This is a genomic window from Pseudomonas sp. H3(2019) (assembly GCF_007713465.1).
Classification (GTDB): Bacteria; Pseudomonadota; Gammaproteobacteria; order Pseudomonadales; family Pseudomonadaceae; genus Aquipseudomonas.
In genome coordinates, this window is record NZ_VMSG01000001.1 from 1 (window position 1) to 57,372 (window position 57,372).

The 57,372-nt window shown below is 60.9% G+C and carries 51 protein-coding genes and 2 pseudogenes (1 of these 53 only partly in view); 42 read left to right on the forward strand and 11 right to left on the reverse strand.

Annotated features, from left to right (window positions below; translation table 11 throughout):
* Positions 1–199 precede the first annotated feature (199 nt).
* The 8 genes from tssH (FPT12_RS00005) to tssA (FPT12_RS00040) all read right to left on the reverse strand — a co-directional run bounded on the left by tssH (FPT12_RS00005) (position 200) and on the right by tssA (FPT12_RS00040) (position 10,252).
* Entirely contained in the window at positions 200–2,878 is a 2,679-nt protein-coding gene (gene tssH / locus FPT12_RS00005; RefSeq protein WP_145014092.1) for a type VI secretion system ATPase TssH, read from the reverse strand.
* Positions 2,871–3,923: a type VI secretion system baseplate subunit TssG gene (gene tssG / locus FPT12_RS00010; protein WP_145014093.1), complete on the reverse strand. Its 1,053-nt coding sequence runs from the start codon at positions 3,921–3,923 to the stop codon at positions 2,871–2,873. The genes tssH (FPT12_RS00005) and tssG (FPT12_RS00010) overlap by 8 nt, the downstream gene beginning before the upstream one ends.
* Complete coding sequence (gene tssF, locus FPT12_RS00015; protein WP_145014094.1) at positions 3,887–5,746, reverse strand: type VI secretion system baseplate subunit TssF; 1,860 nt, start codon at positions 5,744–5,746, stop codon at positions 3,887–3,889. The genes tssG (FPT12_RS00010) and tssF (FPT12_RS00015) overlap by 37 nt, the downstream gene beginning before the upstream one ends.
* Positions 5,743–6,255 carry a type VI secretion system baseplate subunit TssE gene (tssE, locus tag FPT12_RS00020; protein ID WP_145014095.1) on the reverse strand — a complete coding sequence of 171 codons (513 nt, stop codon included), beginning with the start codon at positions 6,253–6,255 and terminating at the stop codon, positions 5,743–5,745. The genes tssF (FPT12_RS00015) and tssE (FPT12_RS00020) overlap by 4 nt, the downstream gene beginning before the upstream one ends.
* A gap of 275 nt (positions 6,256–6,530) precedes the next feature.
* Positions 6,531–7,019 (reverse strand): type VI secretion system tube protein Hcp, encoded by a 489-nt coding sequence (locus tag FPT12_RS00025; protein ID WP_054594707.1) that lies wholly within the window; start codon positions 7,017–7,019, stop codon positions 6,531–6,533.
* Positions 7,020–7,127: 108 nt separating this feature from the next.
* The gene (gene tssC, locus FPT12_RS00030; protein ID WP_054598202.1) at positions 7,128–8,621 is read right to left on the reverse strand and encodes a type VI secretion system contractile sheath large subunit; all 1,494 of its coding nucleotides are present in this window, start codon (positions 8,619–8,621) and stop codon (positions 7,128–7,130) included.
* A 15-nt stretch (positions 8,622–8,636) separates the two neighbouring features.
* Positions 8,637–9,146: a type VI secretion system contractile sheath small subunit gene (gene tssB / locus FPT12_RS00035; RefSeq protein ID WP_007894500.1), complete on the reverse strand. Its 510-nt coding sequence runs from the start codon at positions 9,144–9,146 to the stop codon at positions 8,637–8,639.
* A gap of 80 nt (positions 9,147–9,226) precedes the next feature.
* Positions 9,227–10,252, reverse strand: a complete 1,026-nt coding sequence (gene tssA / locus FPT12_RS00040; protein ID WP_145014096.1) for a type VI secretion system protein TssA — start codon at positions 10,250–10,252, stop codon at positions 9,227–9,229.
* A 402-nt stretch (positions 10,253–10,654) separates the two neighbouring features.
* Here tssA (FPT12_RS00040) and tagH (FPT12_RS00045) point away from each other — a divergent pair, with 402 nt between their 5' ends.
* The 20 genes from tagH (FPT12_RS00045) (at position 10,655) to FPT12_RS00140 (ending at position 31,564) form a co-directional block, all read left to right on the forward strand.
* Entirely contained in the window at positions 10,655–12,076 is a 1,422-nt protein-coding gene (tagH, locus tag FPT12_RS00045; protein WP_145014097.1) for a type VI secretion system-associated FHA domain protein TagH, read from the forward strand.
* Between the two features lie 72 nt (positions 12,077–12,148).
* A complete protein-coding gene (tssJ, locus tag FPT12_RS00050) occupies positions 12,149–12,667 on the forward strand; it encodes a type VI secretion system lipoprotein TssJ (RefSeq protein WP_145014098.1) in 519 nt (172 codons plus the stop codon).
* Between the two features lie 15 nt (positions 12,668–12,682).
* A complete protein-coding gene (tssK, locus tag FPT12_RS00055; protein WP_145014099.1) occupies positions 12,683–14,017 on the forward strand; it encodes a type VI secretion system baseplate subunit TssK in 1,335 nt (444 codons plus the stop codon).
* A gap of 6 nt (positions 14,018–14,023) precedes the next feature.
* A complete protein-coding gene (locus FPT12_RS00060) occupies positions 14,024–15,322 on the forward strand; it encodes a DotU family type VI secretion system protein (protein WP_145014100.1) in 1,299 nt (432 codons plus the stop codon).
* Positions 15,319–18,819 (forward strand): type VI secretion system membrane subunit TssM, encoded by a 3,501-nt coding sequence (gene tssM, locus FPT12_RS00065; protein ID WP_145014101.1) that lies wholly within the window; start codon positions 15,319–15,321, stop codon positions 18,817–18,819. The genes FPT12_RS00060 and tssM (FPT12_RS00065) overlap by 4 nt, the downstream gene beginning before the upstream one ends.
* Positions 18,816–19,469 carry a type VI secretion system-associated protein TagF gene (tagF, locus tag FPT12_RS00070; protein WP_145014102.1) on the forward strand — a complete coding sequence of 218 codons (654 nt, stop codon included), beginning with the start codon at positions 18,816–18,818 and terminating at the stop codon, positions 19,467–19,469. Before tssM (FPT12_RS00065) ends, tagF begins: the two co-directional genes overlap by 4 nt.
* Entirely contained in the window at positions 19,470–20,201 is a 732-nt protein-coding gene (locus FPT12_RS00075) for a PP2C family serine/threonine-protein phosphatase (protein ID WP_178098562.1), read from the forward strand. It begins immediately after the preceding gene.
* Positions 20,198–23,242 (forward strand): serine/threonine-protein kinase, encoded by a 3,045-nt coding sequence (locus FPT12_RS00080; RefSeq protein ID WP_145014103.1) that lies wholly within the window; start codon positions 20,198–20,200, stop codon positions 23,240–23,242. The genes FPT12_RS00075 and FPT12_RS00080 overlap by 4 nt, the downstream gene beginning before the upstream one ends.
* The gene (locus FPT12_RS00085; RefSeq protein ID WP_145014104.1) at positions 23,242–23,958 is read left to right on the forward strand and encodes an ABC transporter ATP-binding protein; all 717 of its coding nucleotides are present in this window, start codon (positions 23,242–23,244) and stop codon (positions 23,956–23,958) included. The genes FPT12_RS00080 and FPT12_RS00085 overlap by 1 nt, the downstream gene beginning before the upstream one ends.
* Complete coding sequence (locus tag FPT12_RS00090; protein ID WP_145014105.1) at positions 23,958–25,154, forward strand: ABC transporter permease; 1,197 nt, start codon at positions 23,958–23,960, stop codon at positions 25,152–25,154. Before FPT12_RS00085 ends, FPT12_RS00090 begins: the two co-directional genes overlap by 1 nt.
* Positions 25,147–26,889 carry an SUMF1/EgtB/PvdO family nonheme iron enzyme gene (locus FPT12_RS00095; RefSeq protein ID WP_145014106.1) on the forward strand — a complete coding sequence of 581 codons (1,743 nt, stop codon included), beginning with the start codon at positions 25,147–25,149 and terminating at the stop codon, positions 26,887–26,889. Before FPT12_RS00090 ends, FPT12_RS00095 begins: the two co-directional genes overlap by 8 nt.
* Before the next feature lie 84 nt (positions 26,890–26,973).
* Positions 26,974–27,903, forward strand: coding sequence for a type VI secretion system-associated lipoprotein TagQ (gene tagQ / locus FPT12_RS00100; protein ID WP_145014107.1), 930 nt, complete (start codon positions 26,974–26,976; stop codon positions 27,901–27,903).
* Between the two features lie 207 nt (positions 27,904–28,110).
* Positions 28,111–28,497 (forward strand): hypothetical protein, encoded by a 387-nt coding sequence (locus FPT12_RS00105; RefSeq protein ID WP_145014108.1) that lies wholly within the window; start codon positions 28,111–28,113, stop codon positions 28,495–28,497.
* Positions 28,498–28,898: 401 nt separating this feature from the next.
* Positions 28,899–29,285 (forward strand): hypothetical protein, encoded by a 387-nt coding sequence (locus FPT12_RS00110; protein ID WP_145014109.1) that lies wholly within the window; start codon positions 28,899–28,901, stop codon positions 29,283–29,285.
* Entirely contained in the window at positions 29,276–29,716 is a 441-nt protein-coding gene (locus tag FPT12_RS00115; RefSeq protein WP_145014110.1) for a hypothetical protein, read from the forward strand. The genes FPT12_RS00110 and FPT12_RS00115 overlap by 10 nt, the downstream gene beginning before the upstream one ends.
* Before the next feature lie 5 nt (positions 29,717–29,721).
* Entirely contained in the window at positions 29,722–29,940 is a 219-nt protein-coding gene (locus FPT12_RS00120) for a hypothetical protein (RefSeq protein WP_145014111.1), read from the forward strand.
* Positions 29,937–30,416, forward strand: coding sequence for a hypothetical protein (locus FPT12_RS00125; RefSeq protein ID WP_256676544.1), 480 nt, complete (start codon positions 29,937–29,939; stop codon positions 30,414–30,416). Before FPT12_RS00120 ends, FPT12_RS00125 begins: the two co-directional genes overlap by 4 nt.
* A 91-nt stretch (positions 30,417–30,507) precedes the next feature.
* Complete coding sequence (locus tag FPT12_RS00130) at positions 30,508–30,726, forward strand: hypothetical protein (RefSeq protein WP_145014112.1); 219 nt, start codon at positions 30,508–30,510, stop codon at positions 30,724–30,726.
* Positions 30,723–31,148, forward strand: coding sequence for a hypothetical protein (locus FPT12_RS00135; protein ID WP_145014113.1), 426 nt, complete (start codon positions 30,723–30,725; stop codon positions 31,146–31,148). Before FPT12_RS00130 ends, FPT12_RS00135 begins: the two co-directional genes overlap by 4 nt.
* A complete protein-coding gene (locus FPT12_RS00140; RefSeq protein WP_145014114.1) occupies positions 31,145–31,564 on the forward strand; it encodes a hypothetical protein in 420 nt (139 codons plus the stop codon). Before FPT12_RS00135 ends, FPT12_RS00140 begins: the two co-directional genes overlap by 4 nt.
* Before the next feature lie 100 nt (positions 31,565–31,664).
* Here FPT12_RS00140 and FPT12_RS00145 read toward each other — a convergent pair.
* Positions 31,665–32,068 (reverse strand): annotated as a pseudogene (locus tag FPT12_RS00145) (transposase); the annotation flags it as partial.
* Between the two features lie 563 nt (positions 32,069–32,631).
* On the opposite strand from FPT12_RS00145, the gene tssA (FPT12_RS00150) reads away from it, so the two are divergent.
* The 21 genes and pseudogenes from tssA (FPT12_RS00150) to FPT12_RS00245 all read left to right on the forward strand — a co-directional run bounded on the left by tssA (FPT12_RS00150) (position 32,632) and on the right by FPT12_RS00245 (position 55,463).
* Entirely contained in the window at positions 32,632–34,188 is a 1,557-nt protein-coding gene (tssA, locus tag FPT12_RS00150; protein WP_145014115.1) for a type VI secretion system protein TssA, read from the forward strand.
* A 32-nt stretch (positions 34,189–34,220) separates the two neighbouring features.
* Complete coding sequence (gene tssB, locus FPT12_RS00155) at positions 34,221–34,736, forward strand: type VI secretion system contractile sheath small subunit (protein ID WP_145014116.1); 516 nt, start codon at positions 34,221–34,223, stop codon at positions 34,734–34,736.
* A 28-nt stretch (positions 34,737–34,764) separates the two neighbouring features.
* Entirely contained in the window at positions 34,765–36,240 is a 1,476-nt protein-coding gene (gene tssC, locus FPT12_RS00160; RefSeq protein WP_145014117.1) for a type VI secretion system contractile sheath large subunit, read from the forward strand.
* Positions 36,241–36,253: 13 nt separating this feature from the next.
* Complete coding sequence (tssE, locus tag FPT12_RS00165) at positions 36,254–36,661, forward strand: type VI secretion system baseplate subunit TssE (RefSeq protein ID WP_145014118.1); 408 nt, start codon at positions 36,254–36,256, stop codon at positions 36,659–36,661.
* Positions 36,662–36,680: 19 nt separating this feature from the next.
* Entirely contained in the window at positions 36,681–38,468 is a 1,788-nt protein-coding gene (gene tssF, locus FPT12_RS00170) for a type VI secretion system baseplate subunit TssF (RefSeq protein WP_145014119.1), read from the forward strand.
* Positions 38,432–39,439: a type VI secretion system baseplate subunit TssG gene (tssG, locus tag FPT12_RS00175; RefSeq protein WP_145014120.1), complete on the forward strand. Its 1,008-nt coding sequence runs from the start codon at positions 38,432–38,434 to the stop codon at positions 39,437–39,439. The genes tssF (FPT12_RS00170) and tssG (FPT12_RS00175) overlap by 37 nt, the downstream gene beginning before the upstream one ends.
* Before the next feature lie 13 nt (positions 39,440–39,452).
* A complete protein-coding gene (gene tssH, locus FPT12_RS00180; protein ID WP_145014121.1) occupies positions 39,453–42,107 on the forward strand; it encodes a type VI secretion system ATPase TssH in 2,655 nt (884 codons plus the stop codon).
* 10 nt (positions 42,108–42,117) lie between these two features.
* Positions 42,118–43,635: a sigma-54-dependent Fis family transcriptional regulator gene (locus tag FPT12_RS00185; protein ID WP_145014122.1), complete on the forward strand. Its 1,518-nt coding sequence runs from the start codon at positions 42,118–42,120 to the stop codon at positions 43,633–43,635.
* A gap of 92 nt (positions 43,636–43,727) precedes the next feature.
* Positions 43,728–43,868: a hypothetical protein gene (locus tag FPT12_RS00190; RefSeq protein ID WP_008030659.1), complete on the forward strand. Its 141-nt coding sequence runs from the start codon at positions 43,728–43,730 to the stop codon at positions 43,866–43,868.
* 17 nt (positions 43,869–43,885) lie between these two features.
* The gene (gene tagH / locus FPT12_RS00195) at positions 43,886–45,085 is read left to right on the forward strand and encodes a type VI secretion system-associated FHA domain protein TagH (RefSeq protein ID WP_145014123.1); all 1,200 of its coding nucleotides are present in this window, start codon (positions 43,886–43,888) and stop codon (positions 45,083–45,085) included.
* Between the two features lie 5 nt (positions 45,086–45,090).
* On the forward strand, positions 45,091–45,591 hold the full coding sequence (tssJ, locus tag FPT12_RS00200) for a type VI secretion system lipoprotein TssJ (protein WP_145014124.1): 501 nt from the start codon (positions 45,091–45,093) through the stop codon (positions 45,589–45,591).
* A 2-nt stretch (positions 45,592–45,593) separates the two neighbouring features.
* The gene (tssK, locus tag FPT12_RS00205; protein WP_145014125.1) at positions 45,594–46,925 is read left to right on the forward strand and encodes a type VI secretion system baseplate subunit TssK; all 1,332 of its coding nucleotides are present in this window, start codon (positions 45,594–45,596) and stop codon (positions 46,923–46,925) included.
* 5 nt (positions 46,926–46,930) lie between these two features.
* Positions 46,931–47,806, forward strand: a complete 876-nt coding sequence (gene icmH / locus FPT12_RS00210) for a type IVB secretion system protein IcmH/DotU (protein WP_145014126.1) — start codon at positions 46,931–46,933, stop codon at positions 47,804–47,806.
* A gap of 14 nt (positions 47,807–47,820) precedes the next feature.
* On the forward strand, positions 47,821–51,354 hold the full coding sequence (tssM, locus tag FPT12_RS00215; RefSeq protein ID WP_145014127.1) for a type VI secretion system membrane subunit TssM: 3,534 nt from the start codon (positions 47,821–47,823) through the stop codon (positions 51,352–51,354).
* The gene (locus tag FPT12_RS00220; protein ID WP_145014128.1) at positions 51,354–52,082 is read left to right on the forward strand and encodes a PP2C family serine/threonine-protein phosphatase; all 729 of its coding nucleotides are present in this window, start codon (positions 51,354–51,356) and stop codon (positions 52,080–52,082) included. Before tssM (FPT12_RS00215) ends, FPT12_RS00220 begins: the two co-directional genes overlap by 1 nt.
* Positions 52,079–53,086, forward strand: coding sequence for a serine/threonine-protein kinase (locus FPT12_RS00225; protein ID WP_145014129.1), 1,008 nt, complete (start codon positions 52,079–52,081; stop codon positions 53,084–53,086). Before FPT12_RS00220 ends, FPT12_RS00225 begins: the two co-directional genes overlap by 4 nt.
* Before the next feature lie 21 nt (positions 53,087–53,107).
* Positions 53,108–53,389: a hypothetical protein gene (locus FPT12_RS28240; RefSeq protein WP_371922470.1), complete on the forward strand. Its 282-nt coding sequence runs from the start codon at positions 53,108–53,110 to the stop codon at positions 53,387–53,389.
* Positions 53,390–53,432: 43 nt separating this feature from the next.
* Positions 53,433–53,885: pseudogene (locus FPT12_RS28245) on the forward strand (type VI secretion system tip protein VgrG); the annotation flags it as partial.
* Between the two features lie 196 nt (positions 53,886–54,081).
* On the forward strand, positions 54,082–54,471 hold the full coding sequence (locus FPT12_RS00235; protein ID WP_178098564.1) for a hypothetical protein: 390 nt from the start codon (positions 54,082–54,084) through the stop codon (positions 54,469–54,471).
* Positions 54,461–55,054: a hypothetical protein gene (locus FPT12_RS00240; RefSeq protein WP_256676545.1), complete on the forward strand. Its 594-nt coding sequence runs from the start codon at positions 54,461–54,463 to the stop codon at positions 55,052–55,054. The genes FPT12_RS00235 and FPT12_RS00240 overlap by 11 nt, the downstream gene beginning before the upstream one ends.
* On the forward strand, positions 55,041–55,463 hold the full coding sequence (locus FPT12_RS00245) for a hypothetical protein (protein WP_145014130.1): 423 nt from the start codon (positions 55,041–55,043) through the stop codon (positions 55,461–55,463). Before FPT12_RS00240 ends, FPT12_RS00245 begins: the two co-directional genes overlap by 14 nt.
* A gap of 46 nt (positions 55,464–55,509) precedes the next feature.
* On the opposite strand, the gene FPT12_RS00250 is transcribed toward FPT12_RS00245, so the two are convergent.
* Positions 55,510–55,899: a DUF6124 family protein gene (locus tag FPT12_RS00250; RefSeq protein WP_145014131.1), complete on the reverse strand. Its 390-nt coding sequence runs from the start codon at positions 55,897–55,899 to the stop codon at positions 55,510–55,512.
* 585 nt (positions 55,900–56,484) lie between these two features.
* Between FPT12_RS00250 and FPT12_RS00255 the strand changes: the two genes are divergently transcribed.
* Entirely contained in the window at positions 56,485–56,868 is a 384-nt protein-coding gene (locus tag FPT12_RS00255) for an SCP2 sterol-binding domain-containing protein (RefSeq protein ID WP_145014132.1), read from the forward strand.
* A gap of 45 nt (positions 56,869–56,913) precedes the next feature.
* On the opposite strand, the gene FPT12_RS00260 is transcribed toward FPT12_RS00255, so the two are convergent.
* Positions 56,914–57,372, reverse strand: the 3' portion of a protein-coding gene (locus FPT12_RS00260) for a Fic family protein (protein WP_145014133.1). It continues 306 nt past the right edge of the window; only the last 459 of its 765 coding nucleotides appear in the window; its start codon lies off the right edge, out of view; it ends in the stop codon at positions 56,914–56,916.

The following is a 57,372-nucleotide window of genomic DNA, read 5'->3' on the forward strand; positions in this document are numbered from 1 at the left end:
CCCATGTCTTTGAGCAACAGCACCTCTGGCCCCAGGGGGCTGGTGATTTTTGCCAGGCGTGAGAGTTGCTTGAATAGCATCAGGTATCCCTTGTTACTGCTGGATTCCTTCCGTAGGAGCTGCCAAAGGCTGCGATCTTTTGACTTTAAAAGATCAAGAGATCGCCGCCTTCGGCAGCTCCTACAGAGGGGGTCGCCGCTTAGGCGGCGTCACTGAAGTCGTAGTGCAATTCGTTGTCCCGGGCGCTGATCCGCACCCCTGCCAGCGCCTTGCCTTCGAGCATGCGGGTGAGGAACTCGCGGCTCATGTCCGGCAGCAGGCTGTTGGTCAGGATGGTGTCGATCATCCGCCCGCCACTTTCAGTTTCGGTGCAACGGGAGACGATCAGGTTGATCACCTCATCGTCGTAATCGAACGCCACTTTGTGGGTGTTCTCCACGCGCTTCTTGATGCGGTTGAGTTGCAGGCGGGTAATGGCCTTGAGCATCTCGTCGCTGAGCGGGTAGTACGGAATGGTCACCAGGCGGCCCAGCAACGCCGGCGGGAAAATCTCCAGCAGCGGCTGGCGCAGGGCCTTGGCGATTTCTTCGGGCTCGGGCACGTTTTGCGGGTCTTTGCAGACCCGGGCAATCAGCTCGGTGCCCGCGTTGGTGGTCAGCAGAATCAAGGTGTTCTTGAAGTCGATCACGCGGCCTTCGCCGTCCTCCATCACGCCTTTGTCGAAGACCTGGAAGAAGATCTCATGCACGTCCGGGTGGGCTTTTTCCACCTCGTCCAGCAGCACCACGCTGTAGGGTTTGCGCCGCACGGCTTCGGTCAGCACGCCGCCTTCGCCATAGCCGATGTAGCCCGGTGGCGCGCCCTTGAGCGTGGACACCGTGTGGGCTTCCTGGAATTCGCTCATGTTGATGGTGATGACGTTCTGCTCACCGCCGTACATGGCTTCGGCCAGGGCCAGGGCGGTTTCGGTCTTGCCCACGCCGGAGGTGCCGGCGAGCATGAACACGCCAATCGGTTTGCTTGGGTTGTCGAGGCCGGCGCGGGAGGTCTGGATGCGCTTGGCGATCATCTGCAAGGCGTGGTCCTGGCCGATGATGCGTTTCTTCAAGTGCTGGTCGAGGTTGAGCACGGTTTCCAGTTCGTTACGGGCCATGCGGCCTACCGGAATACCAGTCCAGTCGGCGACCACCGAGGCCACGGCCTGGTAATCCACAGTCGGCAGGATCAACGGGGTTTCGCCTTGCAGGGTGCTGAGACGCTGTTGCAGGTCCACCAGTTTTTCGCGCAAGGCATGGCTGGTCTCGCTGCCATCCTCGCTGTCCACCACACCGACGCGCTCGCGCAGGGTGGCGCGGGTGGCGAGCAATTCGTCCACCAGGGTCTTCTCTTCGGCCCAACGGCTTTCGAGTTCGACCAGGCGTTCGCGCTCGGCGGCCAGCAGGTTTTCGCTGTTGCTCTGGCGGGCGCCGATGACGATGCCGATGGCGTGCTCGCGGGCGATGATTTGCAGCTCGGTTTCCAGCGCCTCGATGCGGCGACGGCTGTCGTCCACTTCGGCCGGCACGGCATGCAGGCTGATGGCGACCCGGGCGCAGGCGGTGTCCAGCAGGCTCACGGATTTGTCCGGCAACTGGCGCGCCGGGATGTAGCGGTGAGACAACTTGACCGACGCTTCCAGGGCTTCGTCGAGGATCTGCACCTGATGGTGTTTTTCCATCGTCGAGGCCACGCCACGCATCATCAGCAACGCCTTGTCTTCTGACGGCTCGGCCACTTGCACCACCTGGAAACGACGGGTCAGGGCCGGGTCTTTTTCAATGTGCTTCTTGTACTCGGCCCACGTCGTGGCGGCCACGGTGCGCAACGTGCCCCGGGCCAGAGCCGGTTTCAGCAGGTTGGCCGCATCCCCGGTACCGGCGGCGCCACCGGCACCGACCAGCGTGTGGGCTTCGTCGATAAACAGGATGATCGGTTTCGGCGACGCCTGGACGTCTTCGATGACCTGGCGCAGGCGCTGTTCGAATTCACCTTTCATGCTCGCGCCGGCCTGCAACAGGCCGACATCGAGGCTGCGCAGTTCCACGTCCTTGAGCGCCGGCGGCACATCTCCGGCGACGATGCGCAGGGCAAAGCCTTCGACCACCGCGGTTTTACCGACACCGGCTTCACCGGTCAGAATCGGGTTGTTCTGCCGACGACGCATGAGGATGTCCACCAGCTGGCGGATCTCTTCGTCACGGCCGACAATCGGGTCAAGCTTGCCGCTGCGGGCCTGCTCGGTGAGGTCGACGGTAAAACGCTTGAGCGCTTCCTGCTTGCCCATGGCGCTGGGGGCCATGGCGCCGCTGGCTTCACCGGGCACGCTGCCTGCGTTGAAACCATCGCTGGCGCTGAGCGCATTTTCCGGCGAGTCGCCGACGTATTCGTCGAACCGCTCGCTCAGGGCCTCGACCTTGATCTTGTCAAACTCTGCCGACAGCCCGAGCAGCCCGTGGCGCAGGCTCGGCGTCTTGAGGATGCCCAGCACCAGGTAACCGGTACGCACCTGGCTTTCGCCGAACATCAGGCTGCCGTAGACCCAGCCACGTTCCACGGCTTCTTCCACATGGGAGGACAAGTCAGTGATTGATGTCGAGCCCCGTGGCAAACGATCCAGGGCTTCGGTCAGATCTCGGGCCAGGCGCGCCGGTTCGATATTGAACTGGCGGATAATGCGGTGCAGGTCCGAGTCCTGCAATTGCAGCAACTGATGAAACCAGTGGGCCAGCTCCACATAAGGGTTGCCACGCAACTTGCAAAACACGGTGGCGGCTTCGATGGCTTTGTAGGCCACGCTGTTGAGTTTGCCGAACAACGCGGCGCGACTGATTTCACCCATGCTCATGGCTCCTTGAGGTCTGTGAGGTGTTGGCTTGCTCGGCGTAATGCCGGGCCAGTATTAAATCCTTGGCATCTGTTTCGGGCCGGCCCAGCCAGGTATTGAACCCCAGACGGAAGCGGCCATTGAGTTGCAGCGCCGGTACTTCGGGCTGTTCCAGGATCAGGTTCAAGTCCCAGTCCAGTTCATGGCCCAGGTATTCGGCCACCCAGGCCACCAGCTCATTGAAGGGTTGGCTGCCGGGCAGCATGCCCATGTAGTCATCGAGCTTGAGCGGCCCCAGGCGAATGCGGAATTTGTGCTGGCGATCCCAGACGTAACGACCCAGGCAAAAATCCATGCCCAACTGATGGGCGCTGACGCCCACGCGGCTGCGTTCCGGCAGCTCCAGCCATTGGCCGACGTACTCCTCGATCTCAACCGGCAGGCCGAAGTATTCGCTGATAATGGCCTTCAGGCCGTCCGGGTAGCGGGTTTGTGCCGACAGATGACCGCTGTAATGCAGCTTCGCCGTGTCGGGGATCAGCCCTTGTTTGAGCAGGCTCGGCATACCCCGGCCGCTCAGTGCCGCCAGGCGTGCCGACCAGTAGTCATCGTCCGGGCGATCATGGCTGACCGTCGGTCGCGCTTCGGCCCAGGCCCGATAAAACAGGCTCAGCAGGCGATGGTGGAACACATCCAGGAAGCGTTTGCTGGTGCTGTCGGCGTTGTTGCGCTGGCGTTCGCGCACATACTCAGTGATGTGCAGCGGCAACGGGCCGTTGGGGCCGCCGAGGCCGAAAAAGAACTGCTCCAGCCGCGCTGGCGCACCGTCGATACCCGGCTGTAGCGAGGCCAGGGTCGCCGGGGCGAAGGTGCAATCGGCCTGTTGCCCAAGGCGCAGCGGATCATCGGCCAGGCGCAACGAATGGCCCAGGCGCGGCAGTTCAGGCGATTCGCACTCGATGCGCCGCAACGCCTGGAAGAAGTCATATTCCCAGGGCTCCTGGTGCATCGCCTCCAGGGTACTCACAGGGTCGGACGGCGTCCGGGCTTGGCTTTCCATCGCATGATCTCGCCGCGTTCGGTGGTACGGATCACCGTCTCGGTAAAACTGTTGATCGACACGTAGCGTGCCAGGAAGCGCTCGAACACTGCGCCGAGCAAGAAAACCCCGGTGCCGCGAAACGCGTTTTCATCGAATTCCAGGGTGATCTCCAGGCCACGGCCAAATACGATCGGGCCCGGCATTGGCAAGCGTCGGGTGCAGGCCTTGCTGCTGACTTCGCGCAGGCCTTCGATCTGCAATTGCAGCGCCGTATCGTTGCTGTCGCCGTACAGGCGCAGCAGTTCGCGCAGGGCGGCGGCGCCCTGGCCTTGCTCGCTGAGGGACAGGTAGTTCAGCGAAAGCTGGCTGATCAACCGCCAGGCCTTGGCGTCATGGGCATGGCTGGCGCGTGGGCGGCTCGGGCCTGCCACGCACCGCACCGCCGCTACAGGTGCGCTGTCTGCCAGGGTGAAGTCGGTCTTGCCATTGCCCACGCTCATGAACAGCGGCAGGTCGCGGTTGGTGCATAACGCCGTTACGCCCAGTTGGCGCAGGTCGTGGCGATAGGGTGCCTGCTGGCTGTCCACCAGGCTGACGAAGGTTTCGCTGCCGATGTAAGTCGAGCGCGGGCCGTTGCGCCGCTGGCCGCTGGACAGCACACGTGGTTCGCGCCGCACCGTGTACCAGGCCTGATCGCGGCCGTAACGAGACGGATCACGTACCGTATAGAACGGCAAAAAAGGCTGCTCTGAGCCGGTCCCATGGCCGGTGAGGGTGGTCAGGGAATGGATCTCGAAATCCATCGGCCGGGTGCGGTCGGCGATCACATGGTGTTCATGGACCCGTTCCGACAAGTGGATGCGATCCAGGCGCTTGGGAAACAAGTTGATTGCCGGGGTGCAGAACGGCAGGAACTGCGCGGCACCGACACTGCCTTCCAGGCTCGGATCGTGACGGTCGAACAGCACGATCAATTCCAGTTCCTGACCGTCGCAGCGTTTGACCGCACGGTTCAACTGGGTGAAGTCGACAAACAGAAAGCGCTGGGGCAGGGCGAAGTATTCCTGCAACAGGCGATAGCCCTGGAAGGCTCGCGAGACCACTGGCAGCGCGGCGTCGGTATCGTCCAGTCCCAGGGGGCACAGTGCGTCCTGTGGCAGGCGTTCCACCCAATCGCTGCCGGGTTGACGGGCGAACACGGCGCAGGTGTTGCCCAGTAGTTGTTCGTAGAGGCGGAAGGGCTGCTCGTCGGCGCCGCTGAGGTACAGCGGCAGGTTGTCCAGGGTCAGGCTGTTGAATGGCAGTTCGGCCCCGGTACGCAGGGTCAGGCGCAGGCCGGCCTTGGCCTTGGGTTCACTGGCGGCCAGGCGCCCGAGCACGGCGGACGGGTTGCCGAAGTACTCGGCCCGGCTGACCTGCAGCGGCCACAACGTCACCGCGTGGGCGGTGCGGTACTCGCAGCAGGTTTGGGTTTCGCGACCCAGGGCGGCACGCAGGACCGTGTCCCGGGGCAGCGGGAAGCCGCTGCTCAGCGAGCCTTCATCGGGGTCGGCCTGCAGTTGCACCACGGTCATCGACGGTGTCGGCGCCAGGTAATGGGGGTAAGCGATTTCCAGCAAATTGTGGGTGAAGGTCGGGTATTCGGCGTCGAGCTTGAGCTGTACTCGCGCCGTCAGGTAGGCGAACCCTTCCAGCAAGCGCTCGACGTACGGGTCGGCGCAGTCCATACCGGACAACGTCAGCCGACTGGCGATTTTCGGGTATTCCTGGGCGAACTCCGCCGCGCTTTCGCGCACGTGGAGCAACTCCTGGTTGTACAGTTCCAGCAGGCGCGGGTTCATGAACGTCTCCGCTGCTCGGCGTTGACCACCCGCACATGGCCGGATTCCAGGTCCAGGTCGGTTTGCAGCATCAGGCGCAGCGGCACTGGCTGGGCCCAGAGATCGCCTTCAATCTCGAAACTCAGGGCGTTGTGGTTCATTTCGGCGGACGCCCGGGCCCGCACGCGCAGGGTATGGCGCAGAATCCGCGGTTCGAACGTGGCGATGGCCTGGTGGATCAGTGCTTCAAGCGCCGCGATATCGACGTTCGACGCACTGTTGCCGGCCAGGGCTGGCAACCCGAAGTTGACCACCGAAGTACCGGCCGGGGTGTGCAACGTCGCATCGGCGCCGAGCAATGAAGTGGTGTTGAGTAGCCACGCCAGATCACGCAGCACCGAGGCTTTCAGTTGGGTCAGGGACAGCACGCGCTTGTCGGCGCTTTCCTTGAGATTGCTCGGGTCGTCGTCGGTCAACCGATCCAGCAGGGACGGTTGCAGGCGATCGCGGGTGGCGATTTCGGTTACCACGAAAAAAGGCCCACGAAATTTTTCTGGTCAACGGCGCCTAGCATGCAACGACCGCCGTTTGTTTGGCACAGGCATAAAGGCTCAACGGCAGACAGCTCGACAAGAGGGATAGCAGCGTTCGTTTGATCATTTCAGTTCCCGGAACCAGACCTGCTTTGAGCGATGCGCTTGGTCAGCGAAATCGCCTGTGACCCTACCGCGATTCCATAGATCGGTAGGGTCGCCGCTACTCGCCTTCAAGCACCCCCGACGCATAGCACCGGGGGCGCCTTCGATTACGCCTTGACGTTCTGACGGATGTTCCAGCCGAACTTGATCGGGCCGCCGTCTTTGGTGCCGTCGGCTTTCTGCGGCTGGTAGTCCACCAGCACCTTGGCGAAGTTCAGGGTGACGTTTTCGGTCAGGCGATCATCGCTACCCGAGCCGCCGGTGCTCAGGGAGGTGATCAGTACTTCTTCCAGGTTGATGATCATGTACTCGACCTGGCTTTCGCCGCCGGCCTTGCGCACGGTCAGTTTGACCTTGTCGATGTGCTTGCCGGCGGCGCAGTGCATCATCAGGTTCGGCGAGGCCTTGTCGACATACTTGGTCAGCGACAGGTCCTGGACATTCACCTTGCCCGCACCGCCGCCACCACCCGTGTGCATATTGCCGGACTGGGACATGCCCCAGCTCCAGTTCAAGACGTCGATTTCATCCTTGTGGGCCTTGTCCATGGACTCGCCCTTGATGTCGCCGATCTTGATGAAAATATCAACAGCCATGTTTTCTCCCTGTGTGGTCTCTACCACATTGTTTGGTTGACGCCGATCTTGCGAAAATTTCTACGTTGATCGTTCCCACGCAGAGCATGGGAATGATCAAGGACAGTCTTACGCGCCCTTGGCCGAAGGCAGCTTGGATACCAGGCGCAGCGACACGGTCAGACCTTCGAGCTGATAGTGCGGGCGCAGGAAGAACTTGGAGGTGTAGTACCCCGGGTTGCCTTCCACGTCCTCGACGATCACTTCGGCCGCAGCCAATGGGTGCTGGGCCTTGGTGGTTTCGGTGGAGTGCGCCGGGTCACCGTCGACGTAGTTGAGGATCCAGTCCTGCAACCAACGCTGCATCTCGTCCTTCTCTTTGAAGGAGCCAATCTTGTCGCGCACGATGCACTTCAAGTAATGGGCGAAACGGCAGGTGGCAAACAGGTAGGGCAGGCGCGCGGCCAGGTTGGCGTTGGCGGTGGCATCCGGGTCGTCGTATTCGGCCGGTTTCTGCAACGACTGGGCGCCGATGAACGCGGCGAAGTCGGTGTTTTTCTTGTGCAGCAGCGGCATGAAACCGTTCTTCGCCAGTTCCGCTTCACGGCGGTCCGAAATGGCGATTTCGGTCGGGCACTTCATGTCTACGCCGCCGTCATCGGTCGGGAAGGTGTGAGCCGGCAGGTTTTCCACTTCGCCGCCAGATTCCACGCCACGAATGCGCGAGCACCAGCCGAAGTGTTTGAACGAGCGGTTGATATTCACCGCCATCGCGTAAGCGGCGTTGGCCCAGGTGTACTTGGAGCTGTCGGCGCCGTCGGTGTTTTCTTCGAAGGCGAAGGCTTCCACCGGGTCGGTCTTGGCGCCGTAGGGCAGGCGCGCCAGGAAGCGCGGCATGGTCAGGCCGATATAGCGCGAGTCTTCCGATTCACGCAGCGAGCGCCAGCCGGCGTATTCCGGGGTGGTGAAGATCTTGGTCAGGTCGCGCGGGTTCGACAGTTCTTGCCACGAGCCCATGCCCATCACGGTCGGCGAGGCGGCTGCGATGAATGGCGAGTGCATGGCGGCGCAGACTTTCGACAACTCGCCCAGCAACTCGACATCCGGCGGCGACTGGTCGAAGTAGTAATCGCCCACGAGGCAACCGTAAGGTTCGCCGCCGAACTGGCCGTATTCTTCCTCGTACATCTTCTTGAAGATCGGGCTCTGGTCCCACGCAGTGCCCTTGAATTTCTTCAGGGTCTTGTGCAGGTCGGTCTTGGAGATGTTGAGCACGCGGATCTTGAGCTGCTCGTCGCTCTCGGTGTTGTTGACCAGGTAGTGCAGGCCACGCCAGGCGCTTTCCAGTTGTTGGAAGTCCGGGTGATGGATGACCTGATTCACCTGAGCGGTGAGCTTGGCGTCGATAGCGGCAATGATCGACTCGATCGACTTGATCGCGTCGTTGGACACCAGGTCGGTCTGCGCCAGGGCCTGTTCGGCCAGGGTGCGCACGGCGGTCTCGACGGCTTCGCGAGCGCGGTCGGTCTTGGGTTTGAATTCTTGCAGCAGCAGGGAGGCGAACTCGCTGGCTTCTTCGGTGGTGCCCAGTGTCTGAGCGTCTGCACGTACTGAATCGGTCATGATCATTCGTCCTGATTAAGCCTGAGGCTCGGCTGGCTTCGGCGCACTGGCAAGTGCCTGGAGCAGCGCCGGGTCCTTGATGGCCTTCATGATGATTTCTTCGGCGCCAGTCTTGCCGTCCATGTAGGTCAGCAGGTTGGCCAGTTGGGTGCGTGCTTCGAGCAGCTTGTTCAGCGAGTCGACCTTGCGCGCCACGGCGGCGGGGCTGAAGTCGTCCATGCTTTCAAAGGTGATGTCCAGGCTCAGGTTGCCTTCGCCGGTCAGCTCGTTGGGCACGTGGAACGCGACGCGTGGCTGCATGGCCTTGAGGCGCGAGTCGAAGTTGTCGACGTCCACTTCAAGGAACTTGCGATCGGCAACAGGGGCCAGGGGCTCGGCCGGCTTGCCGGCGAGGTCAGCCATAACGCCCATTACGAAGGGCAACTGGACCTTTTTCTCGGCGCCGTAGAGCTCGACGTCGTACTCGATCTGCACTCGAGGCGCGCGGTTGCGCGCGATGAATTTCTGAGAACTTTGCTTCGCCACGTTGCTGCTCCTGGTCGCTCAAGCGACGGTGTTGGCGTCATCGGTGGTACCGGTGACGTGACTGCGTGATCCTTTCGCTTTTATTCGCTATCTGGTCCGCGCAGGTTTTCAAATTGGCTCATGCCGTCGGGAATCAGGTTGCGCACGATGGCCGCAAAGTCGGCGTGCACCAGATTCTTTGCCCGGTTCAACAGCACCGGCAGCGGGCTGGAAGGCTCTTGACGCGTGTAGTACGCAAGAATCCGGTCCAGGCTGCGCAGCACGTCGTCGCGGTTGTTGATTTCGCCAGTGCCGGAACTGCGCGGTGCGCTCGGTGCGGTGGCGTATTCAACTGGCGCGGCGCTGTCATCGCTAATGGCATCGGGCAGGGGGCCGTCGCCGCTCTGGGGGGCGAACTGACCGAGGATCTGCAGGGCCATTTTGATCGGCTGCTTCAACGGGCCAAGGTCAACGCCCTGGGCGGAACCGACGTATTCGCTAACCTGTTGCTCAATGGTCTCGGCGGCATTGCGGGCCTCGTGCAAGGCTTCGCGGGTGATTTCCAGTTGCTCGGGATCGCTGCCGAGGAACGCCCCGGCGAGTTGCTCGGAGCCGAGGTTTTCGTCAGGGAAGCTTTGCAGGCCGCTGGCATTGGCGGCGGCGCGCAGGCTGACAGGGCCAAAGGTACGCGAGCGGGCCAGGATGCTTTCGCGCAGCAGGCGGATGGTGGTATCCGACGTCAGGCCGGCAAGGGCATTGATGCGCACGGTAGGATCGTTGTCGTCATCGGCATCCAGTCGCGGATGCAGGTCGGCCCAGTATTGCTTGAGTAATTCGCCGATCAGCGTCAGGACGCGGGCCAGGCCCGTGACGCCTTCGAGGGCAAGGGAACTTTGCAAAAGGAAATGGGTGATACGCAGGTCTTTACTGCGTTGCAACAAATCCAGGCTTTGCTGCTGGATGCTGCTCCATTCAGGGGGTTCGGCAGGCAATATCGAATCGCCCATGCTGCGCTCGGGCTGGCCGCGGGAGTCGCGTTCCAGGCGCAAGAATGCCTGGTCATATTCCAGATCTTCACCGCAAGGCGAAGTCTCGGAAATGGCGGCGAGCAGCGAAGGTACTTCCACTGAATCTGATCTCCCTATCGCCCGCTGACAGAGTCGGGCATTTCACACGCGAGTTCGCGATGGAACTTTACATGTTTCCTTGACGGTAATTGCTCTTTTGAGGGGCAGTGATCTTGAAGTGCCGTCGCACATATTCAAGAAGTTGCGCATTTTTGGTGTAGTACTTATGCCTTGTCAAGGTAAGCTATTGCCCTGCGTGACAGATGTGAGGTGCTTAACAACCCGCGCGACCGATGGGTCGAGGCGGGCATTAATGCAGGTTTTTTGTCACGCAAGCCGGTTAAGATCAGCAATCATGCTGGTAGAAAGGCGTTTTCGACGTTGTTTGCAAGGTATGTCGGCGAGTCACTCGGGCGTAGGCCCCCACTCGCCTGCGCGCAAAGTGTTCAGCAAGGAGGCGAGATGTCGCTGTGTTTGACTATCACTAGTTATCACAAAATTACCCCAGGTCAGTGCTCTGAAAAATCCATGGACCAGGGCGTGATGGCAATTGGCCGTAATTCTGATAATGACTGGGTATTGCCTGACCCTCAGCGCCTTATTTCCGGCAAACATTGCGTTATTCAATACAAAGATGGCCGCTACTATTTAACCGATAACAGTACTAATGGTGTGGAATTGGTCAAGGCCGGCATTCGTCTGCGCAAGGGAAGCAGCGAGCCGTTGCAGGATGGCGAAGTTATCCGTATCGGTGATTATGACATTCAGGCGCGCATCGATTTCAGTCTGCCGGTGACTGACGGCAACCCTTTCGCCGATTCGTCCAACAGCTTCGAGGCCCTGATGGGGCGCCAGGGCGCTGTTGTGAATACGCCGACGTCGTTGCCCATGACATCGCCTGCACATTTCCAGGGCGGGTCGGCCATGGACACAGTGTCGGACCTTTTCGACTTTCTGTCACCGACCAGCGTCCCGCCTGCCACCCAGCCCGACCATGTCCCGGCCGAGCAGCATGACTTCCGCCCACCGACCCCGATCTCCAACCCGGCGCCCGTGGCCGTGCCTGTAGCGTTGGCGTCGGCCCCGGTGATTCCGGAAGATTGGGACCTGTTCAGCGGCAAGCCTGAGCCGATGGCGGTTGCCCCGCTGCCTGTCGCCCCCTTGCCTGTTGCAGAGGTTACGCCGTCACCCGCGCCTCCAGTCAGCACGCCGATCGCGTCGGCACCCCTGCGTGAACCGCCCGAGGCCATCGTCGAACGCGAGGTCAATCCGGTCAGCCCAGCCGACGATGCTCAACCCGACCTGTTGCAAGCCTTCCTGCGCGGCGCCGGGCTGGATCAGTTGCGCCTGGACAAGGCCCAGGCCGAAGCGCAGATGGAAAGCATCGGCCGCAGTTATCGGTTGATGGTCGAAGGCCTGATCGATGTCTTGCGCGCCCGCAGTAGCCTCAAGGGCGAGTTCCGCATTCAGCAGACGATGATTCAACCCGTGGAAAACAACCCGCTGAAATTCGCTCCCAACGTCGATGAAGCCTTGCTGTTGCTGCTGCGCCAGAGCAATCCGGCGTTCATGGCGCCGGACCTGGCGGTGCGCGATAGCTTCGATGACTTGCGTGCCCACCAATTGGCGGTGATGGCCGGTGTGGAAGCAGCGATCAAGCACCTGCTGGCGCGCTTCGAGCCGGCGCAACTGGAAGAGCGCATGGGCAAGCCCGGTGGCCTGTCGAGCATTTTCAATGGCTCGCGACAGGCCCAGTACTGGCAGCAGTTCGCCGAGCTCTACAGCAAGATTTCCCGCGAGGCCCAAGAGGATTTCCAGGACCTGTTCGGTCGGGAATTCAGCCGCGCCTACGAAGAGCACAGTACAAGGCCGCGCCGCAGCTGAGCACCGACTCATAACGCCATACACAGCAATGAACGGAACAACGGATAGCTGAAACGTCATTGAGGACGCAGGATGATTCCCAGGTTTTTACTCGCAGTTGCCACCGCGCTTCTGCTGACCGCGTGTGCGAAGGATACGGCCAAACCCCAGCCCGAAGTGGCTGAGGCCGAGGCCGAGGCCGACACCGCCGCCGTCGAGTTGCACTTCCACGCCATCGCCGGGCTCAACCCCGGTAGCACCGGCCAGCCGGCCCCGGTCCGGGTGCGCATTTTCGAATTGAAAAATGCCGCCACCTTCGGCCGTTCCGATTATTTCGCCCTGGCCGAACGGGCCCAGGCGACGCTCGGCGCGGATCTGCTCGACCAGGACGAAGTGCTGGTCGAGCCCGGCCAGCAATTGAGCTTGCAACGCGACCTCGACCCAGCCACCCGCCACATCGGTGTGCTGGTGGGGTACCGCGAACTGGATCAGGCGCAGTGGCGCACGGTGATGAATGTTCCGCCGCGCCAATACACCGAATACCAGATCAGCCTCGATGTGCGCGCCGTGCGCAGCGCCGTCGTTGTTCCCCCATCCAGCCCTGCCCAGTAAGCAATCGGAGCCCCCATGTCCTGGAACAATCGCGTGGTCTGGTCGGAAGGCATGTTCATTGGAACGCAGCACTTCCAGCAGCATGACCGTTATCTGGAAAACCTCATCGACGCCCGAAGCCGCCCGTTGTCGGCCGGCGCCTGGGGTTTTTCCGAATTGCTGATTGATCAGGGGCTGTTGGCCCAGGGCAAACTGGCAATCATCTCGGCGCGGGGCCTGTTACCGGACGGCACGCCATTCAACATTCCCCAGGATGACCTGGCGCCGAGCCCGCTGAATGTCGATGCCGACCTGCGCGATGGCCTGGTGTACCTGGCCTTGCCGCTCAAGCGTGCCGGAGCGCGTGACACTGTTGATGAAGGCGAAACCCCGGGCGCTGCGCGCTACGTGAGCCAGGTGCGTGAAGTACGGGACGACAACGCGCCGTTCGAAAACCGTGCGCCGGTGGCAGTAGGTTCCAGGGCGCTGCGATTGTTGATTGCCGAGGATGGCATCAGCGACTATGCCGCCATCGGCCTGGTGCGAATCAAAGAGAAGCGCGCCGACCGCGCCCTGGTGCTCGACGACACTTACATCCCACCGCTGCTGGATGTATCCGCCTCCAAACCCCTGGCCGCGTTTCGTAGCGAGCTGCTGGGCCTGCTTCATCAACGCGGTGAAGCCCTCGCCGGGCGGGTGGTCGCTTCCGGTGCCGGCGGTGCCTCGGAAATTGCCGACTTCATGCTGCTGCAACTGGTCAACCGCGCTCAGCCGTTGATCCAGCACTTGAGCCAGTTGAGCCCGTTGCACCCCGAGCGGTTCTACAGCGAGTTGGTGAGCCTGGCCGGTGAGTTTTCGACCTTTACCGCTTCCGGGCGGCGACCGCAGGAAAACCCGCAGTACCAGCACGACAACCTGGCGCTGAGTTTTGCGCCGGTGATGCAAGCCCTGCGCGAGGCGCTGTCGATGCTGATCGACAGCAAGGCCACGCCGATTCCGATCGTCGAAAAAGCCTACGGCATTCATGTGGCAATGCTGGCTGACAAGGCCCTGCTCGACAGCGCCAGTTTCATCCTGGTGGTGCGCGCCGACGTGCCTGCCGAGACCCTGCGCAGCCACTTCGGCCAACAGAGCAAGGTCGGCTCGGTGGAGCACATCCGCAACCTGGTCAACCTGCAATTGCCGGGCATCGGCCTGCTGCCGCTGCCGGTGGCGCCACGGCAGATCCCGTATCACGCGGGCTCCACCTATTACGAACTCGACCGGGGCAGCGAGCATTGGCAGCAACTGGCCAACTCCGGAGGATTTGCGTTCTACATCGCGGGGCAATTCCCGGGGCTGGACCTGGCTTTCTGGGCGATCCGAGGATAAACCGCAATGAACAACGACGATCGTACCCAGTTCATGCCGACACCCGGTGGCCGTGGCGCCGACCCGGCCCGCCCGGATCCTGGTCGCGCCCAGTCCGCGCCGCTTTCGATGCCGGCCGCGCCGGTGTTGACCGGTAAAGCTGAAGGTCTCAACCCTCTGGAGAGCGCCGCGGGCCCGCTGCTGGCTTTGATGACCCGCTTGCGCAACACCATTGCCCACCCGGCGCCGGCGAGCCTGCGGGCGCAATTACTGGCCTACCTGCGCCAGTTCGAGGAACGCGCCGAGGCCGCCGGTGTGGTGCGCAACGATGTGTTGCTGGCCCGTTACGCCCTGTGCACTGCGCTGGATGAAGCGGTGTTGAGTACGCCGTGGGGCGGCAGCAGCGACTGGGGCAAGCAAAGTTTGCTGATCACCGTGCACAACGAAGCCAAGGGCGGCGAGAAGGTGTTCCAGCTCTTGGAGCATTGCCTGCAAAGCCCCCGCGAACGTTTGTATCTGCTGGAGCTGTTGTACCTGTGCATGTGTCTGGGTTTCGAAGGGCGTTATCGGGTCATCAACGACGGTCGCAGCCAACTGGAGGCCTTGCGTGAACGCACCAGTGCGGTCATCCGCAGCGCCCGTGGCGACTATGAGCGTGAACTGTCGCCGCATTGGCGCGGCGTCGCCGTGGCCCGCGACCGGCTGGCGCAATTCATGCCGCCATGGATCACCGTGGCCATCGGCGTGGCGTTGCTGCTGGCACTGCTGTTCGGCCTGCGCTTGAAACTGGCCGCCGATGCCGAGCCGGTGTTTAAAAATATCCATGCCCTGGGCGAGATCCCGGTGCAGGCGATCGACCGCCCGGTGGTGCAACCGAAACTGATCGAGCGCCCCCGCCTGGCGGGCTTCCTTGCCGATGAAATCAAGGCCGGTCGGGTGGCCGTGGAAGATGCCGTTGATCGTTCCGTGGTGACCATCCGTGGCGATGAGCTGTTCGCTTCGGGCAGCGCCAGCATCGTCGACAATTTCCAGCCGCTGATGCTGCGCATCGCCGAGGCCATTCGCATGGTCAAGGGCCAGGTCCGGGTGACCGGGCACAGTGACAATCGCCCGATTGCCACCCTGCGGTTTCCATCGAACTGGGCCTTGTCCGAGGCACGGGCCACTTCGGTGCTGCAAATCCTTTCGGCCAAGACCGGCCAGCCCGAGCGCTTCAGCGCCGAAGGCCGCAGCGACACCGAGCCGCTGGCCTCGAACGCTACGACAGAGGGCCGCGCACGCAATCGTCGGGTCGAAATCACAGTATTGGCGGAGGGGGTCGAGTGAAGGCGTTTTTGAGTTTTATCGTCCGCTGGGTCATTCCGTTGCTGGGGCTGATAGCCCTGAGCCTGATCATCTGGTTTGTCGGGCCGCTGCTCGAATTCCTGGTGCCCGAAGGCCGGCGCTGGGCGCTGATCGTTCTGGTGTTCTCGGTGTGGATCGCCTACCGGGTGTTTCGCATCATTCAGGCCCGCCGTCAGGCCGCCGAAGTCATGCGCAGCCTGGCGGCGCAAACCCCACCCGACCCGACCAGCATCGCCACCGCGCAAGAGCTCGAAACCCTGCGCCAGCGCATGGACGAAGCCTTGGCGCTGTTGAAGAAAGCCAAGCTGGGCGGTGATGAGCGTCGCAATCTCTACGAACTCCCTTGGTATGTGATCATCGGCCCGCCGGGTTCGGGCAAGACCACTGCGCTGGTCAATTCCGGGCTGCATTTCCCGTTGGCGGCGCAGTTGGGCGCCGGGGCGGTACGCGGCGTCGGTGGCACGCGCAATTGCGATTGGTGGTTTACCGATCAGGCCGTACTGCTCGACACCGCCGGGCGCTATACCACCCAGGACAGCGACGCGACGGTGGATAAAGCCGCGTGGCTGGGCTTTCTCGGCCTGTTGAAAAAACAGCGGGCCCGTCGCCCGATCGACGGCGCGTTTATCGCCATCAGCCTTTCCGATCTGCTGCTGGGCAGCGACGCCGAGCGCGCCGCTCATGCCGCCGCGATCCGCCTGCGTATCCAGGAGTTGTACAGCCAACTGGGCGTGCGTTTTCCGATCTACCTGATGCTGACCAAACTCGATCTGGTGCCGGGGTTCATGGAGTATTTCGATACCCTGAGCAAGGAAGAGCGGACCCAGGTCTGGGGCATGACCTTTGCCCTGGACGACGGTAAAAGCAATGACAGCCCGCTGGCCCATCTGCAAAGCGAATTCGCCGGCCTGGAACAGCGCCTCAACGATCGTTTGGTGGAGCGTTTGCAACAGGAACGCGACCCGGCGCGGCGCGAGCTGATCTACGGCTTCGCGCAACAGTTCGGCGCGTTGAAGGATTGCCTGCAAAGCTTCCTTGAGGGCGTATTCAAACCCAATGCCTTTGAAGAGCGGGTGCTGTTGCGCGGGGTGTATTTCACCAGCGGCACCCAGGAAGGCAGCCCGATTGACCGGCTGATCGGCTCCATGGCCCAGAGCATGAACCTGGACCGCCAACATCTGGCGCGCCAGAACGGCACCGGGCGCAGTTACTTCATCGAAAAACTCTTCAGCGCCGTGGCTTTTGCCGAGCGTGGGCTGGTGGGGGTGAACCCGAAAGTCGAACGTCGGCGCAAGTGGATCACTCGGGGTGTGCTGGCCTCGACTGTGGCCCTGGTGCTGGTGGTCGGGACCTTGTGGGTGGTCAGCTACCGCGCCAACCAGGCGTATATTGCGCAAGTCGATCAGAAAGTCGTGCCCCTGGGCCAGACCCTGCAAAACCTCAGCCCGGCCCAGCGGGACGTGCTCGCCGTATTGCCGTTGCTCAACGCGGTGAAGCACCTGGCCGGCGACGCGCCGAGCTGGGCCGAAGGCCTGGGCCTGTATCAGGGCGACATGCTTGAAGCCGAGTCCGGCAGCGTCTATCGCAAGCTGTTGATCGCGGTCTTTGCGCCACGCTTGCTCACGCGCATCGAAGAGCAACTGCATGGCGGCGGCAATTCGGACTTCCTTTATGAAGGTCTGAAGGCCTACCTGATGCTCGCCGACAGCGAGCATTACGATGCCGACTTCATCAAAGCGTGGATCGCCCTGGACTGGGACCGCAATCTGCCGCGTGACTTGCCGGCCGAGCAGCGTATGGCCCTGGCGGAGCACTTGCAGGCCCTGTTCGAGCGCCATCCGCCCACTGCACGTCTGGACCCGCGCCTGATCGACGACCTGCGTCGGCAGTTGCAACAACTGCCGGTGGCCCAGCGTGTCTACGACCGGGTCAAGCGGCAGAAACTGCCGGACGGCATCCCGGACTTTCGTATCAGCGAAGCGGCCGGGCGCGACGCGGCGCTGGTGTTCAGCCGCAAGAGCGGCAAGCCGTTGGGCGAACCCTTGAGCGGCTTCTTCACCGCCAAGGGTTATCGCCAAGGGTTTTTGCTCAGCAGCCTGAACCAGACCGGCACCCTGGCCGAGGAGCAGTGGGTGCTCGGTCGCGACCAGGCAGACCAGCAGAACGTCGCCAGCCTGGCCGCCGACGTGCGTCGCCTGTATTTCCAGGATTACCAGCGCCAGTGGGACGCCTTGCTGGCTGATATCGACTTCGTGCCGATCACCAGCGTGGCCCAGGCCGCCGATGTGCTGAGGGTGATTTCCGGCCCGAGCTCGCCGTTGAAAAAACTGCTGGTGGCGGTGGCGAAGGAAACCGACCTGCAACAGGAAGAGCGTCTGCTGGCCGCCAAGGGTGCGCCGGTGGAAGGCGGGGTCGACAAGCTCAAGGAGCGCCTGGGCACCTTGCTCGGCCATGAGCAGGCGACGCAAAACACACCGGTGTCCAGCGAAGATCCCATCACCGCGCATTTTGCTGAACTCAACAGCATCGTCAGCAAAAACGAAGGCGAGCCGGCGGTCATCGACGGCCTGCTGGCCGACATGAATGCGTTGTATGTGCAGGTCAGTGCCATGGTCGGCGCCAGCGGCGACGCCTTGCTTGGCGAAGCCAAGAACCAGGCCGCAGCGGCCGCGACACGGGTCAGCCTCAACGCCGAGCGTCAACCGGCGTTGGTGCAAGGGCTGGTCAAGTCGGTGGTCAACTCCACCACCAACACCATGATGGGCGGGGTACGCAATCAACTGAACGCGGCCTGGACCAGCGAAGTGTTGAACATCTATCGCCAGTCCCTGGCCGGGCGTTATCCGATGTCGCCAGGCAGTGCGCGAGACGCGACTCTCGACGACTTCGGCCAGTTCTTCGGCGTGGGCGGGGTGATGGACAACTACTTCCGCAAGTACCTGCAGCCGTATGTGGATACCTCGACCCAGGCCTGGCGCTGGCAACCGGGCGCTGCGCAGAAGCTCGGCATCGCCCCGGGCGTGCTGCAAACCTTCCAGCGGGCAGCGACCATCCGGGATGCATTTTTCCGTTCCGGCGGCACCCAGCCGATGGTGCGCTTCGAACTCAAACCCGTGGCGATGGACGCCAGCATCACCCAGTTTTTACTTGACCTCGATGGCCAGCAATTGAGCTACGACCACGGCCCGAGCCGTCCGACCGCCATGCAATGGCCCAACGCCGGCAGCATCGGCGTGGTGCGGATCTCGATCATGCCGCCTTCGGCCAGTGGTCGGTCCGGCATCACCCTGGATGGCCCCTGGGCCTGGTTCCGTCTGTTGGAGCAATCAGACCTGACCGCCGGCAACTCGCCGGATCGCTTCAACCTGCGGCTGCGGGTCGACGGCGCCAGCGCCTCTTACGAGCTGCGGGCCAACAGCGCCTTCAACCCGTTCAAGAGCCGTGTGCTTAGTGGTTTCAGCCTGCCGGAGCGGTTATGAGCACTCCGGGTTTCTATGGAAAGTTGGCCAGTCGCGGGGACTTTGTCAGCCGTGGCTTGCCGCAGAGTTTTATCGGCCCCTGGGATTCGTGGCTGGCGGCGGGTCTGCTCGCCAGCCAGACCAGCCTCGGGGACCGTTGGCTGGACGCCTATCTGGTCAGTCCGCTGTGGCGCTTTATGGTCGGGGCCGGTGTATGTGGGCCGCAGGCCGCCGTTGGCGTGGTGATGCCGAGCATCGATCGAGTTGGCCGGTATTTTCCGCTGACCGTCGCGGTGCTGCTGGATCACGACGCTGACCCAGCGTCGGTGGTGGGCCGTTCGGATGTCTGGTTTGAACAGGTTGAGCAATTGCTGTTGAGCACGTTGAGCGTGGAGGCAAGCTTCGAAGCCTTCGGTGCAGGCCTTACGACGCTGGGCAGTCCGGCTTGCCTGCCACGCACGCCAAGCAGCCGGTTTGCCGGCCTGCATCGCTTTGCTGCCACCGACCCGAAGGCGCGAATGACTGCGCTTGCCGAACAAGCCTGCGAAGGCGCAAGTCTGTGGTGGGGCCAGGGTTCGGAGCGTATCGCCCCCGCTTTATTGCGGTGTCAGGGCCTGCCTGTCGCCGCCGATTTTGCGCAATTTTTGCTCGGCCAAGAAGGTGTTGTGTAGATGCGTCCAAGCGCTGGAAAGACGTTCAAGTCTGCAAGCAAAAGCCATGTCGGTATGGTCCGCCAGGTGAATGAAGACGCTTGCCTGGACCTGCCGGAAAACGGCCTGTGGGTGGTCGCCGATGGCATGGGCGGGCACGCGGCGGGCGACTACGTCAGCAGTCTGATCGTCGACAGCGTGCGCAGCATTGCCGTGGGCCGATCGCTGGACGAATACGCCGCGGCGCTGAAAAACGACCTGCTGCGGGTCAACGCCGCCGTGCGCGAAGAAACCGCCAACCGTGGCGTGATCATGATGGGCAGCACTGTGGTGTTGCTGGCGACGCGTGACTTGCGCGGGGTGTGTCTGTGGGCGGGCGACAGCCGCTTGTATCGCCTGCGTGACGGCCTGCTCGAAGGCATCTCGCGGGACCACAGTTACGTTCAGGATTTGCAGGACAGCGGCTTGCTCAGCGAAGCCGAGGCCCGGGTGCATCCACGGGCCAATATCGTCACCCGCGCCATCGGGGTCGATGCGCAACTGGACTTGGCGATGGTCGAGCTGCTGTTGATGCCCGGCGACAGTTACCTGTTGTGCAGCGACGGGCTGAACAAGACCGTCGAGGACCATGAAATCGCCGAGGTGCTGAACCACGACGACGCCGGGGAAATCGCCAGCAGCCTGGTGTCCCTGGGCCTGATGCGCGGTGCTCCGGACAACATCACCGTCATCGTCGTGAAGGTGCCTTCATGAACCCGACCGTGAACATTCTGATTCCGGGCTACGACATCGACGGTGAGATCGGCGAAGGCGCCATGGCCAGCGTTTACCTGGCGACCCAGCGCTCGCTGGAGCGCAAGGTGGCATTGAAAATCATGGCCGCCGCGCTGGCGGCCGACCCGAGCTTCTGCGAGCGCTTCCTGCGAGAAGGCAAAACCCTGGCGCGCCTGTCTCACCCACATACGGTCACCATCCATGACATCGGCAATGTCGGTGAGCTGTATTACATGGCCATGGAATACCTGCCCAACGGCACGCTCAAGGAGCGCATCGCCGCCGGCCTGACGCCGGAGCAGGGCCTGATCTACATCCGCCAGATCGCCTCGGCCCTGGGCTATGCCCATGGGCTGGGACTGGTTCATCGCGACGTCAAACCAGCGAACATTCTGTTCCGTGCCGATGGCACGGCGGTGCTCTCGGACTTCGGCATCGCCAAGTCCCTGGACGACCGTACTCAGTTCACCCAGGCCGGTTTCGCCGTCGGCACGCCCAGCTACATGAGCCCGGAACAGGCGCGCGGCCAGGACATTGACGGTCGGGCCGACCTTTATGCCCTGGGGGTGGTGCTCTACGAAATCCTTGTCGGCAAACTGCCGTACACCGGCAACGATGCGCTCTCCACGGCCTTGGCACATTTGACCGAACCCTTGCCGGAGCTGCCGGTGCACCACGGTCGTTATCAAGAGGTGCTGCGCCAGCTGTTGGCCAAGGATCCGGCCGACCGTTTCCCGGATGCGGCGGCGCTATTGCGGGCGCTGGATAATCTGCCCGGGGAATCGGTTGAAGCAACCACGATCCGGCCGTTGCCGATTCCGGCGTTGCTGAAGTCGACCGGCGATGACCTGGCGGGATTGACGCCGGTGTCTATCGACATACCCAGCGGCCCTGTGCAGTCGCAACCCCGACCCACGCCAACTCCGCCAACCGTGAAGCCGACGCCGCAGTCCTCGATCTCGGAGCAACGAAAGAGCCCCATGTTCGCACTCGCTGCCGTCGCGGTGGCCGTGGCGCTGGCCTTGGGCGGCGTGGGTTATGGGTGGCTGGGCCGTGATGCTAAAGTCGATGCCGACGTGAAGCCGCCGCTGGTTTCCGCACCGCCAACCTCTACACCCCTGGTCAATACGCCGCCCGCCGTGGCGGCGATGGAGGTCGATGGCGGTCAGCGTCCGCTGCTGATGGCCGGCAAAAAAACCTTGTTCCAGCGGGTGCTCAGCAAGCCGGGTGCGACGCTCGCCAGCGAAGCGGGGGCCGCGCCTGGCAAGGCCTTGCCGGCGTTTTCCGTACTTTACGTCTATCAGCGCAAAGAGGTTGATGGCAGCCCTTGGCTGCGTGTCGGCGCGGCGACTGACGGGCGCAGTGACGGCTGGTTACCGGCCGCGCAGGTCAGCGACTGGAAGCAAAGCCTAGTGCTCAAGTTCACCGAACGCTCCGGCCGTGCGCCGGTGATGTTTCTGCGTCAGGCCGGCGACGTGGAGAAGCTGCTGGCCGACCCGTCAGCGGCAAAAAACCTGCTGCTCAAGACCCAGCAAAACCCCGAAGACAATCAACGCGTGTTGGCCCTGGAACCGGCCGCGAGCGCGGTGCCGCAGAACCAGTTTTACCTGTTGCCGATCTTTGATTCGCGCGAGAGTTTCGATGAGAACGGCCAGCCGGTGCAGTTGCTGAACGTGGCGTCCATCGACCCCGGTAATGCTCCGAAGGCTGCCGCCAGCAACACGCCAATCATTACCGCCAACGCCGACGCATTCCGCACCGCCGTGGTACTGGTGCTCGATACCACCGTGTCCATGCAGCCCTACATCGATCAGGTGCGCGAGGTCGTGCACAAGCTGCAAGCCCGCATCGCCGAGCGCGGCGAGCAGGACAGCGTCAGCTTCGGCCTGGTGGGGTTTCGCAACAGCATCAAGAAAACACCGGGTCTGGAATACGTCGCTAAAACCTTGATCACCCTGGAACAGGGCCGCGACCCACAGCGCTTCATGGAGTTGGCGCGGCAGGTCAAGGCGACCACGGTCTCGAGCCATTCGTTCAACGAAGATGCGTTTGCCGGTGTGATGGAAGCGGTCGAGGGCATGGATTGGTCCGGTTATGGTGGGCGCTTGATTCTGTTGGTCACCGATGCTGGCGCCCTGCGCAAGAACGACCCGTATGCCTCCACACAAATGAACGAGGCCGAAGTGCGTCAGGCTGCGCTGGGCAAGCAGATCAAGATCTACGCCTTGCACTTGCTCAGCGACGCTGGCAAGAAAACCCACGCCGGTGCGCAAAGCCAATATCGCACCCTGACCGCCGACGCCAACCCGCAGATCGGCGACCTGTACATTCCGGTACCGGGCGCCGATGTGCGCAAGTTGGGTGAGCGGGTGGACGAGATCGGTTCGGTGTTTGCCGACCTGGTGCATCAGGTGCGCAGCAACACGCCGCAAACCGTGCCGCTGCTGAGCGCCGCGCCGAGCCTGACCGACAAATCGGCAGCCGTCGGCTACGCGATGCACATGGACTTCCTGGGGCGTAAAGCCGCCAGCCAGGCGCCACAACTGGTCAGCGCCTGGACCGCCGACCGCGACCTGACCAACTCGGCACTGCCGGCGTTCCAGGTGTGCGTGATGCTGACCAAATTGCAGCTCAACGACTTGCAGCAATCGCTGAAACTGATCGTCGATGCCGCCCGCAAGACCCAGACCTCGCCGAAGAATTTCTTCCAGGAAATCGCCAGTGCCAGTGCCTACATGAGCCGCGATCCTTCGGCCTTGCGCAAGGGCGGCAATCTGGCCGATGGCGGGGTTCTGGGTGAGTACCTGGAAGGGCTGCCCTACCGCAGCAAGTCGTTGAGCATGACTCAGGACTTGTGGCTTTCCCTGAGCGTGGCCGAGCAGGAAGACTTTATCGACGAGCTGGATTCGAAAATCCGCCTCTACGAAACCTTCCATAACGACTTGGCCAACTGGGTGCGTTTCGGCGATGCCGAGCCGGGGGATGCCTTGTACCGCGTTCCGTTGTCGACGCTGCCGTGATGCTGAACATGAGCGCGGTGCACAAGAGCCGGGGCGCCGGCAGCCAGCGCTACAGCCTGGTGATTCCACGGCTGCAACTGCGTGCCGGTGAACAACTGGCGGTGGTTGGTCCCAGCGGTTGCGGCAAAAGCACGTTGCTGGATTTGCTGGCGCTGGTGCTGGCTCCGGATCAGGCCGGGCAGTTTGATTTTGCGCCCGACCAAACCAGGACAGACATCAGCGGGCTGTGGCGCGCAGATGCGCAAAGCGCCTTGGCGGACCTGCGCAGCCGACACTTGGGCTATGTACTGCAAACCGGTGGCCTGCTGGATTTTCTGGACGTGCGCGGCAACATCGACCTGTCGCGCAAACTGCTCGGCTTGAAAGACGACGGCAGCGTGGATCGTCTGGCCGGGGCGTTGGATATCGCCGATCAACTGGGCAAAAAACCGGGTGACTTGTCTGTCGGCCAACGGCAACGGGTGAGTTGCGCCCGCGCCCTGGCCCATGGGCCGCGTCTGCTGCTGGCCGATGAACCGACCGCCGCCCTCGATCCGCTGAACGCGGAGCGAGTGATGCAATTGCTGGTGACCCAGGCCCGCGAACACGGCGTGTGCTGCGTTGTCGCCACCCACGACGAGTCGCTGGCACGCGCCAGCGGTTTGCAGGTGCGGCGCATCAGTTGTCGTCGCGACGTCGATGGCGGCGTCACCGCCACCCTCGGGGAGGCCTGCTGATGCGCAACACGCTAGTGGCTTCCCTGGCCTGGCAGGATTACCGCAACGATGCATGGCTGTCGGCCTGTTCGGTGCTGGCGCTGGTGGCGGTGGTCGCGCCGCTGCTGGTGCTGTTCGGCTTGAAATTCGGCCTGGTCAGCAGTTTGACCGAACGCTTGGAAAACGACCCGGCCACTCGGGAAATCATCCCCCTGGGTGGCGGCCGGTTCAGTGCCACGTTTATCGCACAGTTGAGCCAGCGCAGTGACGTGGCTTTCGCCTTGCCGCGCACCCGACAGATTGCCGCGACGGCGGATCTGACCGCTGGCGCCGCGACGGTGACCGTCGAAATGATCCCCACCGCCGGCAACGACCCCTTGCTCGGCAGTCTTCCGGTGCCCCAAGGGCTGGATCAGGTACTGCTCAGCCAGACCGCCGCCGAAAAGCTCGGGGCCAAGGCCGGTGATTGGCTGGTGGCCAGTGTCGGTCGGCAGGTGGCCGGTCGTGGTGAAGCGCAACGCACTCGCGTCCAGGTGCTGCACGTTCTGCCGCTGGAAGCCTTCGCCCGGGATGGATTGTTCGCGCCCTTGACGTTACTGGAAGCGGCTGAAGATTACCGCGACGGCCGCGCCGTGCCGGCGTTCGGTTGGCCAGGCGATGCGGTGGGCGTGTCGGAGCAGCGGGTGTATCCGGCGTTTCGCCTGTACGCCCGCAGCCTCAAGGATGTCGAGCCGCTGCGCCAGTACTTTGCTGCGCAGAACCTGCTGGTCTCGACCCAGGCCCAGACCATCGCCCAAGTGCAATCGCTGAGCCGCAACCTGTCGATCGTGTTCTGGATCATCGCCGGATTGGCCTTGGCGGGAGCGTTCGCGGCGATTTTTGCCGGCGCGTTGGCGGCGGTCGAGCGCAAACGCCGAGACTTGTCGGTGTTGCGCCTTCTGGGGTTTTCCACGGCGGCGTTGCTTTTGTTTGTGGTGTTGCAGGCGCTGTACAGCGCCGGCCTTGCCGCCCTATTGAGTGCCGGGCTGTATGGCCTGGCGCAATCGGGCCTGAACCATTTATTTGTGCAGATGCCAGGCGAGTACGCCAGCCATCTGCTGGCGCGTCACTACGCGTTTGCCTTCGTGGCCGTGCTCGGCGTCAGCGCTGTGGCAGCGGCTTGTGGTGGCTGGCGAGTGGCGCGTATCCAGGCGTTTGAAGGAATCCGAGATGTATAAGTTACTGGGCGCCGCTGTGGTGCTGAGCCTGGCCAGCATGGGCATGGCTGGTTTTGCGAGTGCCGATGAAAGCACAGACAAACTGGACAACCCCAAGCCGTTACCCGATGACGTCAGCCTGCCGCTGCCGTGCGAAGGGCAGATGGTGTTTCGTTACGTCTACATCCTGGCCCAGGGCACTCTGGACGACCGCGAGATCAGCCTCGGCTATCCATTCAGTGAGGACGAGGCCGGTTATCAACAGTCGTTCATCTCCGGTTACCGCCGGGACTTTATCAACGGCCAGTTCACCCTCAAGGATCTGCCCAAGGATTGGGGCAAGACCATCACGCCGTTGATGCCCAAGACCGACAGCAAGACCCCGCTCAAACCGATGCTCTATTTCATCGGCAAATACGAGGTCACCGCCCGCCAATACGCCGAGGTCATGGCCCAGGCACAATCGTTGGCCAGCGGCGAGCCGGCACCGGCCTGCGAGGCCTTGCAAGCCGAGGTCCCGCAAGGCATGGCCGGGCGTTTGCCCAAGGTGAAATTGTCGCGATTCGAGGCCGAACGCTTCTCTGCGGTGTACAGCGCCTGGCTGACGAAATACCACAAGGAGCTGCTACCGGTGAGTGGTCGCGGCACCTCGGCTGAAGAGGGCGGGCTGGGTTTTGTGCGCTTGCCGACCGAGGTCGAATGGGAATTTGCTGCCCGTGGCGGGCAGGCCGTTAGCCGCCAGGAACTGGAAGGACGCCTGTTTCCCCGTCGTCTGGAAGGCAGCGAAGGCGACGGGCCGCTGGCGGACTGGGCGGTCTTCAACCAGGTTGCCGGTGGCACTGGCCAGGCAGCGCGGCTGATGCCGATCGGTACCAAACTGCCTAACCCTATCGGCCTGTTCGACGTGATCGGCAACGCCGCCGAGATGGTCCAGGAGTCCTTCCAGCTCGTGCACGCCGGACGTCGCCAAGGTGCCTACGGCGGCTTCGTGGTCAAGGGCGGTAACTACCTGGAAGGCGAGGGCACCTTGTTCACCGGGATGCGTCGTGAGTACCCGCTGTTCGCCGCCGACGGCACCGAGCAAAGCAACGAAACCACCGGGTTCCGGGTTGCGATTGGCGCGTTGTCGGCGCCACGTTCGCGCTACAAGGAACTGTTTACCCAATGGCAGAAAGAAGGTCGGCTGGCTTCGCTGACCGATGCCATCGACGACGCCCAGGACCCGACCAAACGCCTGGACAGCATCATCTCCGCCAGTATCGACCCGCGCCTGCAAGCGGAGTTGGGGCTGGTCAACGAAGAGCTCAAGCGCAACGTCTCGCTGATCGCCCAGCAGCGCGAGGAAGCGGCTGGCAACCTGATCCAGTCGGCGGCCCTGGTGGCCGAGACCGTCAACAACTACAACATTCGCCTGACCAATTTGCAGAAGAGTCGCCAGCAGGCCGTGGACGCCAAGGACGAGGCCAGCGCCAAGCTGTTCGCCACGGCCATCGACAACGGCCGCAGCGCGCTGGACGGCGCGGTGGCGATCTACATCGACAACCTGGCAACCGGCACGCGCTACACCGATGCCGTGATCCAGGCGCAGCTTCAACGTATCAAGGAAGAGTTGGATCGCAAGCCAGTACTGGGCAAGAGCCTGGTCACGCGCGCGACGTTATTCGTGCGCCATGTCGGTGATTATCGTCAGCAACGACGAGCCGACCCGGCGACGATATTAAAGGAATTGCTCGCATCGAGCGCTCAGCGGTCTTGATCGTTCGTTGTACAGCAAGCTTGGAAGGGACTCAGGCGGCGATGGGCCGTGCTGAGCTGGTCAAACTTAAAAGAGAACACAACTATGCTTTCCTCCCGTAAACCTTTTGCTTCGCTTTCCAAGCGTCATTTGCTGCTGATTGCCGTCGGCTTCAGCACCGTACTGACCGGTTGCGCCACGTCGCCGACCGCCAAGGTCGCCTCGAGCACCAAGGTCGAGTACTACCCCAACTGCTACGAGCCGGTGCAGCACCTGCGTGCCACCGATTCGAACATGACCAAGTCGGTCGTCACCGGCGCGGCCGTCGGCGCCGTCGGCGGTGCACTGCTGGGCGCCCTGACCGATTCCGAGCACCGTGGCCGCAACGCCGCCATCGGTGCAGCGGGCGGTGCCGTGGCGGGCGGCGCGGCCGGTTACTACACCGAGCGTCAGAAGCAGATCGCCGATGACAACCAGCGCATCGCGTCCTATGCCACCGACGTCAACAAAAGCGCCGCCGACATCGACCGCAGCACCGCTTACGCCAAGACTTCGCAGCAGTGCTACCAGAGCGCGTTCACCAAGCTGGTCGCCGACCGCAAGGCCAAGACCGTCAGCGACACCGAAGGCCACAAGCGCCTGGCAGAAATCGTCGCAGGCCTCAAAGAGTCCAACGACCTGATCGTTGCGGTTAACGGTAAAGCCAGCGAAGACCTGAACAACTACACCCAGGCCTACGAAAAAGACCTGCAACAAGTCGGCGTGAAGCGCACCGACGTGGTCACCGTGGCGACCGCCGACACCACGCCGGTCGTGACTCCGACCAAGAGCAAAAAAGTAGTGAAAGTGGCGAAAAAACCAGTGCTGCCAACCGTGCCGAAAGAAGCGGTCAGCACCGAGAAAACTCTGCAGACCGCCCAAGCCAAACAGGCTGAAAGCAAGCAGGTTGCCAGTGCCGGCACCACTCAGGTCAACAGCATGTGCAAAAACCCGGACCTGGGCGACTGGGCACCGGTGCCTTGCCCGAATGTTTGATTGAGTTGTTGTAGGCCTTTGATCGTTCCTGCGCTTTGCGTGGGAACGATCTGTACGGGCTACGCCTTGGCGCTATGCGCCGCCAGCGTATTTGCTCTCCTTACCAACTTCCATAGGAGATACCGAATTTGTCGATGTAGACTTTTTTCAAAGTGGGCGCATCGCAATCGCTGCGATGACCACTGGCAAACATCCAACGTGGACGCAATGACTTTAAGAGTTACTTTAGGTTTAATTATTTATCTGTTGGTGGCGGTTCTGTATTTCTTTGCTCATGATTATGGGGTTATTTTTTATAAGACTCATATGGGCGGATTTACAGCGAGAGGGGTCGCAATAGGTGGCACTGCGGAACTGACATTTTATTTTTTTATTTTCGTAAACATTGTTGTATTTGTTATGCCGACATTGGTGGCAAAAATTGTGCCGATAGTGCTGATGGTCGCTATCGTGCTTTTCTATTTTCTTCCCGAAAATCCGGTTCGTGCAATGGCCTATAGCGGGCTTACGTTCAGTATGAGCATATTGGCGCTGGTCACTCGTTTAATGGTGGACCGACAAATGCCCCGGCGGAAAATTTACTCTAATTCATGATCAGGCAGCCAACCCATGTCCTTTAACCACTGCGACCAGAGCGAACTTACCTCACTTCGTCAGTTGGGCCGCCGTTTCGCTGAGCATCGTCCGGTGTTGGCGCTGTTTCCGAAAAATTGGGCTGTCCCGAGTGCTCTTGAGGTACCTGGAAAATGAACAGTGCCAGCAAATGTTTGGTGTATGCAGCTGCGCTAATGATCAGTTTGGTTATTGCAATGGCCATTATCGTGAATGGGATTTTGACTCGCTCCCCCAACGTTTCGAAACTGAGTCCGTCTGGCCGTTATCTTATTGCGTCGGTTCCTGCCAGCTCCCTTCTGACTCCTCGGGTTGTCCAATCCGAGAAAGCATTGGCTGGACTTTTTTATCAGCAACACGCCTTACGAAATTGAGGCCAACTGATGTCGAACCGAAGTGTGTCTGCGCCAGTGTTTATTTCATCGTTGGTTGTGGTTTTACTGCTGCTGGCTTTGCTTGGGCTGAAGGTGCAGAGCTCTTGGGTTGCGCAGCCATTAAAAAAATACTGGAATGATTCAGGCACGTGCTACATCTCCAGATATGCACCTGATTACAGAGTGTTAGGTGGGGTGGGGCGTATCATCGAAATATTCAGCAGCCAGTATTTTTACCGTGTCTATTCAACGGATGGTGAGCTATTGAAAACGTCCGAGTGGTATCTGTGGATGCGAGAAGGTAATCCCGGAGTTGCTCCGGAATTTCAAGGCGAAATGATCCTGTACCCAGGTGCTGAAGGCTGGGAAAGTTGGACGATTGCGCAATGTCGTTGATGATGAGCAGTTCAGTAAAAAGGAAGCAGCCCCGAACCTTGATCGCAGGGTTGATGGTGTTGGCGGCGTGTTTTGTTTTGCTTTTTTATGTTGTCAAGGCAATGCTTGGTTACCCTGCGAGTTCGATGATTGTGAGTCCTTCAGGGCGCTACATTTTTGAAAACGTTCACGTAGGTCGAGTCTTGACTTTGGGCGGGATGGGGTATTTGAGAGTGACTGATAGAGAGAGTCCCGAAAAGGTCTATCGCACGCCATTATATTCGACCCAATTGCTGGATATGCGCTCGGTTGAAGATGACAAAACGGTCGGCATTGCTTGGATGTATTTCAATAAAAAAGAAAGAACTTTTGATATAGCCATGCCTAAGTGGGAGTGGCACTGGTTAGACATTTTTATCAGTAACACGCCCTATGTCCACATGGAAGACTGACGAACATGTTTGTGAACGGTGAAAGAGAAGGCTACTTGGCCGTTGTTTCCGACAGCAACTTGTTCGGAAGCTTCGCGTGCATGGCGCTGATTTTGGCCCTGACGGGCCTTCGCACTGCGAGCCGGAACTCGAAGCTTCACCGCACGCTGACATTCGTCACCTTGATGGGCTTCGCGGTGATTCACGGCATCGGCACTTACTTCCTGAATCAACCGCCCGCATGAATATGAAAGACCGCGTCGAAGCACGTACCGAGCTCACCAAAATTCAATACCAGGCAGCTCACTCATGTCCGGTAACCACTACTACCAACGCGATGATTAAGTTTGCCGGCATCCTCCCGCTCTTCATCTCCCTGGCTAGCGGCGCGGCACAACAGGTTTACAACAACCATGTTTATGTCGAAAACCGCTGCGACCAACCGTTGGAAATGAAGATTTCCAACAGCTCCAATCTGCATTCACTGGAGCTCAACGTGAAGGCCAAAGCGGGATCGCGCTCTTTGGTAGCGAGCTTTGCCTCTTATGGCGAAGACGTGATCGAACAAATTCCGGGCAACTATTCGCTGACCATCACCGACGCCGTCGGCACCAAGGTGGTTGACGGTGCTCAGCTACGACAGCGCTTGAGCGGTGTAAAAAAGATTAATGACGGTACTCAGCGTGAGTGGACGATCAACGATGCGTCTATTTGCCCATGACACTCACTATTTCAATGCCGCAGTGGGCAAAAAGTTGGCTGAACGTATTCGTCAGTAATACACCTTATACGCACATGGAAAACTGACAGACATGCTTATACCAAGTGAAATAGAAGGTTACCTGACCGTTGTGGCCGACAGTGATTTGTTTGGCAGCCTGGCCATGCTCTGTCTGGTACTGCTCTTGACGGCACTGCATCGGGGCATCCGAGAGTCGCGCTTGCACCGGGCACTGACGTTCATTGCATTAGCGATTGTTGTCGCCATGCAAGTCGCGGGTTCCTACTACGGGAATATTAATCCGGCATGAACAAAAACGTCCGCCTGTCCCTGTGCCTGTTTTTCCACGCCCTGGGCTGTGTTGCCTACGTGCTTCTGAATAACGCGGTGGTGATTGGCTACAAAGCTTTGAACCAAGGTTTCACCTCGCACGGTGTTGGTATCGGAATAGCGAGCTACGTGCTCTTTTATATTTTTCTGGCCGTCAATCTGGTGATTGCGCTGATACCGAATCTCGTGGCCAAGCTCCTGCTGCTGAGCGTGATGGTCGGCTTCATCCTGCTCTGGATGCTGCCTGAAAATCCGCTAAGGGCGCTGTTTTATGGCGTGGCTCAGGGGAGTGTCACGTTGTTGGCGATTTTGGCGACGCAAGTCATTGAGTTGCGCTGGGAAAGGCGCACCTTCATGCGACAGGCAACACCTGCGAATCCTGTTAAAGGGGCAATCGCATGATCAGTGCAGGCCGCCGCCGACTGCTTGTCACCGCTCTGTGGATTCCGCTGGTCGTACTCCTGCTGATAGCGCTGGAAGATCGGCTGAGCGATTTACCTACAACCGTCGAGTTGTTCGAGACCTTCGGGTTGGCTCTTGGCATTCCCGCCTACATCGCTTTTGCCCTGGTGGAAATGCGCCTTCTGCGTGGCAAGAGCGAGCAGCGGATACTCAACCGAATCTGGCTCGGACCATTGGTGTTCATCCCGTTTTACGCCGCACCGTGGATGATCTTCCGGCTGGCAGAAATGCTCTGTGGTTCCTCCAGTGACATTGCAGTGCTGTTCGGTTGGGTGGTTTTCATTCCGTGTGTGCTCATCGTGGGCTATGTGGTGGCGGGGCTGACGATAGCGGTCTACAGGACGTTTTATTCATGAGATTCAATACCAGGCAGGTACTCCATGTCCTTTAAGGTCACGCTCAGTCAGGCGCCGTCCTCGCAACGGAACTCAAAGCTGTCCGAGCACCATAGCTAGGCAGTTCGCTGACCAGTTTCACTGGTCGTCCCCCGGCAACAAGGGGGAGTGCGCAATCCATTTTCGCGACCGGGCGATCTCCACGGCCTCTTTGAGGATTTCTGCCTCCATCGTGCTCTTGCCCAGCATCCGTTGCAGTTCACGGAGCTGCTTGAGTGCATCGCTCAGCTCTGAGGCCGGTACCACGGCTTCGCCAGCACTGACCGCCGATAGACTGCCGTCCTGGTACAGCTTGCGCCACAGGAACAGCGGGTTGGCATTGATGCCATTGCGCCGAGCGACCACCGACACACTTTGCCCCGGCTCAAGGCTCTCGCGAACCATGGCCAGCTTTTGCTCTGGGCTCCAGCGACGACGCCGCTCCTGGCCCAAAAGCTCCCCACTCTTTTCGTTGCTGTTAGTCATAAATATAACCGTTTGCCTATCCCCTTTCGTAAGGGAGAAACGGTGTCCTGTCTTTCATGGGGCTTGTTCAGTAGGAAGGGTTCGGAAGCCAGATCTGAAATTTCCGCTTTCAGAGTGCTCGAGATATTTTTTTTGCGCTCAACGATTTATTTATCCATATCGGTAATGTTTAAGAATTTTCCTACATTCATAACTTTTTATTTTTGGCATGCTTCACGCCCCATCAGGAGGAAGTCAGTAATAAATGCGGAAATGGCTCTGAGATCTCCAAAGGAAAGGCTCTATTTCAATGGCTTTTGGACGGGTTGATCGTACGATGAAATATTAATCCGACATCTATGAGTATCTCCTGATACATATGTGGAAAATTCCTACGCACAACAGAGACACTTCATCTTGCTGTCTAGTTGGGTGTTTGCCAGTGGGTATCGCAGTGATCGCGATGCGGCCACTTTTAAAAAAAGCATGGCTTCAATTAGAAAAGGCTTTCGCCGTTTTTTATACAACCCCGCGCCATTGGAGTCCCAGCAGGCGATGACAGTCGTTCTAACTAAAGGCCACGGATGTCCTACTCAAACAAACTTTCTGCCCATTACCTTGGACTCGCAAAAGCCTCTGTTTCCAAAGAGAACTTTGCGGGCGAGGACGTTCGCTTTTCGAGCGAATATGAGGCATTGGAAAGCGAGTTGGGCAAAGCCCAATCCATGCATGAAATCGGTCAGATCGACTGGCTGAAAATCCGCGAAAACAGCGAAAACCTGCTGCGCACCCAGTCCAAGGATTTACGAGTCGGTGCCTGGCTGACCTGGGCCCTGTACCAACGCGAGTCCTTTCAGGGACTGCTCGCCGGCCTCGGACTTCTGCACCACCTGTGCGAGAACCACTGGGCCGAGGTTCATCCCAACAAGGCCCGCACCCGCTCCGCTGCCATCAGTTGGCTGGTGCCGCGTCTCGAGCAGGTGCTGAACGAAAACGTCGCGATCAAAGAGCAACTGCCGCTGTTCCGCCGCTTGGTCGAGCACCTGGAAGGTCTCGATGCTGCCTGCACCGAGCACCTGGGTGACGACGCGCCGCTGCTGCTGCCGATCTCCCGCCGTCTGAAAAATATGGTTCAGCGTGCCGCCGACAACCAGCCGGAGCCCGGCGCTGTCGGCGCGGTGGTGGCTCAGGTCAAGCAGGTCGCGACCCAGCTGTTCACCCCCGGCGCGCCGATCAACAACGAAAAAGAAGCCCACAAGGCCCTGCGCGCGCAGCAGGAAAATGCGCGCCCACTGTGCGCCTGGTGGCTGAAGCAGAAAGCCACCGACCTGCGCGCCTTGCGCCTGAATCGCACCCTGCTGTGGCTGCCGATCGACGCCGTCCCCGAGCGCAATGCCGAGCAAATCACCGCATTGCGCGGGTTGCCGGCCGACAAGCTGAAAATCTACCAGGACCGTTTCGACCAGCGGCAATTCGCCGACCTGTTGGTGGAACTGGAGACGAGCCTGGCCAAGGCGCCGTTCTGGTTCGATGGCCAGCGGCTGGTCTGGGAATGTTTGCAGGGATTGAACGCCGACCTGGCCATGCGCGAAGTGGAAATCCACTTCGCGTTGTTGATTCAGCGCCTGCCGGGCATCGTCGAATTGCGTTACCACGATGGCGCGCCGTTCGCTGATCCGGCCACCCGCGTCTGGATCAGCGCCCACGTGATGCCCCATCTGCAAACCGCCAGCGCGCCGCGCAAGGTCGAAGTCAGCAGCAGCCAACCGGCCTGGGAACTGGCGCTGGAAGAGGTTTTGCCTGTGCTGCGCAAGGACGGCCTCAAGGCCGCGGTGCAGATTCTCAAGCAAGGCCTGCAAGCCGCCCACGGCGGGCGCGTGCGGTTCTTCTGGCAGTTCAGCCTGGCGCGGCTGTGCTTCCTGGCCAAGAAGTACGAACTGGCCAAGACCCAACTCGAAACCCTCGATTCAGAATTACAGAACTCAGGCTTGCACGCCTGGGAGCCTGATCTTGCGCTGGAAGTGCTGCACCTCCTGCATAGCTGCTGTGAGCTGTTGCCGCAAAACCACGCAGTGCGAGAACGCAAGGAAGAGATTTATCGCAGGCTGTGCCACCTCGATCTTGAAGTGGTACTCGAATAGGCCCCTGGGCCACAACCGCAAGGAGAAAAGCCATGGCCAAAGAAGGCTCGGTAGCCCCCAAGGAACGCATCAACGTCACTTTCAAACCCGCCACCGGCGGTGCTCAGGAAGAGATTGAACTGCCGCTGAAACTACTGGCAATCGGTGACTACACCCACCGCGCGGACGAGCGCAAAGTTGAAGATCGCAAGCCGATCGGCATCGACAAGATGACCTTCGACGAAGTCCTCGCCAAGCAAGAGCTGCAACTGACGCTGAGCGTGCCGAACCGTCTTCAGGAAGAGGGCGACACCGAAGAGCTGGCCGTGAAACTGCGCGTCAATTCGATGAAGGACTTCAACCCGGCCAGCCTGGTCGAGCAAGTGCCTGAGCTGAAAAAACTGATGGAACTGCGTGACGCACTGGTGGCCCTCAAAGGTCCGCTGGGTAACGCACCTGCCTTCCGCAAAGCCATCGAAGGCGTTCTCGCCGACGACGAATCGCGCGGTCGCGTACTGGGTGAGCTGGGCCTGAACGCCGCAGCCCAGGACGCCGCCCAAAACGTCTGAGCCCCCATCAGCCAAGGAAGCCAACACTATGAGCACCAGTGCAGCGCAGCAAAAGAGTAACGAGAACGGCGAATACAGCATTCTCGACAGCATCATCGCCGAAACCCGTCTGACCCCGGACGACGAAGCCTACGACATCGCCAAGCGTGGCGTGTCGGCGTTCATCGAAGAACTGCTCAAGCCGCAGAACAACGGTGAGCCGGTCAAGAAGGCCATGGTCGACCGCATGATCGCCGAGATCGATGCCAAGCTCAGCCGTCAGATGGACGAAATCCTCCACCACCCGGACTTCCAGTCGCTGGAATCGGCGTGGCGTGGTCTGCAGTTGCTGGTCGACCGCACCAACTTCCGCGAAAACATCAAGATCGAAATCCTCAACGTCTCCAAGCAAGACCTGCTGGACGACTTCGAAGATTCGCCGGAAGTGATGCAGGCTGGCCTGTACAAGCACATCTATACCGCTGAATACGGCCAGTTCGGTGGCCAGCCAGTGGGCGCGATCATCGCCAACTACTTCATGTCGCCAAGCTCGCCAGACGTGAAACTGATGCAGTACGTGTCGAGCGTTGCATGCATGTCCCACGCGCCGTTCATCGCCGCTGCCGGCCCGAAATTCTTCGGCCTGGAAAGCTTCACCGGCCTGCCGGACCTGAAGGATCTGAAAGATCACTTCGAAGGCCCGCAATTCGCCAAATGGCAGAGCTTCCGTCAGTCCGAGGACTCGCGTTACATCGGCCTGACCGTGCCGCGTTTCCTGCTGCGCAACCCGTACGATCCGGAAGAAAATCCGGTGAAATCGTTTGTGTACAAAGAAACCGTCGCCAACAGCCACGAGCACTACCTGTGGGGCAACACCGCCTACGCGTTCGGCACCAAGCTGACCGACAGCTTCGCCAAATTCCGCTGGTGCCCGAACATCATCGGCCCGCAAAGCGGTGGCGCGGTTGAAGACCTGCCGTTGCACCACTTCGAAAGCATGGGCGAAATCGAAACCAAGATTCCGACCGAAGTGCTGGTGTCCGACCGTCGCGAATACGAGCTGGCCGAGGAAGGCTTCATCTCCCTGACCATGCGCAAAGGCAGCGACAACGCCGCGTTCTTCTCCGCAAGCTCGGTGCAAAAACCGAAGTTCTTCGGCATCAGTGCCGAAGGCAAGGCTGCAGAGCTGAACTACAAGCTCGGTACCCAACTGCCGTACATGATGATCGTCAACCGCCTGGTTCACTACTTGAAAGTGCTGCAGCGCGAGCAACTCGGTTCGTGGAAAGAACGTACCGACCTCGAGCTGGAACTCAACAAGTGGATCCGCCAGTACGTTGCCGACCAGGAAAACCCGAGCGCCGAAGTTCGTGGCCGTCGTCCGCTGCGTGCAGCCCAGATCGTCGTCAGCGATGTTGAAGGCGAGCCAGGCTGGTACCGCGTCAGCCTGAACGTGCGCCCGCACTTCAAGTACATGGGCGCCGATTTCACCCTGTCGCTGGTTGGCAAGATGGACAAAGAGTAAGCGGAGCTAACTCATGACTGGATACGGCAGCCTTTTCGAACGCCTGGGTGGCGACGCGGACAAACGCGTCGGCTGGAGCCGCGAGGTCTCCGCCATGGCGTCGGTGGCTGCCCATCTGGCCAAGATGCTCAGCACCCGTGCGGGCAGCGTGCAAACGCTGTCCGATTACGGGCTACCCGATCTCAACGACATGCGCCTGAGCCTGCATGACTCCCTGAGTCAGGCCCGCCTGGCCATCGAACGCTTCATCGAAGCCTACGAGCCACGCCTGACCAACGTGCGTGTCGTTTCCCTGCCTCGAGACAACGATCAACTCAGGCTGACCTTCAGTATCGAAGGCCTGCTGGAAGTTGATGGTTTCAAGCGTCAGGTCAGTTTCGCCGCGCGCCTGGATGGCAGCGGTCAGGTCAAGGTCAACTAATGACAAACAGGTATTGCGCGTGTCTTTTAACCACTACTACCAAAGCGAACTCACCGCACTTCGCCAGTTAGGTCGTCGTTTCGCCGAGCGTAGCCCGGCGTTGGCGCCTTTCCTTGGTCAGGCTGGGCGGGATCCGGATGTGGAGCGGTTGCTGGAAGGCTTCGCGTTCCTGACCGGTCGCCTGCGCCAGAAGCTCGACGACGAGTTGCCGGAGCTCAGCCATTCGCTGATGCACCTGCTGTGGCCGAACTACATGCGGCCGTTGCCGGCGTTCAGTATTTTGCAGTTCGACCCGTTGAAGCGTTCCGGGCCGGCATTGCGGGTGGAGCGTGATACGCCTGTCGAGAGTGTGCCGATCGATGATGTGCGTTGCCGGTTTCGCACCTGCTACCCGACGGAAGTCCTGCCGCTGGACCTGACTGCGCTGACGTACTCGGTGAAGGGCGACGGTTCGCTGTTGAGCCTGCGCCTGGAGATGAGTTGCGACGGGCATATCGGTGAGCTGGACTTGAGCCATTTGCGCCTGCACCTGGCTGGCGAGCGCTACATCAGCCAGATGCTTTATCTGAGCTTGCTGCGCAATCTGGAAGGCATCGAACTGATTCCGCTGGACGCGGCCGGCAAGCCGCTCAATGGCGCTAACGGCACGCCGATGGCGTTCAAGATGCCTGGCGACTGTGTGCAGCCGGTGGGTTTTGCCGAAGAAGAAGCGTTGATCCCGTATCCGCTGAACACCTTCCGTGGCTATCGCTACTTGCAGGAATATTTCGCCTTCCAGGACAAGTTCCTGTTCGTTGATTTCAGCGGTCTGGACCTGCTCAAGTCTCTGCCTGAAGACACGCTCAAGCAGATGCGCGGTCTGGAACTGCGCTTCGACATTCGCAAGAGCGGCATCCAGCGTCTGCGCCCGACCCTGGACAACGTGAAGCTCTACTGCACGCCCATCGTCAACCTGTTCAAGCACGACGCCCTGCCGATTCGCCTCGACGGCAAACAGGACGAATACCTGTTGCTACCGGCCGAATACGACCTGGAAAACTGCGGGGTATTTTCGGTTGAAGGCGTCACCGGCTGGAAGCCCGGCGGTCTGGGTTATCAGGAATACGTGCCGTTCGAATCCTTCGAGCACGACCCGAGTTTCGACCTGCCGCAAAGCCGTCCGCATTACAGCATTCGCCAGCGCACCTCGTTGCTGCACGACGGCCTCGACACTTACCTGAGCTTTGGCATTCGCCACACCGAAGCCCATGAAACCCTGTCGATCGAGCTGATCTGCACCAACCAGAACCTGCCGCGCCGGCTCAAGCTCGGCGACATCTGCATGGCCTGCGAAGAGACCCCGGAGTTTCTCAGCTTCCGCAACATCACCCCGGCCACCTCAAGCTTCGCGCCACCGCTGAGCCACGACTTTCTGTGGAAGCTGATCAGCAACATGTCGCTCAACTACCTGTCGCTGGTCAACGTCGACGCGCTCAAGGTGATTCTCGAAACCTACGACCTGCCGCGCTACTACGACCAGCACGCGGAGAAGGTCAGCAAACGCCTGCTGGGCGGGCTCAAGTCGATCAAGCATCAGCACGTCGACCGGTTGCACCGAGGGTTGCCGCTGCGCGGGTTGCGCACCGAGCTGACCATCGACCCGGAAGGCTATATCGGCGAAGGCGACCTGTTCGTGTTCGCTTCAGTTCTTAACGAGTTTTTCGCGCTTTACGCCAGTCTCAATTCGTACCACGAGCTGCGGGTAAAAAGCACACAGGGAGAGGTGTACCAATGGACACCACGTATGGGCCTTCAGCCTCTGCTTTAAGCGGGCTGACCCGAGGAATACGCGAGTACTCGCTGTTTCAGGCCGTGCTGCTGGTCGTCGATCGGCTGCGCGAGGCCCACCCGTACCTGAGCGAAGAGGACCTCTACGACCAGCTGGAATTCCAGGCCAACCCGAGCCTGGGTTTCCCTGGCAGCGACGTCGATCGCGTGGAGTTTTTCCGCGAGCACGGGCAACTGCGCGCGCGCCTGCGTTTCAACCTGATCGGCCTGGTCGGTTCCGGTTCGCCGCTGCCGGCGTTCTATGGTGAGCAAGCGCTGGGCGACTGCGAAGACGGCAACCCGACGCGCCACTTTCTCGACCTGTTTCACCATCGCCTGCAACGGCTGATGCTGCCGATCTGGCGCAAGTACCGCTACCGCGCCAGCTTCCAGAGCGGCGCCCTCGACCCGTTTTCCTCGCAGCTGTTTGCGCTGATCGGCCTGGGTGGCGAAGACATTCGCAAGGCCCAGGAACTGAACTGGAAACGCCTGCTGCCGTACCTCGGCCTGTTGAGTTTGCGGGCGCACTCGGCGGCGTTGATCGAAGCGGTGCTGCGTTACTACTTCAAGCATGCCGAACTGACCATCGAGCAGTGCATCGAGCGCCGCGTGGAAATCCTCGACGAACAGCGTAACCGCCTGGGCTGCGCCAACAGCGCGCTCGGTGAAGACCTGGTGCTGGGCGAGAGCGTGCGCGATCGCAGCGGCAAGTTCCGGATTCACATCCGCGAGCTCGACTGGCAACGCTTTCACGAATTCCTGCCGATCGGTTTCGGCTACCAGCCGCTGTGCGCGCTGGTGCGGTTCACCCTGCGTGACCCGCTCGATTACGACATTCGCCTGGTCCTGCGCCAGGAAGAAATCCGCGAACTGCGCATCGGTGAGCAGAACGCCTGTCGCCTGGGGTGGACCAGTTGGCTGGGCCGCGAACGCGCGGACGGCGTGGTGACCCTGGGTAGCAAAATTCATTAAGGACGTGAGACCTATGATCAACGTAGACCTGCAACAACTGATCCAGGCGCTGGACGCCGAAACCCGTCGTGACCTGGAACGTTCGGCCGAACGCTGTGTCGCCCGTGGCGGCAGCAAGATCCTCGTCGAAGACCTGTTGCTGGGCCTGCTGGAGCGCCCGCAAGGCCTGCTCGCACGCGCGCTGCAAGACGCCGAAGTCGATGCTGGCGAACTCAGCGCCGCGCTGCAATCGCGGGTCGAGCACAGTGCCTCGCGCAACCCGGTGTTCGCCCCGGAACTGGTGCAGTGGTTGCAAGATGCGTTGCTGGTGGCCAACCTCGAACTGGGTCAGAGCCAGGTCGAACAGGCGGCGTTGATCCTCGCCTTGCTGCGCAACCCGATGCGCTATGCCGGCAGCCGTTACCAGCCATTGCTGGCGAAACTGAACATTGATCGCCTGAAGGATTTTGCCCTGTCGCAGAAGGAACAACCGGCGACCGGCAAACCGGCCGTACCGGGCGAATCTCTGCTGCAACGCTTCACCCACAACCTGACCCAGCAAGCCCGCGACGGCAAACTCGATCCGGTGCTGTGCCGCGATGGTGCGATTCGGCAGATGGTCGATATCCTTGCGCGTCGCCGCAAGAACAACCCGATTGTGGTCGGTGAAGCCGGCGTCGGTAAAACCGCGATCGTCGAAGGCCTGGCCTCGCGCATTGCCGCCGGTGAAGTGCCGCAAGTGCTCAAGGGCGTTGAACTGCTATCGCTGGACATGGGCCTGCTGCAAGCCGGCGCCAGCGTCAAAGGTGAGTTCGAACGTCGCCTCAAAGGCGTGATCGACGAAGTCAAAGCCTCGCCGAAACCGATCATCCTGTTCATCGACGAAGCCCACACGCTGATCGGTGCGGGCGGCAATGCCGGTGGTTCGGACGCGGCCAACCTGCTCAAGCCAGCCCTGGCCCGTGGCGAGTTGCGAACCATCGCCGCGACCACCTGGGCCGAGTACAAAAAATACTTCGAGAAAGACCCGGCCCTGGCCCGTCGTTTCCAACCGGTGCAGTTGCACGAGCCGACTGTCAGCGAAGCGGTGACCATCCTCCGCGGTCTGGCTCAGGTTTATGAGAAGAGCCACGGCATCTACCTGCGCGATGACGCGGTGGTCGCGGCGGCGGAATTGTCGGCACGTTACCTGGCCGGTCGGCAGTTGCCGGACAAAGCCGTCGACGTACTCGACACCGCCTGTGCCCGCGTGCGCATCAGCCTCGCTGCCGCGCCGGAAAGCCTCGAGCGCCTGCGTGGCGAACTGGCCGAAGGCGGGCGTCAGCGTCAGGCCCTGCGCCGTGACGCCGAAGCCGGTTTGCTGATCGACCACGAAGCGCTCGATGCGCTGGAAGATCGCCTCGACGCCGCCGAAGACGAAAGGGTCGCCCAGGAAACCCTTTGGACCGAGCAAAAAGAACTGGCCGAGCGTTTGCTGGAGCTGCGTCAGCAACTGGCCAAGGCTCGCGAAGCCGCTGCCGTCGAACCGACCGTCACGGTTGAAGAAGACGCCGAAGGCACGGTAATCGAGACCCTCGAAGCGAGCGTGGATCAAGCGCAAAGCGTCGAGGCCCTGGAGGCCGCGCTCAACGATACCCACCGTGCCCTGACCGATGCCCAGTTCAAGGAACGTCTGGTGAGTTTCGAGGTGTGCCCGCGTCTGGTGGCTGAAGTGATCAGCGCCTGGACCGGTGTGCCGTTGGCGCAACTGGCCCGTGAGCACAACGCCAAGGTCGCGAGCTTCGCCACCGACCTGCGCACGCGGATTCGCGGACAGGAACAAGCCGTCCACGCGCTGGACCGCTCGATGCGCGCCACTGCGGCCGGCCTGAACAAACCCGATGCGCCGGTGGGCGTGTTCCTGCTGGTCGGCCCGAGCGGCGTCGGCAAGACCGAAACCGCGCTGGCGCTGGCCGACTTGCTGTACGGCGGTGATCGCTTCATTACCACCATCAACATGTCCGAGTTCCAGGAGAAACACACCGTCTCGCGCCTGATCGGTGCGCCGCCGGGCTACGTCGGTTACGGCGAAGGCGGCATGCTCACCGAAGCTGTGCGGCAGAAACCGTACTCGGTGGTGTTGCTCGACGAAGTCGAAAAGGCCGACCCGGACGTGCTCAACCTGTTCTACCAAATCTTCGACAAAGGCGTGGCCAACGATGGGGAAGGGCGTGAAATCGACTTCCGCAACACGCTGATCCTGATGACCTCGAACCTGGGCAGCGAGCGCATCAGCGAGCTCTGCGAAAACGGTGCGCGGCCAACCGCCGAAGCCCTTGAAGAAGCCATTCGCCCGGTGCTCAGCAAGCACTTCAAACCGGCGTTGCTGGCGCGGATGCGCGTAGTTCCGTACTACCCGGTCGGTGGCCCGGTGTTGCGCGAACTGATCGAAATCAAACTGGGCCGTCTGGGCGAACGCCTGAGCCGCCGTCAGCTGGAGTTCACTTACTGCCAGAACCTCGTCGATCATCTGGCCGAGCGTTGCACCCAAAGCGACAGCGGCGCGCGGCTGATCGATCACTTGCTCGACCTGCACGTGCTGCCGTTGGTGGCGGATCGTCTGCTCGACGCGATGGCCACCGGTGAAAGCCTCAAGCGCGTTCACGCAACGCTCGATGGTGATGCCAGCGTGACTTGCGAGTTCGCCTGAGGTGAGTGTGATGTTCACTCGAGTGCCGCAGCCGCTTGTCTATGCCGAAGCCTTGCTGGCGAAGTTCGCCAGCTTGTCGTGCGCGGCAGACGGCGCTGCGCTGCTGGGTGACTTCGTGCGCGCGGTCGCCGAGCTCAGTGGCTGTGAGCTGAGTCAGCTATACCTGCTCGACGCTACCCACACCAGCCTCGGGCTGAACGCCGAATGTTTGCAGGGCATTTTGCAGCCACGGGAAACCGCGAGCCTGCCGGCCGACTACAACGGTGAGCAACTGCTACAGTTTTCCCTGTGCCAGAACCGTGTGCTCAGCCTCACCGGACTCAGTGGCAGCCTGCACGAAACCAGTTTCCTGCCGGAGCAGGCCGTGCCGTGGCAATCACTGCTGTGTGTGCCGCTGCTCAATCCGCAAAAATCGGTGGTCGGCCTGCTGCTGTGCGCCAGCCGCGAACAGGTCGAGTTGCAGGGTTTCGCCGACTCGCTCGGGCAACTGGGTTCGTTCGTGCTCGGGCAATTGCACCTGCTGCAACGCCTGCGCCGGCCGGTGGGCGATGTGTCGCCGATGCCCAGCAGCGTGCCGAATGCCAGCGGTTATGGCTTGATCGGCAAAAGCTCGGCGATGCGCCAGACCTACCAACTGATCAGCAAGGTGTTGCACAGCCCGTACACTGTGTTGCTGCGCGGCGAGACCGGCACCGGAAAAGAAGTGGTGGCGCGGGCCATCCACGATTGCGGGCCGCGCCGTTCCCAGGCGTTCATCGTGCAGAACTGCGCGGCGTTCCCGGAAAACCTGCTGGAAAGTGAGCTGTTCGGCTACCGCAAAGGCGCCTTCACCGGCGCCGACCGTGACCGCGCCGGGCTGTTCGATGCGGCCAACGGCGGGACCTTGTTGCTGGACGAAATCGGCGACATGCCGCTGTCCCTGCAAGCCAAGCTGTTGCGGGTATTGCAGGAAGGCGAGATTCGTCCGCTGGGTTCCAACGACACCCACAAGATCGACGTGCGCATCATCGCCGCGACTCACCGCGACCTGGCGGTGCTGGTCAGCGAAGGCAAGTTCCGCGAAGACCTGTACTACCGCCTCGCGCAGTTCCCGATTGAACTGCCGGCCCTGCGTCAGCGCGAAGGCGACATCCTCGACCTGGCCCGGCACTTTGCCGACAAGGCCTGCACCTTCCTGCAACGCGATGCGGTGCGCTGGTCCGACGCGGCGCTCGATCACCTGTCGAGCTATGCCTTTCCCGGCAACGTCCGTGAACTCAAAGGCCTGGTCGAACGCGCCGTGTTGCTTTGCGAAGGCGGCGAGTTGCTGGCCGAACATTTCTCGCTGCGCATCGAGGTCGCGCCAGAAGAAAGCAGCTTGAACCTGCGCGAACGCCTGGAGCAGGTCGAGCGCAGCCTGTTGCTCGATTGCCTGCGCAAAAACGACGGCAACCAGACCCTCGCGGCCCGCGAACTCGGCCTGCCACGGCGCACGCTGCTGTACCGCCTTGGGCGCCTGAACATCAATCTCGGCGATTTCGATGGATAGGCCCATGACGCGTATCTCACCCTTTTTGCTTCTGTCAGCGCCGCCCTCAAGGGTCGGCACTTTGTGCATTGTTTAGCCCTGGAGACCCTCTGATGTCTGTTCGTCACTGGCAAGCCGTCCTGCTGACCCTCGTCGTTCTATGCGGCCTCGGGGGCTGTAGCGGCAATTACAAATTCAACGACAACACCTATCGCCCTCTGGGTGATCCGCAGGCGGTCAATCGCGGCAAGTGACCGCAAGGAGCGACATCATGGAACTGGTTTTCGAAATGCTGAACACCAAGCAGTTCGTGCCTACGGATTTGTGCCAAAAGACTTTCAAGCAGGCTGGCGGCGTTATCGGGCGGGGCGAGGACTGCGACTGGATCATTCCTGACCGCAAGCGTCACCTGTCCAACCATCACGCGTTGATCAGCTACCGCGACGGCACATTTTTCCTGACCGATACCAGCAGCAACGGTATTCAGGCCAGCGAAAGCGGCGTGCGTCTGCGCAAGGGTGAAGCGCAGCGCATCGAACACGGCAGCGTCTACGTGCTGGGGGATTTCGAAATCCGTGCGCGGCTGGTACGCGCCCCGGCCACCTTCGATACCGAAGTCGGCCGTCCACAAGCGGCCGGCAGCATCATTCCAGACGATGCGTTTCTCGACCTCGATCCGCTCAACGCGCTCGATCAGCAGGAGCGGGTCTACTCGGTAATCGATGAACTGAGTGCCCTCAACGCGCCGCGTCAGGAGCCACGTCAGCGTGCCGACTACGCGCGCATCGACATGGAAAGCTTGCTGGTGCCGGAGCTAGTGGCCGCGCCTGTCGCGCTGGAACCTGCGCCGGCGCCCAAGGCGGTCGAGCGTCAAAGCGAAGGTTTCTGGGAGCATTTCGGTGATGCGCTGGGCGTCGACCTCAAAGGCCTCGATCACGACAGCCGTGAAGCTCTCGCGATCAACGCCGCGCGTTTGCTCAAGCAAAGCGTCGGCGGTTTGCAGCAAAGCCTGCGTACCCGTTCTGAGCTGAAAAACGAACTGCGTCTGGCGCAGACCACCGTTCAAGGTACCGGTAAAAACCCGCTGAAATTTGCCGTCGATGCCAGCGAAGCGTTGGGCATTCTGTTGCAGGGCGACAAGCCTGGCCAGTTGCCGGCCGGACAGGCGATCTCGCGGGCGTTCCGTGATTTGCAGGCGCACCAGGTGGCCTTGCTCACCGCCAGCCGCGCAGCGGTACGCGGCACCCTCGAACACTTCTCGCCACAGCAACTGACCTTGCGTTTCGAGCGCGACGGCAACAAGCCGCTGCTCGCCACCTCGGGTAGTCGCTGGAGAGCCTACGGCCGTTATCACCAGGCGCTGTGTCAGGACGATGACTGGAGCGAACGCCTGCTGGCGCGGGACTTCGCCCAGGCCTACGAAGAACAGATCCGTCTGATTTCCACCCTACACACCGACCACCAAGGATGATCCGCATGTCTCGCTGCAAGGCCGTAATAATCAAAATGCTGACAGCGTTCATCGCCCTGGTGCTGCTGGCCGGCTGCTCGTCGATTTCACCGTACTCCACCGTCACCAAGCTCAACCTCAAGCTGACCGCCAGCGATCAGGTCAACCCGGACCTGAATGGCCGACCATCGCCGATTGTCGTGCGGCTGATTGAGCTCAAACACCCGGTGGCCTTCGAAAACGCTGACTTCTTCAGCCTGTACGAGCGGGCCAAGGAATCCCTGTCGCCCGACTTGGTGGCCAGCGAAGAGCTGGAACTGCGTCCGGGCGAAACCGCCGAGTTCAAGCTCAGCGTCGAAAGCAGCAGCCGCTACGTCGGTGTGCTCGCGGCGTATCGCGACCTGCGTGAAACCCAGTGGCGCTACGTGGTTCAAGTCACCCCGGCGGATCTGACCATGGCCGAGCTGACCCTCGATCAGAACGGCATCCATGACAAAAACCAAAAGCTCGCCAAGGCGGATGACTGAACATGAACGTGCATAAAGTCATTTGGCAGGAAGGCATGTTGCTGCGCCCGCAGCACTTCCAGCACAACGATCGCTACTACGACAACCAGATGAAAACCCGCACCCAGTTGCTGGGCAGTTACACCTGGGGGTTTCTGGGGCTCGAGATCGACTTGCAGTTCCTCAACATGGGCAAACTGGTGATCAGCCAGGCTTCGGGGATTCTCCCGGACGGCAGCCTGTTCGAACTCGGCGACAACACCGAGCCGCTGGCCCTCGACGTACCACCGAACACCGGCAACACGCCGATCTACCTGGCCTTGCCGCTGGTCACCGGTAACCACATCGAGTCCCGTCGCCTGGAGCAATCCGACGTGCTGGCGCGTTACACCGCGTACGAAGCGGAAGTCGCCGACTCCAACGCCGGCGACGATTCCAGCAGCCAGGTCAGCTGCGCACGGCCGGATTTTCGCTTGTTGCTCGGTGAGCAGCAGAGCGACCAGGCTTACGTGAAGCTGAAGATCTGCGAAGTCCTCGACACCACGCCCGACGGCGTGATCAGCCTCGACCCGGACTTCGTCCCGACCTTCATCCACGCTCACGCGTCGGGTTACCTGCTGTCGTGCCTCAAAGAAGTCATCAGCATGCTCGGCCACCGTGGCGACACCATTGCCGACCGGATTCACTCCAACGGCAAGGTTGGCGGCGCCGAAGTCGGTGACTTCATGATGCTGCAACTGATCAACCGCACCGAACTGGTTCTGCGCCATTACCTCGGCCTGGAACAGGTTCACCCGGAAGAGTTGTACCGCACGCTGTTGTCGATGCTCGGCGATCTGTCGACCTTTGCCAGCGACAGCAAACGCCCGCGTCTGGACAGCCGCTATCAGCACAGCGACCAGGGCGCGAGCTTTCGCAAATTGATGGAAGCGATTCGTCAGGTGCTGTCGATGGTGCTTGAACAGCACGCCATCGAACAGGTGCTGCAAGCGCGTCAGTACGGGATCACCGTCTCGCCGCTGCATGACCACAAACTGCTGGGCACGGCGTCGTTCGTGCTGGCGGCCAGCGCCAACTGCGACTCCGAAGAGCTGCGGCATCGCCTGCCGGCGCACCTCAAGGTCGGCCCGGTGGAGCGCATCCGCCAGCTGGTCAACCTGCACCTGCCAGGCATCAAGGTCAAACCGTTGCCAGTGGCGCCGCGGCAGATCCCGTTCCACTCGAACAAAACCTATTTCATCCTCGAACTCAGTTCCGAAGACCTGGCACAACTGGAGCGCTCCGGCGGCTTCGCGTTCCACGTGTCCGGCGAATTTGCCGAGCTTGAACTGAAATTCTGGGCCATCAGGAACTGACCGATATGATCAAGGAAATGGATCACAGCCAGGATGACAAAACCATCCTGCTCGATCGCCAGGGCCATGGCCCGGCACAGAGTCCGCTGACCGATTTCGCGGCACCGCCGCGTTTCGAGCAACTGGAAGAACGGATGATCTACGCCGCGCGCCTGCATCCGGCGCAAGCGTTCAACATCAGCCTCAACTCGCTGGTAGCGGCGTCGTCCGACCTGCTGTCGGAAGTGGTGCGGCTCAAGTACAGCGACACCCGCGAAGACATGCACGCGCTCAATGAGCGGCTGACGGCTGCGCTGAAACTCTTCGAAGTCCGTGCACTGGACAACGGCGCCGAGAGCAGCCAGGTGATGGCCGCACGTTACGTGCTCTGCACCGTGGTCGACGAAGCAGTGGTCACCACCCCGTGGGGCAACGAAAGCGAGTGGTCGCAGATGAGCCTGCTCAGCAGCTTCCACAACGAGACCTTTGGCGGCGAGAAATTCTTCCAACTGCTCGATCGTCTGTCGAAGAACCCCATCAAACACCTGCCAATGCTGGAATTGATGTACCTGTGCCTGTCGCTCGGTTTCGAGGGCAAGTACCGGGTGCAGGCGCGCGGCATGCTGGAACTCGACGGTATTCGCGATGCGCTCTATCGGCAGATTCGCCAGCTGCGCGGCGATGTGCCGCGTGAACTGTCGCCGCACTGGGAAGGCCTCAACCACAGGCGTTGCAGCCTGGTGCGTATCGTGCCGTGGTGGATGGTGGCGCTGTTTACGCTGATGTGCCTGGTGGTGATGTATTCGGGTTTTGCCTGGGTGCTCGGCGAGCAGCGCGACACCGTTCTGCAACCTTATCAGCCGCTTGATCCAGCCGCGGTTCAGCGGCTGTCGAAGCCGTAAAACAGGGACGTGTGATGAAAAAGTTTTTCAGAAAAGTCGGCGCGTTCGTGCGCAAGACCTGGGTCTGGACCCTGCTGCTGGTGCTGTTCGTCGCGCTGCTGGTGTGGTTCGTCGGACCACTGCTGGCCGTCAATGATTACAAATTCTGGGAAGGCTCGACTTCGCGCCTGCTGACCATCAGCGTGCTGTTCCTGATCTGGGGCCTGACCATGGTGTTCGTCAGCTGGCGCGCCGGTGTGCGCAAAAAAGCCGTCGAAGAAACCGAAGACGGCCAGGAGCGTATTCGCCGCGAAGAGCTGATCGACGAGGAGCAACAGGAGCTGCGGTCGCGTTTCAAAGACGCGCTGCGCACCTTGAAAACCTCCAGCCTGTATCGCGGTCGTAGTGAACGCTGGCGCAACGATCTGCCGTGGTACCTGCTGATCGGTCCGCAGGGCAGCGGCAAAACCAGCCTGCTGGACTTCTCGGGCCTTGAGTTTCCGATCAACAAGATCGACCGCAAACTCACCCGCGACACCCTCGGCACCCGCCATTGCGACTGGTACTTCGCCGACCACGGCGTGCTGATCGATACCGCCGGGCGTTACCTGACCCAGCCGGAGGTGAATGTCGACGGCAGCGCCTGGACCACCTTGCTCGACCTGCTGCGCAAGCGTCGTCGCAACCGTCCGTTGAACGGCGTGCTGGTGACCATTCCAGTGGAGCTGCTGCTCAGTGGCACCGAGCAAGACCTCGACACCCTGGCGCGTCAGGTGCGTGCGCGCCTGCAAGACGTGCATCAAAAACTGCACGTCGACCTGCCGATCTATCTGGTGCTGAGCAAGGCCGACCAGTTGCTGGGCTTCGACGAGTTCTTCGATCAGCTGACCCGCGAAGAAAGCGATCAGGTACTCGGCACCAGCTTCCGCAAAGAGCAAAGCGGCACCGATGTGACCGTGCTGCGCGCAGAGTTCGAAGAGCTGCTGCGTCGCCTCAACAGCCAGGTGATCATGCACATGCACCAGGAGCGCGACACCCAGCGCCGTGGTCGCATTCTCGACTTTCCGCATCAACTGGGGCAGATCGGCGAGCGGCTGTGCCTGTTCGTCGACATGGCCTTCACCGGCAACCGCTACCAGCGCGTCAGCCAGTTGCGCGGTTTCTACCTGACCAGCGCGCCGCACTTGAAGCAACAGATGGACCAGAGCACCGCCGGCATTGGCGCCAGCCTGGGCATCGACAGCGGTGTGCTGCCGACCTTGCGCAGCGGTCGCTCGCGGTTCATCCACCACTTGCTCAGCCGGGTGATTTTTCCCGAGGCCGATCTGGCCGGTCTGGACAAGCACGAGCGCAGCCGCATCCATTGGGGCCAGCGTGCGTTGTACATCGGCGCACTGGCGGCGCTGGGGCTGTTCGGTCTGCTCTGGGCCACGGGTTTCTCGGCCAACTACGAGCGCCTGGAAAACCTCCGTTCGCTGGCGCAAACCTGGACCCAGCAGCGCTCGGCGCTGACGGCTCGCGATGACGCGATGGGCGCGCTTAAAACCCTCGATACCATCTACGAGGCGACCAAGGTCTTCCCGCCGAAAGGCGATGTGTCGATGTTCGAGCGTGGTGGTCTGTATCAGGGACAAGAGAGCAACCCGGTGGTCAAGGACGCGTATCAGCGTGAACTTGAAACCCAGTTGCTGCCACGCGTTGCGCAACTGCTTGAAGGGCAGATCCGCAACAACATGAAGGACCGCGATCGGCTGCTCAACAGCCTGCGCGCCTACCTGATGTTGAACATGAAGGACCGTCGCGATCCGGCGTGGCTGCAAGACTGGCTGGCGCAGGACTGGTCGGTCCGTTACACCGGCAACACCGCGGTGCAGAACGGTCTGAACGGGCACTTCGAGCGTCTGCTCAAGCAGCCGTTTATCTACCCGCTTAACGATGCATTGGTCGCCCAGGCGCGTCAGGTTCTGCGCAGCGAATCGCTGGCCACCGTGGTCTACCGGATGCTCCGCGAGCAGGCCCGCAACCTGCCGGATTACCGCTTCAGCCAACACCTCGGTCCGCAGGGCGTACTGTTCGTCGGCACCGACTACGTGATCCCGGGGTTCTACACCCAACAGGGTTATCAGCAGTACTTCTCGGTCCAGGGCTCGGCACTGGTCACCGACATTCTGCGTGACAACTGGGTGCTGGGCGAAGGCTCGGGCATGAGCGGCATGGACTTGCGCCGCCTGATGGTCGAACTGGAGCAGCTGTACTTCCGCGACTACGCCAACTTCTGGAGCGAAGCGGTCGGCCAGGTGGCGTTGCGGCCAATCAACGACGCCGGTGAAGGCGCTGAGCAACTGGCCGGGCTGACGTCCGCCAACTCGCCGATCCTGCAGATGCTGGTGGAAGTGCGCGAGAACACCCGTTTCCCGGCCGCCGCCGACAATACTGAAGATGCGACGGATGCGGCTGAAAAACTGCTCGCCAAGAAGGGCGGCGCGTTGGGTAAGGTTGCCGCAGCCGGGGCTGGCAAGGCGGGCGATGCATTGAACGCCAAAAACCTGCCAGACACCGCGAAGAAATCCCTGCAGCGGCGCTTCGAACCGCTGCACCGTTTGCTGGATGACAACAACGGCCCGGCCGCTGACCTGACCCCGGCGCTGCAAACGCTGAACGACCTGCAACTGCAACTGTCCAGCCTGGCGCGTGCCAGTGCCCCGGATCAGGCCGCGTTCGAAATGGCCAAGACCCGCATGAGCGGCCAGCGCGATGCGCTGAGCAACTTGCGCAACGCCTCGGGTCGCCTGCCGCGCCCGATCAGCGTGTGGTTCAACGTACTGGCCGAAGACACCTGGCGTCTGGTGCTCAACGATTCCTACCAGTACCTCAACCAGCGCTACCAGAGCGAGCTGTACAGCTTCTATGGCAAGGCGATCAACAAGCGTTACCCGTTCAACGCCCACAGCACCAGCGACGTTGCGATCAGCGATTTCCGCGAGTTCTTCAAGGCGCAGGGTATTGCCGATCGCTTCTTCGACACCTACATGCGGCCTTTCGTCAGCGGCGATCCGGGTAACTACCGCCTGCGCAGCATCGACGGTCACAGCCTGCCGATGTCCAAGGTCTACCTCGACCAGATGGCTGCGGCACAAGTGATCCGCCAAAGCTTCTTTGCCGAAAACCCGGCCGAGCCGCAGGTGCAGTTCAAACTGGAGCCGTACACTCTCGACCCGTCCGTCAGCCGTTCCGAGTTCCGCTTTGGCGACAAGACGATGGAATACCGTCATGGCCCGATCGTGCCGGTGGCCCTCAAATGGCCAACCGACGCGCAAGACGGTCGCACCAGCCTGGTTCTCGAAAAAATGGCCGGCCGCCCGATCGGCATCGAGAAAAACACCGGCCCATGGTCGCTGTTCCGTCTATTCGACTTGATGCAGACCGAATACCTGACCGGTCGCGACGTGCTGGTGCTCAAGGCTGATGTGGGTGGCCTGCGTGCCAACTACCTGCTGATGAGCCAGCGCACGCCGAACCCATTCGACATGGGCGTGTTGCGCACCTTCCGTATGCCGGTGCAGCTCTGATGCTGGTTGCCAGCCCTTGGCGCAGCGCGGCGCGTACCGATCCGGGCAAGGTTCGGGCGCGCAACGAAGATGCTTTCCTCGACAGCCCACAGCACGGTTTGTGGGTGGTCGCGGACGGCATGGGCGGTCATCAGGGTGGCGACATCGCCAGCCAGTTGATCGTCGCCAGCCTGGCGGAATTGCCCATCGAAGACAGCTTCGACGAGCGGCTTAAAGGCGTGCGCCAGTGCCTGCACTGGCTCAACCGCCGCTTGGGCCAGGAATTGACCGTCACTGCCGGGCGCCATGACAGCATCATGGGCAGCACCGTGGTGGCGTTGTTGGTGGACGGTAATCGCGCGGTCTGCATCTGGGCCGGCGACAGCCGTTGTTACCTGTGGCGTGGGCAGCGCTTGTATCAGCTGTCCAAAGACCATTCGCTGATGCAACAACTGATCGACGAACAACAGATGAGCGTCGAGCAAGCCCGGGCTCATCCGACCGCCAGTGCCTTGACCCGTGCGGTCGGGGCCAGCGAGCAATTGACCCTGGACGTGCTCGAACTCGAGGTTTATCCCGGTGACGCGTTTCTGCTGTGCAGCGACGGTTTGTACCAAGGCTTGAGCAGCGACGCGCTGGGCAACGCCTTGAGCCTGACCGCACCGCATGTGGCGCTGGAGCGTTTGTTTGACGGCGCGTTGCGCGGTTCGGCGCGGGATAACCTGACTGCTGTGGTGATCCGCCAATGAGTGAGCTCAAACCTGTGCTCGACGAGCTGCTGGTTGGCGACATCGATGTCGCCAACCTGACCTACTTTGCCTTCGCCAAATCCCATGCAGCGCCGCGTGCCGTGGCGCCGACCCGGGCCAGCGTTGGTGCGTTGCCGGACGTGTTGGCGGGGCGTTACCGCATCGAGCGTTTGCTCGGTGCCGGTGGCATGGGCGCGGTGTATCGCGCACGGGACCTGCTGCACGAACAGTTCGGTGACCCCAACCCGTATATAGCGCTGAAAATCCTCAGCGAAGAATTTGCCGAATCGCCGGACGCCAGCGCCTTGCTCTACAGCGAGTTCGCCCTGACCCGACGCCTGCGCCACTCGAACGTGGTGCGTTTGCACAGCTTTGAAGTGGACATCGAGTGCCAGCGCGCCTTCATCACCATGGAACTGGTGCGCGGGCTGACCCTGGACAAACTGCTCTGCGAACGGCCCCTGGGCCTGCCGTGGCGAGAATTGCGTGACATCGCGCTGCCGCTGCTCGACGCGTTGGCGCATGCCCACGGTCGCGGCGTGCTGCACGGTGATTTGAAGCCGAGCAACGTGATGCTCAGCGAGGAGGGCGTGCGCCTGTTCGACTTCGGCCTCGGCCAGGCCGAGGAGGGCGTATTGCCCGGCCTGCCGCACTTGAGCCGCAGCCGTTTCAACGCTTGGACCCCGGGCTACGCCGCGCCGGAACTGCTGGAAGGCGCGCCGCTGACCGCCAGCGCCGACCTCTTCGCGGTGGCCTGCGTGATCTATGAATTGGCGGGCGGTAAGCCCCCGTTCCGCCGCTTGCCGTCGACCCAGGCTCGTGACGAACGCCTGGACCGTGAACTGCAAGCGCCCAAACACCTTCCGAAACACTGCTGGCCGGCGCTGCGCACGGCGCTGGCTTTCGATGCGGCGCAACGCACCATCACCGCCGTACAACTGCGTGACGCCCTAGGCGCCACTTCCTCCTGGCTGCAACGCCGGCTGCATCGGCGCAACGGATGACTACCGAGCAGGGAGCAAGCAATGTTCAACCCTTCCAACGAAACCCATTTCAGCCTGACCGTGGAGGACTTCCGGGGTGACCTGCAAGTGCTGTCGTTCACCGGCACCGAAGGCATCAGCCAGACCTTTCGTTTCGACCTGGAACTGGTCAGCGAAAACCCGGATCCTGACCTTGAGACGCTGCTGCACAAGCAGGCATTTCTCGCGTTCGATGCGGCTTCTTCCAAAGGCGGAGGCAGTGGCATTCACGGGCAGATCTACCGCGTTGCCCAAGGCGATGCCGACAAGCGCTTGACCCGCTAAAGTGTCGTTGGTGCCGCAACTCGAATACCTGCGCATCCGCACCAACGAACACCACGACACCGTCGAAAAGAACACCTACACCGAACTCAAAGCCGAAGAACACCGCACCACCATTATTGCCGACCGAAAAGTCGAAACCCGCATGGACGATCACTTGACCAACGGCCAGAACCAACACATCAACCTCGGCACCGCACAGCTGACCAGTGCCGGAAAAGAAATCCACCTCAAGGCCGACGACAAAATGGTCATCGAGGCTGGATCGGAACTAACGATCAAGGGCGGTGGGAGCTTTATCAAGCTGGATGCGGGTAGTGTGACGGTGGTTGGGCCGGTGGTGAAGATTAATGCTGGAGGCTCGGCGGGGAGCGGGACGGGGATCGGGATTAAACCGCCGGTGCTGCCGGGGGCGGCGGATAAGGATAAGGCGGGGAGCTTGATGGATCAGGCGTTGCGGGATGCATCGCCTGATAAGGTCAAATCCAAGTTGTCTTAGGAACCAACATGTCTCTCGGTTTTGGTCTTTGTAACTCAGCAATAGTTCGAGTGTTATTTCTGGCGCTGGTTGTAAACGGGGCTGCGCTGAAACTGATGAAGGTGGTTGAAAAATAATCTCGGTCGAACGGTAAGGCTAATGATCGTTGGCGACTTAGGGTCTCAAGGTGTTCAAGCGTTGAACAAGGATGATGTGGATGGACCGTTTAGTAAGGCTTTTCATGACAACGGTAGCAACGATGGCAGGGGTTCTGTTGTTTGTGCCAGTAGCGTCTGCGGCGGGCGGCAGTTGTTATGGCTATCTCACCGAGATGGTTCGCAGCAGTGATTTCCCATTTCGCTACGTCACCAAGGACAAGGTCAATCTGCTGATCGATGAGGATGACGGTGAAAAGGTCCGGGCTCAGCTTTTCTATGAGACGGATGGCTCGGGAATCATTGGTTGGGTCGAGTACGACGTCTCAAAGCACGTACTGCGCAATACCTCGGCGGAGCTTGAGGAACCGGTGGCGTTGACCTTTGATACTGGATTCGCGAAGGGGTATGCACAGTGCCTGGCCAAGGCTGGTGATGCAGATGAGCAATGATTCCTATGGGCGCGTGGATTCCAAGAGGCGGCGTTTGATGGTTAAGCGCTTTCTCGTGGGCGGTGCGTTGGCAATGGTCTCGCTCTGGGCTTTGGCTGCCAGTGATGCCTATACCCAGCATGATGTTCTGCAGTGTGGTGGCGTCGATGTGGAGTTGGTGTCTTCTTGTCGATCTGTTGCGGTTGAAGAGGGCGAATCTCAACCTCTGCCGGTCTGTTCCGACCAGACGATCAACATCAACGGCAAGGTGCTGCGACGTGATGTGGGCAAGGTGTCACAGTTGACCAGTGACGGGAAAAGCACGCGGATGTTGGCAAACGTCGTGGTGGCCATGGCCTGTATGAAAGGGACAAAGGGCAGCCTGGTGTTCATCGGTGGGTACGGCGGGTGCGGTGCTTGTCCTGAATGGTTTGGTTATTACTCGACGGCGGGAAAGTTGGTCAGTTACTCCTACAGCAATAACGTTCGCTCGTTTGGCTCGAAGGGCTCTCGCCGCGAACTGATCGAGGCTTACGGCGTTACTGCGAAGGCGTTGCAAGAGCAGAATGCTGATGCGAAAAGGATCACCTATGGGCAGCCGTAATCTCGCGATGCTGTTGGCGGGTTTGCTGTGTGGTCTATTCGTTCGGACTGCGACGGCGGAGGTTGCTTGCCCTTCTACGGATTTCAATGCGTTCCTCACTTCTTTTTCGGAGAGCCCAGCTGTTCAGAAAGCCTTTACTCAGCGACCTCTGCAATTTGTGGCCACGGTAGATGCTGAGCCGGAGCCGCGACAGGAAAAGCGCGCATTGGGAGGAGAGCAGATTAAATTTCCGCTCTTGCCTGATCGCGCCTACCGAGAGGCTGAGGGTTTGGCGTTAAGCGTGAAAGAACTGAGTGGGGATCACGCTACGGCCATATTGAATAAGCCTGATACCGACTACTTGGTTGAGTATCGATTCGTGCGTGGTCAATGCTGGATGCTCAGTGAGGTTTCGGATTTCGCGATTTAGCGAGGCACCGAGGGGCGCGCCAGTGTTGTCGTGCCCCTCGGCAGGCTTACACCTTAACTCGATACTCCACCGGATTCGGTGAATCGAGGTTGTCCATGGCGCGGTCGATCAGCAGTTGTGCGCCTTCGGCCATGCGGTAGATGGCGAGGGCGACGTTGCGGCGGGAGCCTTCGATTTCGAAGGCGAGGTCGCCGGCGATGGCTTTGATGGAGGCGATGTCTTCGGAGGCGTTGGCCAGTAGGCTGTCGGTGTCGACGTCGGGGGCAACGATGAAGAGTTGGCCTTTGCGAGCGTCGGCCAGGTGGATTTTGGGTGGGGGCGTGCCCAGGTGGTGGTCGAGGGCGCGTTCGGCGGCTTCGTGGAGCTTTTTCGAATCGAGGGATTCGTAGGGGGAGGTGGTTGGGTCTTCTGGTGGATTTGGTGTTGGCTTGATCATTGGTGTATCTCCCTGGAACTAAGGAGCTGACACCGTTTCGCTTGCGCTTCGAAAGAGGTGGCAGCTGTGCGTTGGTGTGCAAGACCGGTCCAGGAACCCGGCAGACCCGAAGGTCTCCGACGCACAGCCGCCATAACGATTCGCGAGCATAAAAAAACGCTCGATGAATAGCCATCTACGATTGTGCACCTGGACCGGACTTGCACGTCCGTATCACCGTTTTTTGGTGACAGGGTGAGACTAGCCCTGACTCGCAGGTCCGGATAGTTACCGAACACCGCTAGAACTTGAAGGAAATGTCCGAGGAAATAGGGTCGTGATGATCGTTCCCACGCTCCGGCGTGGGAATGCATCCTGTGACGCTCTGCGTCACTTCACGAAGCGGACGCGGAGCGTCCATGGCGGCATTCCTTTGCTGCGCGTGGGAACGATCGGCGAGGGGATGTGGTGGGCTTTGAGAGGTATGACTTGGTGGTCATCGTGCTTAAAAAGCGCTTCATCTTCTGCTAACGCTGCGCAACGGTGGCGTTCTGGTGTTAAGCCGCTACACTGCGCCAGCGTTCATTTTTCTTTTGGGGCTTGAGCATGAAATTTCGTTTTCTTCTGTGGATGATGGGCTTGCTGATGCGCAAGGCCAGTCGGACCAATCCGGCGTTTCAGCAGCAGTTGGGTGATAAAGAATTGGTGTTCCAGTTGCAGACGCTGGACGGCAAGGTGGCGCGGCACTTCGTGGTGAAGGATCAGCGCATTAGCAGTAAGTCTGGCGTGTATGCAGAGCCGGCGTTTGCGATTGCCTTTAAGGATGCGGCTTACGGCTTTGCCACGATGCAGGCGAAGAATAAGCAGTTGGCGTTCATGACCGGGATTCAGGACAAGTCGATTCAGATCAAGGGCAACCCGGCGCTGGTGATGTGGTTCCAGGGGTTGACCAAGTATTTGAGGCCTAGGAAGGCCAAGCCCAAGGCGTGAGGTCTTTCAGGTAGGCGGAGATTCTCCGCGAGCAAGTTCGCCTCTTCAGTCATCCGATTCAGGAGGTTTCTGGGTGTCGAGTGGCTGTGCCCTGTATGTCTTGTAGATCTGCTGGACTTCTGGGTTGTCCAGGCTCGCGTAGGTGATGCCTTCCTTGTCCAGGCCATCGAGGCCCCTGATGCCACTGATGGTCGCTGGCCACTCGTCGCGACTGGATATGTCGACTATGAACGGTTTCAGGTAGTTATCGAGATGCCTCTCACGAGGCTCTCGGATCTCGTCGCTGAGTGCCCGCAGGTAGTCGTCCTTGCTTGTCCTTGACCAGTCGATGGCGAACTTGGTCCGATAGGAGAGCTCCATGAAGACTAATAAAATCGTGCGCCCGTTGCCGTCCAGGAAGGGGTGTGCGAAAGCCAGCTGGCCCATGACCCCGCCTGGGTGGTTTCTGAAATGCTTTTTGTCTGCTGCCAGCTCAAGCGCATAGTCGACAGACATCTTGATGGA

Excerpts from the sequence above, each read along its gene's own strand:
- tssH (WP_145014092.1), bottom strand. The coding sequence starts at position 2,878 with ATGGGTGAAATCAGTCGCGCCGCGTTGTTCGGCAAACTCAACAGCGTG.
- tssG (WP_145014093.1), bottom strand. The coding sequence starts at position 3,923 with ATGGAAAGCCAAGCCCGGACGCCGTCCGACCCTGTGAGTACCCTGGAG.
- tssF (WP_145014094.1), bottom strand. The coding sequence starts at position 5,746 with ATGAACCCGCGCCTGCTGGAACTGTACAACCAGGAGTTGCTCCACGTG.
- FPT12_RS00025 (WP_054594707.1), bottom strand. The coding sequence starts at position 7,019 with ATGGCTGTTGATATTTTCATCAAGATCGGCGACATCAAGGGCGAGTCC.
- tssC (WP_054598202.1), bottom strand. The coding sequence starts at position 8,621 with ATGACCGATTCAGTACGTGCAGACGCTCAGACACTGGGCACCACCGAA.
- tagH (WP_145014097.1), top strand. The coding sequence starts at position 10,655 with ATGTCGCTGTGTTTGACTATCACTAGTTATCACAAAATTACCCCAGGT.
- tssJ (WP_145014098.1), top strand. The coding sequence starts at position 12,149 with ATGATTCCCAGGTTTTTACTCGCAGTTGCCACCGCGCTTCTGCTGACC.
- tssK (WP_145014099.1), top strand. The coding sequence starts at position 12,683 with ATGTCCTGGAACAATCGCGTGGTCTGGTCGGAAGGCATGTTCATTGGA.
- FPT12_RS00060 (WP_145014100.1), top strand. The coding sequence starts at position 14,024 with ATGAACAACGACGATCGTACCCAGTTCATGCCGACACCCGGTGGCCGT.
- tagF (WP_145014102.1), top strand. The coding sequence starts at position 18,816 with ATGAGCACTCCGGGTTTCTATGGAAAGTTGGCCAGTCGCGGGGACTTT.
- FPT12_RS00075 (WP_178098562.1), top strand. The coding sequence starts at position 19,470 with ATGCGTCCAAGCGCTGGAAAGACGTTCAAGTCTGCAAGCAAAAGCCAT.
- FPT12_RS00080 (WP_145014103.1), top strand. The coding sequence starts at position 20,198 with ATGAACCCGACCGTGAACATTCTGATTCCGGGCTACGACATCGACGGT.
- FPT12_RS00085 (WP_145014104.1), top strand. The coding sequence starts at position 23,242 with ATGCTGAACATGAGCGCGGTGCACAAGAGCCGGGGCGCCGGCAGCCAG.
- FPT12_RS00090 (WP_145014105.1), top strand. The coding sequence starts at position 23,958 with ATGCGCAACACGCTAGTGGCTTCCCTGGCCTGGCAGGATTACCGCAAC.
- FPT12_RS00095 (WP_145014106.1), top strand. The coding sequence starts at position 25,147 with ATGTATAAGTTACTGGGCGCCGCTGTGGTGCTGAGCCTGGCCAGCATG.
- tagQ (WP_145014107.1), top strand. The coding sequence starts at position 26,974 with ATGCTTTCCTCCCGTAAACCTTTTGCTTCGCTTTCCAAGCGTCATTTG.
- FPT12_RS00105 (WP_145014108.1), top strand. The coding sequence starts at position 28,111 with ATGACTTTAAGAGTTACTTTAGGTTTAATTATTTATCTGTTGGTGGCG.
- FPT12_RS00110 (WP_145014109.1), top strand. The coding sequence starts at position 28,899 with ATGTCGAACCGAAGTGTGTCTGCGCCAGTGTTTATTTCATCGTTGGTT.
- FPT12_RS00115 (WP_145014110.1), top strand. The coding sequence starts at position 29,276 with ATGTCGTTGATGATGAGCAGTTCAGTAAAAAGGAAGCAGCCCCGAACC.
- FPT12_RS00120 (WP_145014111.1), top strand. The coding sequence starts at position 29,722 with ATGTTTGTGAACGGTGAAAGAGAAGGCTACTTGGCCGTTGTTTCCGAC.
- FPT12_RS00125 (WP_256676544.1), top strand. The coding sequence starts at position 29,937 with ATGAATATGAAAGACCGCGTCGAAGCACGTACCGAGCTCACCAAAATT.
- FPT12_RS00130 (WP_145014112.1), top strand. The coding sequence starts at position 30,508 with ATGCTTATACCAAGTGAAATAGAAGGTTACCTGACCGTTGTGGCCGAC.
- FPT12_RS00135 (WP_145014113.1), top strand. The coding sequence starts at position 30,723 with ATGAACAAAAACGTCCGCCTGTCCCTGTGCCTGTTTTTCCACGCCCTG.
- FPT12_RS00140 (WP_145014114.1), top strand. The coding sequence starts at position 31,145 with ATGATCAGTGCAGGCCGCCGCCGACTGCTTGTCACCGCTCTGTGGATT.
- tssA (WP_145014115.1), top strand. The coding sequence starts at position 32,632 with ATGTCCTACTCAAACAAACTTTCTGCCCATTACCTTGGACTCGCAAAA.
- tssB (WP_145014116.1), top strand. The coding sequence starts at position 34,221 with ATGGCCAAAGAAGGCTCGGTAGCCCCCAAGGAACGCATCAACGTCACT.
- tssC (WP_145014117.1), top strand. The coding sequence starts at position 34,765 with ATGAGCACCAGTGCAGCGCAGCAAAAGAGTAACGAGAACGGCGAATAC.
- tssE (WP_145014118.1), top strand. The coding sequence starts at position 36,254 with ATGACTGGATACGGCAGCCTTTTCGAACGCCTGGGTGGCGACGCGGAC.
- tssG (WP_145014120.1), top strand. The coding sequence starts at position 38,432 with ATGGACACCACGTATGGGCCTTCAGCCTCTGCTTTAAGCGGGCTGACC.
- tssH (WP_145014121.1), top strand. The coding sequence starts at position 39,453 with ATGATCAACGTAGACCTGCAACAACTGATCCAGGCGCTGGACGCCGAA.
- FPT12_RS00185 (WP_145014122.1), top strand. The coding sequence starts at position 42,118 with ATGTTCACTCGAGTGCCGCAGCCGCTTGTCTATGCCGAAGCCTTGCTG.
- FPT12_RS00190 (WP_008030659.1), top strand. The coding sequence starts at position 43,728 with ATGTCTGTTCGTCACTGGCAAGCCGTCCTGCTGACCCTCGTCGTTCTA.
- tagH (WP_145014123.1), top strand. The coding sequence starts at position 43,886 with ATGGAACTGGTTTTCGAAATGCTGAACACCAAGCAGTTCGTGCCTACG.
- tssJ (WP_145014124.1), top strand. The coding sequence starts at position 45,091 with ATGTCTCGCTGCAAGGCCGTAATAATCAAAATGCTGACAGCGTTCATC.
- tssK (WP_145014125.1), top strand. The coding sequence starts at position 45,594 with ATGAACGTGCATAAAGTCATTTGGCAGGAAGGCATGTTGCTGCGCCCG.
- icmH (WP_145014126.1), top strand. The coding sequence starts at position 46,931 with ATGATCAAGGAAATGGATCACAGCCAGGATGACAAAACCATCCTGCTC.
- tssM (WP_145014127.1), top strand. The coding sequence starts at position 47,821 with ATGAAAAAGTTTTTCAGAAAAGTCGGCGCGTTCGTGCGCAAGACCTGG.
- FPT12_RS00220 (WP_145014128.1), top strand. The coding sequence starts at position 51,354 with ATGCTGGTTGCCAGCCCTTGGCGCAGCGCGGCGCGTACCGATCCGGGC.
- FPT12_RS00225 (WP_145014129.1), top strand. The coding sequence starts at position 52,079 with ATGAGTGAGCTCAAACCTGTGCTCGACGAGCTGCTGGTTGGCGACATC.
- FPT12_RS28240 (WP_371922470.1), top strand. The coding sequence starts at position 53,108 with ATGTTCAACCCTTCCAACGAAACCCATTTCAGCCTGACCGTGGAGGAC.
- FPT12_RS00235 (WP_178098564.1), top strand. The coding sequence starts at position 54,082 with ATGGACCGTTTAGTAAGGCTTTTCATGACAACGGTAGCAACGATGGCA.
- FPT12_RS00240 (WP_256676545.1), top strand. The coding sequence starts at position 54,461 with ATGAGCAATGATTCCTATGGGCGCGTGGATTCCAAGAGGCGGCGTTTG.
- FPT12_RS00245 (WP_145014130.1), top strand. The coding sequence starts at position 55,041 with ATGGGCAGCCGTAATCTCGCGATGCTGTTGGCGGGTTTGCTGTGTGGT.
- FPT12_RS00250 (WP_145014131.1), bottom strand. The coding sequence starts at position 55,899 with ATGATCAAGCCAACACCAAATCCACCAGAAGACCCAACCACCTCCCCC.
- FPT12_RS00255 (WP_145014132.1), top strand. The coding sequence starts at position 56,485 with ATGAAATTTCGTTTTCTTCTGTGGATGATGGGCTTGCTGATGCGCAAG.